Raw genomic sequence first — 47,589 nt, 5'->3', positions numbered from 1 at the left:
TTGTCGCATAATTGTTATTGTACGACATGGTCTGTTTTTCATCCGTTTGCTCTGAATCATCATCGGGTAAAAAGCGTTAAAATTTAACGGGGATTAAGCAAATTATTAGCCAAAATAACTTTTTTCTTTCGGGAAATAAGGAACGTCGACTCCGAGACGGGAGAGACGAATGACGACACAGGTTTTTTAGGGGGCAGAACGGTTGACTGTTTTTAATGAGTTCGTCGACGATTGGTACATGGACTATAGCCCGGAAGCCGTGAAGTGGTTTAACCTGCTGGTGCGCAAACATCCGGAAACCTATCACCATAGTATACGGGTTGCTATGCTGGCAGAGAAAATCGCCGAGCCGCTGAAGATCACCGGAGCTGAGAAGGACATGCTGGTCCGCGGGTGCTTTATGCATGATATCGGCAAAACGATGATCCCCCGCGCGATCATTGAGCAGCGGGAGCCGCTGACGGAGATACAGTGGAGGATCATTAAGCTGCATCCGGTCATCGGGGCAGAGCTGGTAGAAGCGGATCCTGCGTTTGGACCGGGCATTGCGGATATCGTCCGCTGGCATCATGAGCGTTGGGACGGGGCGGGGTACCCGGATGGGCTGAAGGGGAAACAAATCCCCTATAAGGCGAGAATTTGCGCGGTGGTTGACGCCTTCGATTCGATGACATCGGACCGGCATTACCGGGAACGGAAGCTGACTATGGCTGAAGCCAAGCTGGAATTGCACCAACATCGTGAGACCCAATTCGATCCGGAAGTAGTGGATGCGTTAATGGAGCTTTCCGATGAAATGCTGAATATTTACTCCATTATGTAATCAGCGGATATCAGGGGGAATGGACATGGAAAAAAGGTCCTGGAGCCGTCCCGTTACTCCGGAGGAACTGGAGGAAGCCAACCGGACAGGGAGGACTTTGCTCTACCTGCGCGTGACCTTAATTCCCGATTGTACACAGAAGCTGGAGCGATTCCGGCTGATTGACATGAAGTTAAGCGCCTATGAGCAGGTGCTGGACCGGACGCCGAATCTCTCAGATCCGGCGGAACCTTTAGAATCCATCGAATCGGTGACCTGGCTGATCGCCTTTGCAGGGGAAGCCAAGCATCTGCAACGATGGGTCGAACTGATGCTGGATGTGGATCAGGTGGAGGTTACTGAGGTTGCGATGGATTTCTAGCAGCAGGAGGAAGTCTGATTCAGACTCCTCCTGCTGCTGTTTTGCGTTGTTCCGCCGCCATCATGGCCGCAATCTCCCGTTTTAATCGCATAAAATCGGGATCCTCCGTCATTTCCTCGCGCCGCGGCCGGGGAAACGGCACCTGAATGGTATGCAGCACACGGGCTGGCCGGTTTGAAAATAAAACAATCGTGTCCGAGAGCATCAGTGCCTCCTCGATGCTGTGCGTAATCATCAGGACGGAGCGCTTATTCTCTTCCCAAATGTCCAGCAGCCAGCGCTGCATTTCGCTGCGCGTTAAGGCGTCCAGCGCACTAAACGGCTCGTCCAGGCACATCACTTCCTGGGGGGCGAGCAGGCCCCGCAGGAACGAAGCTCGCTGCTGCATGCCGCCGGATAACATATGGGGATAAGCCCGTTCAAACCCGCTTAACCCGGCTTTTTGGAGCCAGTGCTGGATGTCCGCACGGGAGCTCCGGCTTCCGGCCTCGGCGATTTCCTGCGCCAGCACGACGTTCTCCTCGATCGTCCGCCAAGGGAATAACGCCGGCTGCTGCGGCACGTAACTGATATGTCCGCGCTGGCCGGTGACTGGGCGTCCCTGAAGGAGCACTTCGCCTTGATCCGGCGCAGTCAGGCCGCCGATGACGTGAAACAGCGTGCTTTTGCCGCAGCCGGATGGGCCGATGATCGACACGAATTCGCCGGCCGGCACCCGCAGCGAAATGTCTTGAAGGACCGGGACCTCCCGGCGTCGGTCGCGGAACGTTTTATGGATCTGCCGGACCTCCAGCGCGGGGATGGCGTTATCTCTATGCGTTGATGCTTCGCTCATGAACCAAGCCTTCCTTTCCGTAAGCTGCCCTATCTCCGGTCGTTCGCCGGTTTATAGCGGACAAGCCATTTTTCCAACAAAGCGACGCAGGCGAACATCGCGAGGCTGATCGCCACGATGATGGCGATGGCGACAAAGATCTTATCCGTGCGGAACGACGCCTTCTGCAGCATCATATAGTAGCCGATGCCCTTGTCCGCGCCGATCCACTCGGCAATGACCGCCCCCATGACGCTGTATGTTGCGGCGATTTTCACCCCGGACATGATCGAAGGGATCGCGTAGGGCACCTCCAGCTTGCGGAAAATATCCGCCTTGGACGCACCGATCATTCGCATATAATCGAGCATCGCCCGATCCGTGCGGCTCAGTCCGTCCATGGCCGCCACGGCGACAGGGAAGAAGCAGACGAGCGTAATGACGATAATCTTCGGCAGGATGCCAAATCCAAACCAGATCATCAGCAGCGGCGCCAGCGCAATGGTTGGCACGTTTTGACTTAGGATGATCAGCGGATATAGCGACGCCTTCAGAAACGGGACATAATGCAGGACAAACGCCGTCAGCAAGCCTACGAGCGTCCCGATGGCAAAGCCGATAAGCATCAGCCGCAGCGTCGCCGCCGTGTGTTCCCCTAAGCTGGCCGCACCGGCAGCCGCTTCACGACCGATATCCACCGGGCTGGGGAGAATCCACTTCTCGATGTGGAACCAGGCGGTAGTGCCCTGCCAGATCAGCAAAAACAAGATGACCGCCACGAGGGGCGGCCAGATGCTGTGCCAAAGGCTGCGGAGATTCATGGCCGATATTTTTCAATCAGCTTATCCATGCTGACGCCTTTGGGATTGTACGAAATTTTAATTTGCGAAATGATGCCCGTACTGCCGAACTCAATGACGGCTTCGTTCATTTTCTTCACGATGGCCAGCAGCTCGTCGAGATCCCCCTCCATGGTCGTCTCCAGGGGGTTCACCTGATATTTGACCCCGGATGCTTGAATCACTTCAATGGCCCGGTCTACATAGGGAATGACGTCTTCGCCGTTGGGTGTCTTCGGAATGATCTGAATGCTTAATAACGCGTTTGGCATGGGTGGGTTCATCCTTTCGAATAGGGATTTGGCATCATTGGGTTAAAGTATAGTAAATTATTCGCTTGGCAAAAACTCGTTGGTAAAAGCGGCATCTACGTCAAGCGGTTTTTCCAGCAGCTTGCGCTCAAACATCCAATCGGAGTAGTTCTGCCACACTTCTTTCTTCTGCTCGCCCCAGCGCGGAGCATCGTCCTTGTATTTCGGGCTCAGCCATTTTTGACTGGCCACCACCAGGTCCTTGTCGAGATCCGGTACGGCTTTCAACAGGATTTGCGCCGCTTCTTCCGGATGGTCGATCGCATAATTGTAACCTTTAGACACGGCCCGCATAAAAGCCTTTACCAGCTCGGGGTTGTCCTTGATCGTCTTCTCGTTTGTCACGAGTACCGGGGTGTAGTAGTCCAGCTTCTCGGAGAAATCCTTGACATACAGCATGTCGATCGGCTCGCCCCGCAGCTCGGCCTCAATGCCTGTCCAGGCGTAGAAAATCCAGGCAAAATCAATATCCCGCTTCACCGCCGTAAAATAATCGGCATCCCCGATATTAACGAATTTCACCTTGTTGACATCAGCGCCTTGCAGGTCCATGATCGATTGGATCACCGCTTGTTCCACCGGAGAGCCCCAGCCGCCGTAGGCTTTGCCTTCGAAGTCTTTAGGCGATTTAATATTCTTGTCTACGGGGGCAGCGAAGCCGGACGTATTGTGCTGAATGATCGCGGCAATCGAGACGAGCGGGACGCCTTGGATCCGGCTTTGCGTTACGTTCTCCTGCACGCTGACGCCAAACGGCACCTCTCCGGAGGCAACCATCGCCTCAGCACCGCCGGAACCGGGCAAGAGAATGTCCACATTCAGCCCTTCCTCGGCGAAATAGCCTTGATCCTTGGCGACGTAAAGCCCGGTGTGGTTCGTATTCGGGCTCCAGTCGAGCACAACTTTAACATCTTGCAGCTCTGTGTTAGAACCTTGATTTGGTGCGGCGGCTTCGGTATTTTGCCCGCTTGGGTTTCCGGCTTTCGCCTTCCCGGCGCTGTTCCCATTCGCTCCGCCGCAGGCGGACAATATCAGCAGCAAGCAACCGAGAAACATGGCCAGTGCGGTACGTACTTGAACTTTCACGACTTCTACTCTCCTTCGTTGGTGTAGATTTCCGCAGCTTGTTCTTGGTATAACCCTGGATGTGCGTCCTTAAGCGTAACTTCCAACTTCCGGATACAAAAAAACGTCCCGGATCCGGGACGCAATAGGCAATGGAAATGACATGTAAAATAAGTTCATCACCATGGTATGGCTCCCTACGCTGGCATTATCCAGATCAGGTTGAAGGGTCAGTATCTTGAAGGGATACACTCTCAGCCGGCCAATTCCAGCACCCCTGAACAATATGACTGCAGATTACATCTGTCATTATAGTTTTCGCCAACTGGATTTGTCCAGTCTTTCCGGACCAGCTTGCAAAAACCAGGGGATTTGCTTTTTATCTGGCAAAAGGATATAATGAGTTCAAATCATGGTTTTGAAAGAGGATATCATTCACGCATTGAAAAGGGTGTCACTTTATAAAACTGGAACTTTTTTCAATGTGTGAATTTTTTTTATACAAGTGGTGCATGTTCAATAAGGGTCAGCCTTTATTGAGCGACTTCTGTTAAAAAAATGAATCATGTTAATCTTGAAACAGGAGGTATTCCCCATGGAAACCGGAACAGTGAAATGGTTTAACGCTGAGAAAGGTTTTGGCTTCATCGAAGTGGAAGGCGGAAATGACGTATTCGTTCATTTCAGCGCAATCACCGGCGAAGGCTTCAAAACCCTCGACGAAGGCCAACGCGTACAATTCAACGTGGTTCAAGGCAACCGCGGCCCGCAAGCCGAGAACGTTGTAAAACTGTAAGTTAGTTAGGAACTGCTCTTAATGCGTGCTCGCATTAAGGGCAGTTTTTCTTCGCGAAGATCATTCATGAGGTTAATTTTTCAGAAGTCCGCTTCTGATGGTACATATAAAGCTGCAACAATTACATCGATTCACCTGGTTGGAACGTTCACCTTGAAGAGGAGGGGAATTTATGAACTACCGTAAAAAGACGTTAGAGGAAATTCCTGAGGAAAATACGCCGGTATGGACCTGCACTAGCGATGACTGCAACGGGTGGATGCGGGACAATTTCACCTTTGAATATAGCCCCGTATGTCCGCTCTGCTCGTCCGAGATGGTCATGGGGATGCGCATGCTCCCTCAACTGAGCAATCCAAGCTCCGATCAAAGATCGTCGTCCAAGAAGGCATAGGCGAAAGCTGCTGCCGGAATCGGAGAGCGCGGTGAGCAACAACAGCCGTATTCGCTTCATGCGAGTACGGCTGTTGTTGTATTCATCCGGGTGATAGATTGGAAAGTGATGCAAAAATAAAATCTCCATAAAAGGATTGCATCTATATAGAAAATTTAATATGTTTGAGGTGCTGCAACGGTTTCGTGAATCATGAGGAGGCGGTATTCCCGGTCATTGCCCGGTATTGCTTGAGCATATACAGCCGCCAGCGAATAATCATGCCGTAAGCGAGCAGGAAGAACAGCGCCGCGGTTTGCATGACGGAGACGTATTGTTCTACGGCCTCATGCAGCAAGAGACGGACGACCAGCAGTCCAATCAGGATAAAGATAAAGCTGCGGGAACGTTCCGCGTAAATTTCGCCGCCGATGTTCTCGAACTTGGTTGTCCGAATCAACGGATAGGAGAACAGGAGCCAACCGAAAGCGAAGGCGATTACGCCCCACAGGAGAGGAATGTGCGTTTCCGGCACAACAAACATGAAGAGGCCGGTTGTCATTCCTAGCGGGGGAATGATGATTTTCTTCACCGTGACAGGCCGACGACTGGCTTTCAGACGGATAAACAGAACAGCGACGGCCATGGCCATTGCACCAACGGTAAAGGCGGCTTGCATATAAGAGGGATTCATTAGGTTCATAGAGGTTCCCTTTCTGTAAGTATATAGTATGTATATATTGAGTATTTAGCGAAATGGAATAAAGTGACTAGCGAATAGCGATTCGCGAGAACATTATAACATACTCGTCTGCACTTGTTTCAAACTTGGTAAGGGAAGGGGAAGAAGGAAGATGAATAGCGAATTAACGGTCGCCGTCCATTGCTTGTTGTATTTAGATTCCAAGGAGGATCGCATGGCCAATAGCGAACAGATCGCCTGCAGCGTCGCGACCCATCCGGCCCGTGTACGTAAGGTGCTCAGCCTGCTTCGCCGCCACGACCTGGTGACGACGAAGGAAGGGGCCCGCGGCGGGTACTTGCTAAAGTGCGAGCTTTCGCAGGTTACTCTCGGCGATTTGTACCGCATCTTCGCTCAAGGATCGCTGCATCCCAACTGGTGTTCCGGCAGCGAACACTCTTCCTGTAATATCTCCTCGAACATCCCTGCCGTGATGAACCAGATCTACAGCGGGGCAGAGAAACAGGTGGAGATGTTTTTTGATCGGCTTCCGTTGTCTGAAGTGAAGCAGATGCTGGATGAATTTGAGAAAGAGAAGGAAGAGAAATCGGTGAGCAAGGAAGCTGGACCGAATTGGCACTTTTTTGTGGGTTCTTATGCTGATCGCGGGGAGCCCGGAATTTATCTCTGCGAGCTGCAGAGGGATACCGGCGAGATGCGGGTTATCCACGAGACTGCGGGCCTCACCAACCCTTCCTTTGTGACCTTCGATGCGAAGGGTATGCGATTGTATGCGGTAAGTGAACAGACCGAAGGGCAGGTTGCTGGATTTGCGGTTGATCCTAAGGATGGGAAGCTGACGATGTTGCACAGCGAACGGGCAACGCATGGGGCCGACCCGTGCCATCTGGCTTTGAAATGTGGGCGGGATCCGTTTTTGCTGGTCGCCAACTATTCCAGCGGGCATGTGAATGCCTTTGCACTGGAAGCGGATGGGTCGTTAGGGGAAATGACGGCCCTGATCCGCCATGAGGGAAGTAGTGTAAACCAGGAGCGCCAGGAATCGGCTCATGCTCACAGCATTGTGCCTAGCCATGATGGACGGTTCGCCTTCGTCTCCGACCTGGGAACCGACCAGATAGTGATCTATCGGTTGGAGTGCGGACGGCTAGTAAAGCACAGGGTAACCCATTTGCCGCCGGGGACAGGTCCACGGCATTTCGTGCTCCATCCGTCGGAACGGTTTGCTTACGGCATGAACGAGTTGAACAATACGATGACGGCATATACTTTCGATCCGGTGGAGGGGCGGCTTGAGGCGATCCAGCACGTCAGCTCCCTGCCGGATGATTTCCGCGGGGAAAACTATCCGGCCGATATTCACTTCTCGCCGGACGGACGTTACGTATACGGCTCCAACCGCGGACATGACAGCATTGTCCGTTTCCGCATCGATCGGCACACCGGTCGCCTTGAGGACCCGGAATGGACGAGTGTGGGGGGCAGCTGGCCGCGGAACTTCGCCGTCCTGGACGACTATGTGCTGGTGGCGAATCAGTACAGCGGCAATATCGCCGCCTTGCGGCGTGATCCCGAGAGCGGCAGTCTGACGCCTGCGGTGCATAGCTTGAGTATCAGCAAACCCTCCTGCATTGAACCGCTGCCGGCAGACTTTGCCGTGGGTAAGCAGCCGGCAGGTTCCATGTGAATCAGAAGCTTCATCTCATATCCAAGCGGACGAAGGATCCGATCCAGACACCCGAAGGCCTGCATTTTGCCGGTCTTCGGGTGTTTTGCATTGTCTGGAAGGGAGGTCCGCAACCCATGCCGCAGCCTGTACCGGCTATAAGGGAGGCTTATAAAAAAATTGATTTTTTTGCATAAAAAGGTTTGACATTTCTGGGCTGCCGCATATAAAATAACACCATAGCATACTAAACAGGTAGGAATAATTAAAAATGTTCTCACCGTACGGACGGAGGAACGCTCTACTTGCCTTGGCAGACACGGGTAGTAGCTCGGTTTGACCGTAGGGGGTGGGGCGTTTCTCCGTTTTCCGTTGTCAAGTGGTTGATACGGTGGATGCCTGCCCTGCCCTAGTAAAGCGAGAAAAGAGTATGGGGAGTGATACGATGAACAGAAGGTTGAAGCAAGGGGTTCTGATGAGTCTGGCATTGATATTGGTTGGGGTCCTGGCGGCTTGCTCGTCCAACACGAGCGGCGGCAACGATGCGGCCAGCGCGGCAGCCGGGAATTCCGGCGGCGGGGAGAAGCCCAAAGCGGTGGAATTGCTGAACGTATCCTACGACCCGACCCGGGAATTATACGAAAATTATAACAAAGCTTTTGCGGCATATTGGGAGAAAGAAAAAGGACAGAAGGTCACCATTAAACAGTCGCATGGCGGATCGGGCAAGCAAAGCCGGGCTGTCATTGACGGGTTGAAAGCCGATGTGGTTACCCTGGCGCTGGGATACGACATTGACGCCATTGCGGAAACCGGGCTGATCAATGAAGGCTGGCAGCAAAAGTTCGAGCATAACAGCTCGCCCTATACCTCCACGATCGTATTTCTGGTTCGTAAAGGCAATCCCAAAGACATCAAGGATTGGAACGATCTGATCAAGGATGGCGTTGAGGTGATCACGCCAAACCCGCAAACCTCTGGCGGGGCGCGGTGGAATTACCTGGCGGCATGGGGATATGCCCTGCATCAAAACAATAACGATGAAACTAAAGCACGGGAGTTCGTGCAAGAGCTGTTCAAGCATGTTCCGGTCCTCGACAGCGGGGCGCGCGGCGCTACTACGACGTTCGTAGAACGTGGACTCGGCGACGTGCTGCTGGCTTGGGAGAACGAGGCCTGGTTGTCCGTGCAGGAGCTGGGGCCGGATAAATTCGATATCGTCTATCCGTCGGAGAGCATACTGGCTGAACCGCCGGTTGCCGTGGTCGACAAAAACGTAGATGCAGGCGGCACCCGCGAAGTCGCCGAGGCTTATTTGAAATACCTGTATTCGGAAGAAGGACAGAAGATCGCTGCGGAGAATTACTATCGCCCAACGCTCGACAGCGTCAAGGCGGAGTATGCCGACAAATTCCCGGAGATCAAGCTGTTTACGATTGAGGAATTTGGCGGCTGGGCAGAAGCCCAAACGAAGCATTTCAATGACGGCGGCATCTTTAACCAAATTTACGTACCGCAATAATACGAACCGACCGTAACGAATCGGAGGCGAAGAATATGCACAGTAGCACCGCAAAGCGCGGCGTTCTGCCCGGCTTCGGGCTGACGATGGGATTTAGCGTGCTGTACCTCAGCTTGATCGTGCTGATCCCGCTTTCCGCCTTGCTGCTGAATTCTACAGGACTAACCTGGGAGAAATTTTGGGATATCGCAACCGACCCGCGCGTGCTTGCTTCATACAGAGTGAGCTTTGTGACCGCGGCGGTGGCCGGATTGATCGATGCGGTGCTTGGGCTGCTGCTGGCCTGGGTGCTGGTCCGGTACGATTTTCCCGGCAAAAACATTTTTGATGCCATGATCGACCTTCCTTTTGCCCTTCCGACGGCGGTGGCCGGGGTTTCCCTCACCGCGATCTATTCGGCCAATGGCTGGATCGGTTCCTTGTTCGAACCGCTGGGGATTCGCATCGCGTTTACGCCGGCGGGCATCACGCTTGCGCTGATGTTTATCGGCATCCCGTTTGTTGTGCGCACCGTACAGCCAGTGCTGCAGGATCTGGATGCCGAAGTGGAGGAGGCGGCGGCCACGCTTGGCGCTAGCCGCTTCCGCACCTTCCGCCAAGTGGTGCTGCCGGAGCTGCTGCCCCCGATGTTAACGGGGTTTGCGCTCGCGTTTGCCCGCGGCATCGGCGAATACGGCTCCGTTGTCTTCATCTCCGGCAACATGCCGATGAAGACGGAGATCGCCCCGTTGCTCATCATGTCGAGGCTGGAGCAATTCGACTACGCCGGGGCGACGGCGGTTGCGCTGATGCTGCTGCTGATCTCGTTTGTGCTGCTGCTGCTCATCAACACGCTGCAGCGCCGGATTCGCAAGACCGCGCGGTAGGAGATTGAGAGCGCGGACTCACGATAACGAGTGTTGCCGATGGGGAGAGCTGACGATCACGAGATGCTATCTGCCCGGTGAGCATAGGCAAGCTCGGGAACGCCAATCGATAGGGAGGGAAGAGGATGGCCGGTTCTGTGCCATTAGCAGCAAGCAAGCCAACGGCTCCGCGGAAGCAGGCGGGGCAGGGTTCTGGCGTAATCAAGTGGGTGCTGATCACGGCGGCCGCACTGGTCCTGCTGTGGCTCATCGTGTTGCCGCTTGCCGTCGTCCTGACGGAGGCGCTCAAGAAAGGCTGGGACGTCTACGTAGCAGCCATCCGTGACCCGGATGCATTATCCGCACTGCGGCTGACGCTGCTCGTCGCTTTGATTACCGTCCCGCTGAATACCATCTTTGGAGTGGCTGCCGCCTGGGCCGTCACCAAATTTAAATTTCGCGGCAAGCAGGTGCTGGTCACGTTAATCGACTTGCCGTTTGCCGTATCGCCGGTGATCGGCGGTCTGATCTACGTGCTGGTCTATGGCTCGCACGGGTGGTTCGGACCGTGGCTGGAGGAGCATCATATCTCGATTATTTTTGCTCTGCCAGGCATCATCTTGGCGACGTTGTTCGTGACCTTCCCGTTTGTAGCCCGTGAGCTCATTCCGCTGATGGAGGACCAGGGGCAGCAGGAGGAGGAAGCTGCAATCACGCTGGGAGCGCGGGGCTTCCGGATCTTCTGGAAGGTCACGCTCCCGAACATCAAATGGGGTTTATTGTACGGAATTGTTCTTTGTAATGCGCGAGCGATGGGAGAATTCGGCGCTGTCTCCGTCGTCTCGGGCCACATCCGGGGAGAAACCAACACATTGCCGCTGCACGTGGAGATTTTGTATAACGAATACCAATTTTCCGCGTCCTTTGCGGTAGCCTCTCTCTTGCTTCTGCTGGCGCTTGTGACCCTGCTGCTCAAAGGCTGGTTCACTCGCCAAAGCCGTCATTAGGGAGGGTTGAGACCAGGGACAAGGGGTGCGCCAGTTGCGCAGGCTGGCCTTGGGAAGAGATGGAGCGGGGAAGCACGGGGAGAGCCTTCTGGGTGAAGCCGGGGATAGCTTCCGGGGAGGCGGTTCCGCGAAGGGTGAAGGCTGGATTCTGTGCAAGCGCACGCCAGATCCTGTGGGGCTCAGCATCTAACGGAACGTAAAGCCCTTATTGGCCTATTTCCCGGACATTTCCCGCTGTAACGGAACCAAGAGACCTTATTGGGCAGAAAAAGTAGAGAAAGAACAGAGATCGTCCGAAATAAGGTCTCCTCGTTCCGTTAGAATTGGAAACACCCGCGAAAAGCACAATTAGCGGCGCTAGGTTCCGTTAGAAGTGTGTGACGAACGTGGAAACATGCAGTCGTTTGAGCATGAGCTTGGCGTAGGGATGTTGCAAGTGGTCGGAAGGCTCGGCTGAATTCAAGATTGGGCGCTGACTGGGCTGTTTAGCGAAAGTGCCTGGGATCCAGCGAGAACTATTGATTTACCTATATACCTAAATCAGGGGAGGGGTAGGGGGATGGCGAAACCATTGCAAGTTGATGAAATTTGGCTGGAACGGATTGCTGAGCTGCTGGGCGGCATGGAATTCGGTTCATTGAACATCGTTGTCCATGAAGGCCAAATCGTGCAAATGGAACGTACGGAGCGCAGACGTTACGAGTTGAACCCGGGCAATGCCTCCAGGGCTACCGGAGCTTCCCGTCATACGGCCAAACCTTTGCGTGAATCTAGACAGCGTTAAGCGGCTGCCAGGCTCCACAAGAACCAGAACCAGAACGAGCACAAAGACTGAATCCAAAATGGAGAACGAGGAGCAACACGAAAACAACAAGCCGAATAACATCGAAAACATCATCCAAGGCAAAAAACAACCCCGATTCCGGGCAGTCAGGCAGAAGGCCTGTCCGCCTCAAGGAATCGGGGTTGTTTGCGTTTCAGATTTTTTTCTTATTGCGTCGTTTCGCCTTCGTCGCCCTTATGGCTTAGCGCTTGCACGGCTTCGGAGGAGACGGCGTCTGAAGCCTTGGGTGTCATCGGCAGCGGATCATGGCCAACGTACGGACGCGCCCTCCGCGGTTTGCGGCTGTTGAGGCGGAAACCGCCGAGAAACAGCAGCAGCTGTGCCCCGAGTAGATATGGGGCAAGCCAAGAACCGGCCCAATGTCCTACGGCCAGCACGGCGATCAAGGCCGCTAGCAGCCGGGCCGGTACCGCGTTAACGTGCCGGTTCCGCCCGCCCATCACGGCCAAGGAAAGCATGAGCAGCGCAAACCAGGTCGAGGCCAGTTGCATCCAGTCGAGCGCCAATTCCCGCGCGCTTTCGCTTCCCGCACCGCTGGAGAGGCTTGTGTCCAGCAGGTGCCACAACCAGAGCAGTGAGATAAAGAAGGCGGCGGCGAGCACTCCCGGCAAAACGGGCCGAAAAATGCGCCATAGCCAGCTTCCCCAGCCAGGACCTTCCATTTGGCGGAGCAGCTTGTCCCGTTCGGCGATCAGCGTCTCGCTTTCCCGCTCGATGGTTCTCAGCAGCAGAGGCAGGCGAGAGGCGTCATCATCCTCGGTAAACGCGGAGATTTGCGCGAGCACATTTTCGCTGACATAAGGCGCGGCCCGGCAAGCCAGCAGCTTGTCCCGCAGGGCGCTGGGGTCCGGGAGCGTTGACGAAGATGATTCCGTTGCAGACATCAACGACCCCGCAGCTGCCGCATAGCGTTCCAAGGTCGAGTTAATGTAATCCAGCCGGATTCGCTCGTCCCGAATGAGTTTGTTGCGCGATGCGACATAAAGTGCAAGGAACGCAGACAATGCCAGAAAGGCAGCCAGCGCGGCATGATCAGGGCTCTGTAGCCAAGAAACCCATTCCGAAAGTGACACGGCGATCACCCTTTCCATATTCCTCCTTTCACTATTGCACAGGTGCCGTTCGGATTCAAGCTTGAGTCAGGAGTTTTGTAAATATGATATACTTGAAATTGGTGAAAACTTACACAAAAAAACGGCAGGCGGAGGGAACGGCATGAATGAACAACAATCGGGGGCCGATGTGAAGATCAGATACGAAGCGCCCGAAGTTACGGATTACCTGAGGCTTCGTGAACTAGCGGGAATGAGTCCGCGCAGCGCAGAAGGAGCAGAGATTGGCCTAAGCAACTCCATCTTCGCCGTCTCGTTGTACGATGATGCGGGATTAGCGGGGATGGGAAGAGTCGTGGGAGATGGAGGCTGCTTTTTGCAGGTGGTGGACATCGCTGTGCGCCCGGATCTTCAGGGAAAGGGCTTAGGCACATTGATCATGAGCGAAATTATGGGGTTCCTGGAGCAACATGCGCCGCCTTTAACTTATGTCAGCCTGATCGCGGATGTGCCGGCAGACAAGTTGTACCGGCGTTTCGGCTTCGAATATACCGCTCCTGGCGGACTGGGGATGTATTGGAGACAACGATAGCGTGAGCAAGGGGAAGGCTTGCAGCAAGTGAAGCCCTCCGGTGAGTAAAGGGCAAAGGAGATGCCATCGGATTGACTACGACAGTAATTGAAATTTTTATGATCGCGATTCTGGCGGGGATCGTGGGCTCGATTCTCGGATTGGGCGGCGGAATTATCGTGACCCCTGCGCTGACGCTGCTGTTTGGCGTGGACATCAACCATGCCATCGGGGCGAGCATCATTTCCGTCATCGCCACTTCAAGCGGATCGGCGGTGGCGTACATTCGCGACCGGATCACCAATTTGCGGGTCGGCATGTTTCTGGAGATCGCCACGACGGTCGGGGCGATTACCGGAGCATTTATCGGGGCGTTGATTGCCCCGCGGTTTTTGTATATTATTTTTGCCTTACTGCTGCTCTACTCGGCCTATGCCATGATCAAAAAAAGCAAACAAGAGGTTCCGGAAAACGTTCCGCTGCATCCGGTGGCCGAAAAGCTGGGGCTGCAAGGGGAGTATTACGACAAGGCGCTGGGCAAGACCGTCGCCTATAACGTAGACCGTGTGTACGAAGGCTTTGGAGTCATGTACGGTGCGGGCGTCATTTCCGGGCTATTGGGCATTGGCAGCGGGAGTTTTAAGGTGATGGCGATGGACGTGTTTATGAAAATGCCGCTGAAAGTGTCGAGTGCCACCAGCAATTTTATGATGGGCGTTACGGCGGCGGCCAGTGCGGGGATCTATTTGCTCCGCGGGGACATAATTCCGGTGATTTCGGCTCCCGTTGCCCTGGGCGTTTTGATCGGAGCCACCGTCGGTTCACGCCTGATGCAGCGCATGAAGAGTAAAACGATCCGCAAGCTGTTTATCCCGGTCATGGTGTACGTGGCGTTTCAAATGATCTATCAAGGATGGAGGGGCTGACATGGGCGACCATAACGAGACAACGCAAAACCGCACCTTTGAGATTGAGACGGCCATCAGCAAAATGCTCCGGGTTGGCGTGATCCTCGCTGCCGCTGTGATCGTAATTGGGCTCATCCAGTTTTTGGTCACGGGCGACAGCGGATACCCGGGGGATACGTACCCTACCAGCTTTGGCGCGATCATGTCCGGCTTGCTGGCCTTGAAGTCGGTTGCGGTCATCCAGACCGGTTTGCTGCTGCTCATTTTGACGCCGGTATTTCGGGTGTTCGTCTCGCTCTTTTTGTTCTGGGCGGAGAAGGACTACCGGTACGTAGTTATTACTGCCATTGTGTTTATCATCTTGATCCTGAGCTTCGCTTTGGGGAAGGCGGGCTAAGGGAATCGCGGGAATCTGGGGCTTTCTGACCGCGCGGCGGGGGAAGCCCTTTTGTTTTTGGACTTGCGGGGGCAGGATGATTATAATGTAAGCAGCAAAACTTGGGAATCGCATCCAACAGCGAAGAAAGGGCGTACCGATAGATGAAGATCGTATTATTTGGCGCAACGGGCATGATTGGAAAAAGAATCGCGGTGGAGGCGCTGCAACGCGGGCATGAAGTGACGGCAGTGGTCAGAGATCCGGCGCGGGCGGCCGAAACGGGGGTGACTGATCTCGTTCCGACGGATTCCAAAAGGGCCGGGCATTTGATACGGAAGGAAGGGGATATTTTGGTCCCCGATTCCATCGCCCGGCTGGTTCAAGGACAAGACCTTGTGATCAGCGCGTATGGGCCGCGCTTGGGGGAGGAGGACGAGCTCCTGGAAGCCACGCGTTCGCTGATTGAAGGCGTAAAGCGCGGCGGTGTCCGCCGTCTGATCGCTGTGGGCGGAGCAGGCGGCTTGGAAGTTGCTCCAGGTGTGCGGCTCATGGACACGCCCGAGTTTCCGGAGGAGGTGCGGCCGTTGGCCCGGGCCCATGAAGAAGCGCTGAACCTCTACCGGGCGTCGGACCTGGAGTGGACGGTGTTAAGTCCGCCGGCGCTCATCGAGCCCGGGAAGCGCACAGGGATGTTCCGCTTAGGGTTAGACCGTCTGGTCGTCGACGAACGGGATCACAGCCGGATTACGGCGGAGGATTACGCAGCAGCCCTCCTGGACGAAGCGGAGGACCCGTATTATATCGGCACCCGTTTTACCGTAGGGTACTAGGTTAGATGGGGGAGGAGAACCAGTGAAATTCGTGACATCCGAGCAAATGCGTGCCGTCGACCGCTATGCGATTGAGCAGATCGGCATTCCGGCGGTCGCGTTAATGGAGAACGCCGGGCGGGCGATTGCCGAGGAGGTGCTGCTTTTTTGCCGGCAACGGCGGGAAGGGCGGCTGCCGGAGCGCCCCGAGGAGACGATCCGCGAGCGTCCAGCTGGTGCGGACAGCTTGGACCGGGATCTGGGCAGCCCGCCAGCGTGGCCGGAAGAGCATTGGCTGATTCTCATCGGCAAGGGAAATAACGGTGGCGACGGCCTGGTGTGCGCCCGCCATTTGGTGGATGCGGGCGTTCGGGTGAGCCTGCTGTACGCCGAGGAGCCGGAGCGACTCGGCGGCGAAGCTGCGCTGCAGCATGCGATCGCTGCAGCGCTGGGGCTGCCGGGCGAGGTGTACACGCCCGGCGCGGTGGCGGCGGCCCGATCCCGTGGGGTGACGGGGATCGTGGACGCCTTGCTGGGCACCGGGGCGAAAGGAGCGCCCCGGGGGGCCTACGCCTCCCTGATTCGGGAGGCGAATGAGAGCCGGCTGCCGATCGTGGCAGCCGACATCCCCAGCGGGCTGGATGCCGATACCGGCGCGGTACACGACCCATGCATAGAGGCCCGGATCACCGTCTGTCTCGCCTTCTTGAAGGCGGGGCTGACGCAGTATCCGGGCGCGAAGGCGGCGGGGGACGTGATCGTCCGCTATATCGGCATTCCCCGCGCGCTTCCGCCGGGGATGGCGGAAGCCGGGGTGCTGCTCACCGAGGAGTCGCTGCGCGGCGAGCTCGGGGTGGACCCGGGGCGGCGGCGCGAGGCCGACGGCCACAAGGGCACGTACGGGCACGTGCTGCTGGCGGCGGGCAGCCTCACGATGAGCGGCGCCGGCTTGCTGGCCGCCAAAGCCGCGCTCCGCGCCGGCAGCGGCCTCGTCACGTGGGCGCTGCCGGAGGCGCTGCTGCCGCAGGTGCTCGGGGCCGTGCCCGAGCTGATGCTGGCGCCGGCCGGCGGCGAAGCCGGCGCCTGGAACGCCGCAGCGGCGTCCGAGCTGCTGCGGCTGCTGGAGGCGCGCGACGTGCTCGCCATCGGCCCGGGGCTGGGCCGCTTCCCGGGCGAGGACGGCTTCCTGCGCGCCGTCTGGGAGGGCGCCCCGCGTCCTCTCGTTGTGGACGCGGACGCCCTGAACATCCTCGCCGCCGCGGGCGCGCCGGCGGCGTGGCCTCGCCGGGACGCGGCGGCGATCCTGACGCCGCATCCCGGCGAAATGGCCCGGCTGGCCGGCCTCTCCACGGCCGAGGTGCAGCGGGACCGCATCGGGCTGGCGCGGCGCTATGCGGTTCAGCACGGCGTAACGCTCGTGCTGAAAGGCGCGCGCACCGTGGTAGCGGCCCCGGACGGCCGCGTGTTCGTCAACGTCACCGGGCACCCCGGCATGGCGACCGGGGGCTCGGGGGACGTGTTGACCGGCCTGATCGCCGGGCTGCTCGCCCAGGGCCTGGACGCCGTGCAAGCGGCGGCGTTCGGCGTGTACCTCCACGGCCAGGCCGGCGAGCGCGCGGCCGCGGCCCGGAAGGGTAACCCGGCGTCGCTCATCGCCGGGGATATCATCGAGGCGCTGTAACCCGCTGCGCCTTTATGCCGCCCGCCGCCGGATTGCCCTTCGGCGGCGCGGTTTGCATTGACTTTTCAAGCAAATATTGATAGCATCGTTTTAAAATTTAGGCAAATGGCCGGGGTTCGCGAGAAAACGAACCTCCGTCGCAGATAAGGGGAGAATCCGATATGAAAGTGACGATTATTAACGGCAGTCCAACACCAGGCTCCCGGCTAGGGGCCGTCATTGCGTTGACGGAGGAATTGCTGCGCGGTGAGGGCTTCGAAGTCAGCCATGTGAACGTGGTGGAGCTGCCGCCGGAGGATTTGATCCATACGAAATTTGAAAGTGAAGCGATCGTCAAAGCGAATGCGCTGGTCGCCGCGGCGGACGCGGTGGTTGTCGCCAGCCCCGTCTATCAGGCGTCGTATACCGGCGTGCTGAAGACGTTCCTTGATCTCGTGCCGCAAAAAGGCCTGGCCGGCAAAGTCGTGCTGCCGCTCTTTATTGGAGGCAGTCTGGCGCATCTGCTGACGATCGATTATGCGCTGAAGCCGGTTTTGTCCGCGTTGGGCGCACGTTATATTTTGGGCGGTGTGTATACGGTGGACGCCCAGGTAGCACGCACCGAATCCGGCGGCTTCGATATTGCCGGGGAGCTGCGCACCCGGCTGGAGGAGAACGTGAAGGAGCTCGCCCGGGAAACGCGCCTGCGCCAACAGTCTTAAGCCAAACCAAAAGAATCATGGCAACACATGTTTGGATTGCGGAGAATCCAATATCGTACAATAGGACAAAAGGTATATCTGCTCGCAATTGTCGAAGGGGGATTTTTGGACATCATGTTGAAATTGGTCTTTTTCGTAGGAGTCGCTGGAACGGGGAAAACGACGGTGGCTCGCAAGCTGGCAAGACGGATGCCGGCGGCTTTTTTGGATCGGGATACGGTGGGCGGCCGCTGTGTCGAGAAGATTCTGGCGATGAACGGTCTGGACGTGAACGACCGGGATTCCGATTTTTACAAGCAGCACCTGCGTGACCTGGAATACGATACGACGCGGGACATCTGCATCGAAAATTTGGCGGCCGGCCAAAACGTATTTATGATTTCCCCGTTCACGGCGGAACTGAAGAACAAAGACTGGATCGAAACGCTGCTTCAAGAGGCGGGTCTCACCAAGAAGGAAGTGGACGTGAAGGTGGTTGTCGTGACGCTCAAGGACATGGAAACCCAAAAGGAACGGATTATCGAGCGCTGTACGGACCGCGATACGTGGAAGCTGGAGCATTGGGACGATTTTAAGCACCGCGTGCAATTCGTGCCGGAGATTAATTGGGACATCCCGTCTTCATCGATTCTTGTGTTCGACAACAGCGGCGAGCTGACGGAGGAGAAAGTGGACGGCATTTACCAATTTATCGTTGGGGAACAAAATTAAGCTAAAGGCATACATCATGCCCTTCCTGAGATCCGGTTGATTCCGGACAGGAAGGGCTTTTTTGCTATAGCGTGTTGTACGCTTGTTTTCCGCTGGAAAAATACACAAGCCCTCCCAACTGATTTATAATAAAAAACAACATAGTTCACCCAATTGGCGATTCTTACGGAATCACCCGCACTGGAGGTATCAGGATGTCCGTCATGACCGCTATTTTCAAAAAATACCGCATCGCCGCCATCTCCGCGATAGTGATGCTGCTGATTGAGCTGGCAGTGGAGCTGGTTCAACCGCTGATCATCTCGCGGATCATCGACCACGGGATTCGGCAGCACGCAGTGTCCGTCGCCTGGATTTGGGGCGGGGTGCTGATGGGAAGCGCGTTGGCGGCATTTCTCGCCGGGATCGCCAGTTCCTTTTTCGCCTCGCATGTGAGCCAAGGCTTCGGGTACGATCTGCGCGACAAGCTGTACGAGAAGGTGCAGTCTTTTTCGTACGAGGTGTTTAACCGATTTGCTGCTTCGTCGTTGATCACCCGGCTGACCGGGGATATTACGGTGTTGCAGGACGTGATCTTCATGTGCCTGCGCTTTGCGTCACGGGTGCCGCTGATTGTTGTCGGGAGTGTGGTGATGGCGCTGGTCGTGCATGTGAAGCTGGGGCTGCTGCTGACGTTGACCGTTCCCGTCTTGCTGGCGTTCGTCCTGTGGATGATCCGTAAAGCGTCCGCTTTATTTCGTACGGTGCAGCGGCGAACGGATAATGTGAACGGCCTGATCCAGGAAAATTTGACCGGCATGCGGCTGATCCGCGTGTTCGTCCGGATGTCGCACGAGATTGGGCGCTTTGAGCAGCGCAACCGCGAGCTGCGGGAGGGCACGGTCGCCGCTTTGAAGCTGACGGAGACGACAATGCCGTTCCTGCTGTTTATCATGAACGCCGGGATCATCGCGGTGCTGTGGTTTGGCCGAATCGAGATTGCGGACGGGGGCGCCAGCGTTGGTGAAGTCGTCGCCGTGATCAACTATTCGCTGCGTACGATTGGCGCGTTGTCCGCGTTGTCCTGGATCATGAGCTCCTTGTCGCGGGGAGCGGCATCCGCCGGTCGGGTGCGCGAGGTGCTGGAGGAGAGCGATCCGGTAGGCGAACGGGAAAGCCGCGCAGGAGGGGCAAGCGGTGCAGATGCGGAAGGAGAGGCGGCGCCGATCCAAGGCCGCATTGAATTTCGCGAGGTCTCGTTCCGCTACCCGGGTCGCGATGTGATGGCGCTGGAGCGGATTTCGTTTACGGCGGAGCCGGGACAGCGAATCGCCATCCTGGGGGCCACCGGCTCAGGGAAATCATCGCTTGTCCAGTTGATTCCAGGCATGTATGAGCCCACGGAAGGTACGATCCTCATCGATGGAACGGACATTCGCGAGCTGGATCGGAAACGGCTGCGCCGTTCCATCGGTTATGTGCCGCAGGAAGTGATGTTATTCTCTGGTACGATCCGGGAAAATATCGCCTGGGGGCGCGAGGACGCTACGCTGGAGCAAATCCAGACTGCAGCCCGGCAGGCGCAGATTCATGACACGATCGAGCGGCAGCCGCAGGGTTATGAGACGCGGCTTGGGCAACGCGGCGTGAATCTGTCCGGCGGACAGAAGCAGCGCCTGTCGATCGCCCGGGCCTTGGTCCGCCGCCCAGCCATCCTCATCCTAGACGACAGCACGAGCGCGCTGGACGTCCGAACGGAGGCGGCCTTGTTGAAGGAGATCTCGCGCTTGTCCTGCACGACGCTGCTGGTGACGCAGAAGATCAGCTCCACAATGACGGCGGATCTGATCCTGCTCCTGGATGACGGGCGGTTGATCGCCAGCGGCAAACACGAGGAATTGCTGCAGCATTCGGAATTATACCGGCGGATTTGCGAATCCCAGCTAGGAAAGGAGGCGGAAGCTCATGCCGTTCAAGACCTTCACTGAACCGTTCCGGCATCCGTACCCGAAGCTGGATCCACTATCACAGGTTGCACAGCAGGGCGGAGGCTCCCGGCAGGATCCAACTCCTGCGGCGACTGCGCCTCGCCGGCCCGGCCACGGCGGTGGACCCGGCAGCGTACGGCCCAAACTGCGAGCGAAGAATTGGTCCGGCACGCTAAGCCGAATTTGGAGTTATCTATCTGCTCACAAAGCCCGGCTGGCCGCGGTCCTGCTGATGGTTGTATTCAGCTCAGGATTAGCGCTGTTGGGTCCTTATTTGGTTGGGGTGGCAATCGATGAGTACTTAGAGGCCGGCAGCGGCCGGCCGTGGGTGCTGTTTCTCATCGGACTAACGCTGGTCTTTGCAGGGTCGTCGCTCACCTCCTGGTTACAAAATATCTGGATGATCACCATTGCCCAGGAGACGGTGTACCGCATGCGTTCCGAGCTGTTCGCCCAGCTGCACCGGCTGCCGATTCCGTACTACGGCAAGCGCCAACAGGGCGAGATTATGAGCCGGTTGACCAATGATATGGACAACGTCAGCTCAACGCTAAACAGCTCGGCGATCCAAATTTTCTCCAGCGTGCTGACGCTGGTCGGAACGCTGACGGTCATGCTGTACCTCAGCCCGCTGTTGACGCTGCTGACGTTCCTCGTCGTGCCGCTGATGATGGCCGGGATGCGTTGGATCACGAAGCGGACGGGGCCGCTGTACAAGCGGCGCCAGCAGGATCTCGGCAACCTGAACGGCTACATCGAGGAGACGTTGTCGGGGCAGCGGATCATCAAGGCGTTCTCACAAGAGCAGCGGGTGCTGCAAGGCTTCCGAGAGCGTAACGGTGCGATCCGCAGCTCCAGCTTCTGGGCGCAGACGATTTCCGGCTTCATTCCAAAGCTGATGAACGGGCTGAACAACCTTAGCTTTGCGATCGTGGCAGGGATCGGCGGGGTACTGGCCGTGCGCGGGAGCGCCGGAGTGACGGTTGGGGTGATCGTTGTGTTCGTTGAGTATGCGCGGCAATTTACCCGACCGCTGAACGACCTCGCGAACCAGTGGAACACGCTGCTGTCGGCGATCGCCGGTGCGGAGCGGGTGTTTGAGGTGCTGGATGAGGAGATCGAAGCCAGTGATGAACAAGGGGCCGTGGAGCTGTCGTCCGTTCGGGGCGAGGTGGTCTTTTCCAATGTGTACTTCTCCTATGAAGAAAATAAAAACGAGGGCGGCGATACGCTGGAGGGAATCAGCTTTACCGCGAATCCGGGCGAGACGATCGCTTTGGTCGGGCCGACGGGGGCCGGCAAAACGACGCTGATCCAGCTGCTCTCGCGCTTCTACGAACCGTCCCGGGGGACGATCACGGTCGACGGACGCGATATCCGCACGATCCGGCGCGACAGCCTGCGATCGCAGATGGCGTTTGTGCTGCAGGATTCGTTCCTGTTCCAGGGCACGATCCGCGAGAATATCCGCTTTGGCCGTCTCGATGCGACCGATGCGGAGGTGGAGGAGGCCGCCAAGCTGGCGAATGCGCATTCCTTCATCGTGCGGATGCCGGGCGGCTACGACAAGGTGCTTGGCGCAGACGGCGGCGGCATCAGCCAAGGGCAACGGCAGCTGCTGGCCATCGCGCGGGCGATTTTGGCGGATCCTTCGATCCTTGTGCTGGACGAGGCGACCAGCAGCATCGATACCGTAACGGAGATCAAAATCCAAGAGGGCCTGCAACGCCTGATGCAAGGAAGAACCAGCTTCGTGATTGCTCACCGTTTGAATACCATTCGTCAGGCTGACAAGATTCTGGTCCTGAAGGAAGGCCGTTTGATCGAGCAGGGCTCGCATGAAGAGCTGCTGCGGCGGCGCGGATTCTATTACAGCTTGTACCACGGCGGCTTGGACGCAGAACAAGAGGAGGGCGACGCCTAATGGAGTGGAACGCCTATCTGCGGCGGATCTTGTTGCAGCGGGACGAGGTGCCGACGTTTGACGACTATCCTTTCCATTTACCGGCGGTCTCGTCGCTGGGGCAGTTGGAGTTCCACCCGAAAGTCACGTACATCATCGGCGAAAACGGCATGGGCAAGTCCACGCTGCTGGAGGGCATCGCTGTTGCTCTGGGATTTAACCCGGAAGGCGGCACGATGAACTTCAGTTTCGCGACGGCTGAGACCCACTCTGATCTGCATCGGTATCTTCGAACCGTAAGGGGGCCGATGCGGCCGCGGGACGGGTTCTTTTTCCGGGCGGAGAGCTATTATAACTTGGCTTCGGAAATCGATCGGTTGGACCGGGAACACAGTTTTGGCCCACCTATACGCAACTCCTATGGCGGGAAATCGCTGCATGCGATGTCGCATGGCGAATCATTTTTCGCTGCGTTTATGAACCGCTTCAGCGGGTACGGTCTGTACATCTTGGACGAACCGGAGGCGGCGTTGTCTCCGTTCCGGCAGATGGCGATGTTGTCGCGGATCCATGAGTTGGTCGGACGTCGCTCCCAATTTATCATTTCCACGCATTCGCCCATCCTGATGGCCTATCCGGACAGTCTCATGTATCAGCTCACGCCGGACGGGATCAAGAAAACCACGCTGGAGGAGACCGACCATTATATCATCATGAAGGAGTTCGTCAATCGTCGGGGGGGTATGCTAAGGGAGCTGCTGCGAGAGGAGTAAGTAAAGGGTTATCGAGCAGCCGGCCGTTTCGTCTACCCATCCCGCGTTCCCGGCACCATTCATCATTTAAGATTTTTTTGACTTATCGATGGTGTGTAACTATAATAGTTACAGGTGAGAATGTAGACTTCATGGCAATCCATTTGATAGGAGGAGTCTTGGATGAAGATTTTGGTGACAGGGGCGACGGGGCAACTCGGCGCCAAGGTGGTTGAAGCGCTGCTGGCTTCGGTGCCAGTAGAACAGCTGGCAGTGAGCGTACGCGATCCCCAGAAAGCTAGTGCGTTAAGCGAGCGCGGCGTGGACGTGCGACAGGGGGATTTTGATGATCCGGCTTCGCTGGACACGGCTTTTGCCGGTGTGGAACGGCTGCTTATCGTATCCACGCAGGGTGACAACGATACGCGGACTCGCCAGCACTTGGCGGCTGTCGCGGCGGCAGAACGTGCAGGCGTTAAGTTCATCGCCTATACGAGTGTGGTGAATGCTGCAGCGAACCCGTTGGCGTTAGCCCCCGTCCATAAAGCGACCGAGGAAGCGATTGCGAAAACGGGCATTCCGTACGCCTTCTTACGGAACAACTGGTACATCGAAAATGAAACAGGGACGATCCAAGGCATTTTGGCAGGAGCCCCGCTTGTAACTTCCGCTGGAGACGGCAAAGTTGGCTGGGCGACGCGTGAGGATTACGCGCAAGCCGCAGCAACGGTGTTGGCTGGCAGCGGCCATGAGAACAAGATTTATGAGCTGTCGGGACCTGTGCTGACGCATGATGAACTGGCGAAAAAGATCGGTGAAGTTCTGGGCCGTGAAGTTCCCGTCCAGCATGTTGACGATGCGGCCTATGCGGAAACGATGCGCGGTGCGGGAGTGCCGGAACCGTTGGTTCCGTTCCTCGTCTCCATCCAAAGCGCGATTCGCGAAGGTGCGCTGGACGTTCCGAGCGGCGACCTGGAAGCTTTGCTGGGCCGGCCGGTAACTCCGGTCGTGGACGCCATTCGCGGCATCGTAAAAGAACTGCAAGCCTAATGACGAAAATCCCTGTTCCGGGAGTGGAACAGGGATTTTTTGCGTTCAGCGGCTTTCCCATTGGAGCTGACGCCGGCGGGTCAACTGCAAAAGTGCAGTTGATTTTCCGCGAAACCGGCTATTTTTAGCGGCTGAAATGTAAAAGTGCATTTCATTCAGGGTCAAATCCGTGGAAAGAGGAGTTTTTACCGGATTTAAGCTGCACTTTTACATTTGAACGCCCTAAATCGAGCCAAAATAACGAAAATGAACTGCACTTTTACATTCCACCTGCGACTAGCATGGGATTTGGCAATGCGATTATGCGAGTAAGCCACTCTGCGACTAGCAGGGTATGCGACATTGAGACACTTCGGCTATGTGAATATACGACTCAGCAACTATGCTACACTTCGGCTATGTGAATATACGACTCAGCAACTATGCGACTCTGCTACTAGCGGCCATGCCATTAAGCGAGTATGTGGCTTTGCATCTATGCGATTTTGCAACTCTGTGACTTTGCGAATATTCGACTTTGCGTCTATACAAAACTCTGCAACTCTACAGCTAGTTAATGCCTTTCCCGCCCATCGGGCGGAGCGGAATCGACTCCACGCCGGCGATCAACGGCATGGCCCGCTGAATCATTGCCCGCGTGGCTTCATCTTGCAGTGAGGCGTCGTGGGCTTCCTTGCTGCTCCAGACCTCGGTGACCCACACGGTCTCGGGCTCCGTCTCCGAAACGTTTACCACATACAGCTCACAGTCCGGAGCTGCCCCCGCACCCGCAGCGGCTTCCAACAAGATGTCGACCAACTGGTCGCGCGTCCCGGGTTGCGCCTTGAATTTGGCGTACATGCCGAACTTGTCCACCGGCCATCCTCCTCATCTTTAGTTAGAAGAATTATCTCCTACCCCTACTCGGTTTGCAACTCCCAGGCGGAATCCCCTCCTTACCCTCCATGATATAATTAAATAAAATATCAAGGCGAAGGAGTGGAACGCATGCCAAAAGTGGTATTGGCCGGGGGGACGGGGTTTGTTGGACAGGCGTTTGCGAGGCGGTTTCGGGAACTGGGGGCGGAGGTAAAGATCATTTCCAGACAGGCTCCCCATATCCCTTGGGAGGATCAAAGCGCCATTGTGGAGGCGTTAGAAGGGGCAGACCTGCTGATCAATTTGGCCGGCAGATCGGTAAATTGCCGTTATACGCCGGAGAACCGGCGTCTGATCTTAAACTCCCGGACGGAAACGACACGCCAGCTTGGGGAGTGCGTCCTGGCTTGCCGCCGTCCGCCGGCGTTATGGATCAACTCCAGCACGGCAACGATTTACCGGCATGCAGAAGACCGCCCGATGACGGAGGAGGGCGGAGAAATCGGCACGGGATTTTCGGTGGACGTTGCGAAGGCGTGGGAGGAGGCTTTTTTTGCCTTTGACCTCCCGGCTACAAGGCAAATCGCCTTGCGGATCGCCATCGTGCTGGACGACGGCGGGGTCATGGCCCCCTTGCGGAACCTGGTTCGCTTTGGACTGGGCGGTGCTCAAGGATCCGGCCGTCAGCAGTTTAGCTGGATTCATATGGAGGACCTGTTCCGAATCGTCAGGTTCCTGCAGGAGCACCCTGAGCTGGACGGCGTGTTTAACGCATCCGCTCCGAACCCGGTCACGAACCGGGAGTTGATGGCCAGCCTGCGCCGGGCGATGGGCGTTCCGATCGGCCTGCCCGCACCGCGCTGGTTGCTGGAGCTGGGCGCACGTTTCATTCGCACGGAAACCGAGCTGGTGCTGAAGAGCCGCTGGGTGTTGCCGGAACGGCTGCAACGGGCGGGATTTACCTTCCATTACGATACGCTGGAGAAAGCGCTGGAGGAAATTGTAGGTCGAATGAGGGGCTAACATTTAAGAGCATAAGAGAGTGTGGAGTGCCGAAATTTTTCACCCCTGGTGCCGCGATTCTTCTCCTTATGTTTTGAGAGCGCTAACATTACAATGGGTTTAATCAAAGCAAGGGGGGAATCAAACAAGATGAAAAAATGGATATCACTATTGTGCAGCGCCGCCATGCTGATGGTATTGCTAGCTGGTTGCGGCGGGGGGAATGAAGCTTCCGGCAGCGGAGATAATGGTGGAGAGAAGGTAAGCATCTCTATCTGGCATAACTGGACAGGCCAAGACGCGAAAGCGGTGGCCATGCGAAAAATTATCGAGGACTTTCGGGCCCAGCATCCCGAGATTGAAGTCATCGACGAAGGGCTTCCGACTGACGGGTTAAAGACTCGGCTGCGGACGGTAGCTGCGGCCGACGAAATGCCGGACTTGTTCGTCATGTGGCCGGACGCCATGACGAAGGAATTCGTGAAGGGCGATTTGCTGCAGCCGATCAATGACGAGCTGGATGCCAATCCGGATTGGAAGAACAATTTCATTCCGAATGCGCTGGACGGCTACACCGTGGACGGAAAAATCTACTCCGTGCCGATGAACCTGGCGCCAAGCTCGTTTATTTTCTACAACGATGCCCTGTTTAAGAAATATAACGTCAAAGTACCGGAAACGTGGGAAGAGCTGGAGACGGCGGTCAAAACGTTTAACGACAACGGCGTCATACCGATCGCGCTGGGCAACAAAGCGAACTGGGTCGCACAGTCGACGTTCTTTAGCACCTTGGCGGACCGGATTACCGGTACCGATTGGTTCTTGAAGGCGGTTGCCCAGGACGGAGCGAAGTTTACGGATCCTGAGTTTGTCGAAGCGCTGACCACGTTCCAGAAGCTTGGTGAAATCAAGGCGTTCCAAGACGGCTTCAACAGTATCGATGAAACGCAAATGATGCAGCTGTACTTCCAAGGGAATGCCGCAATGGTTGTAAACGGCGGCTGGGCATTAGCAAACCTGGTGAACAACGCACCGGCGGAAGTGCTGGATAACACGCATATCACCATCGTTCCGACAATCCCGGGAGGCAAAGGTGCGCCAGACACCACCTCGGGCGTCGTAGGTACCGGTCTCGGGGTTAGCAAGAAGCTGACCGGAGCCCGGAAAGAAGCGGCGATGAAGCTGTTCTACGCCTTGGCAGGTCCAGATGGACAAAAGGCAACCTTGGAGAGCAGCACGCTCGTCAGCTACAATATCGAGCTCGACAAGAGCAAAGCGCATCCGCTGTTTGTTGAACTGTACGATCTGATCCAACGTGTGAAGATTGTTCCGGTTTACGACTCCAAGCTGGGCTCGGCCACGGTTGAAGTGGTGAACAACGGGCTGCAGGAGCTGCTGATGGGCGGCAAGGCAGAGGATATCGCCCGCAAAATCCAGGATGCACAGGCTGCATCGGTAGCCGCCAATTAAAGCGAACCCCTTCCCCTCAGGGGAGGGGGATTATTTTTCCTCTTAAGGATGTGAGAAAGCATGAACGCATTGCGCAGCAAGAGCTTTATCATCACCGGACTGCTGCCCGCGCTGGTGATTTACTCGCTGTTCGTCTTCGTGCCAGTGATCTGGTCGGCCTACTACGGCTTCTTCAACTGGTCGGGCATCGGCGAAGCGAAATACACCGGCCTCAGCAATTATGCGGAAATCCTGCGAGATCCCATATTCTGGCGGGCGCTGAAAAATAACATCGTGTTCGTGCTGGCCTCGGTGTTCGGACAAATTCCACTCGCTCTCGTGTTGGCCGTGCTGCTGCACAAGAGCAACCTGCTGCAGCGCTTCCTGCGCTCAGCGGTATTTTTGCCGATGGTGTTGTCCACGGTGGTCATTGGGATGATTTGGCAGTACATTTATCACCCGCAGATTGGGATTCTGAACTTTTTGCTGGATGCATTGGGATTGTCCAGTTGGAAGCTGGATTGGCTCTCGGACGGCAAGATTGCGATCTATTCGCTGCTGCCGCCGCTGATCTGGAGCTACGTTGGATTGTATCTCATCATCTTTATGTCCGCGCTCCAGAACATTCCGGGCGAGATTCACGATGCGGCTAAAATCGACGGCGTCTCCGGCGTCCGCAAGCTGCTAACCATCTCGCTGCCGATGATTAAGAACACGGTGCAGGTGGCGGTTATTCTATGTATTTCGGGCAGCTTGAAGTCCTTCGACCTGGTGTACATCATGACGAAGGGTGGACCGGCGCATGCGACGGAGCTGCTGGCGACGTATATGTACAACTCCACGTTCTCGACCTACCGGTACGGGTTCGGGAGTGCCATTTCCACCAGCATCATGATCATTAGTTTGTTGTTGATCGGAACCAGCCAGTGGCTGACCAATCGTAAAAAGGATGCCGCTTAAGGAAAGGAGGAACCATGAACTTGAACATCAATACAACCACAACGTTATCCGCGAAAAATGCAGGGGTTGGCGGCGGCGGACGGGTGTTAAGGAAGACAGGCCGCACTTTGTTTTGGGGGCTGTTGACGCTTTATGGCGTGATCACGCTGTACCCGTTCTTATGGCTGGTCATCAGTGCGTTTAAGACAAATGAAGATTTCTACGTCCGGCCCTTTGGACTCCCGCAGGTGTGGCATGGCGACAATTTCACGCGGGCCTGGGAAAGCTCGCGGCTGGGCACAGCGTTTGGCAATTCGGTGCTCGTGGCGATCGGCTCGCTAGTGCTGACGTTGTTTATCGCCGCACTAACCTCGTTTATTCTTGCCCGCTTCCAGTTCCGATGGAAAGGCGGGGTACTGACCTTTTTTGTGATCGGGATGCTGATTCCGATTCATAGTACGTTGGTTCCGTTGTTTATTCTCATGAAGCAGATGTCGTTGCTGAACACGTATTGGGCGTTGATTCTGCCTTATACCGCCTTTGCGTTGCCTACAGCCGTGTTCGTGTTGACGGCCTACCTGACGAGTGTACCGCGTGAGCTGGAGGAGGCGGCGTTTATCGATGGGACCGGTCTGTGGGGGTTATTTTTCCGCATCATGCTGCCGATGTCGGTTCCGGCTTTGGCGACGGTGACGATTCTTAGCTTCCTGCATTCCTGGAACGATTTCTCCTTCGCGCTGGTGTTCATCAACAAGACGGCGCTCAAAACGTTGCCGCTGGCTATCGCCAACTTCGCTGACGGTTATCAGACGGATTATGGCTTGTCGTTCGCGGGGATGACGCTGTCGGTTATCCCAACGATCGTCCTCTATTTGCTGTTTCAGGAACAAATGATGAAGGGGATGACGGCCGGCGCGGTGAAAGGATAAGGGAGGAACATCCTACACCGAAGCAAAGGGGGAGCGCAAGATGTTGCATAAATGGTTGACTACGTCGCTTCAGCGCAAGCTGTCGGTGGTTGTTGCAGGGTCCATGATCGTGCCGATGTTGGCCTTGGGGCTGTTCGCCTTTGTGATCTCTTCCAACATTACGGAGGAGAAAACGAAGCTGACCGGCAGTGACATGCTGAAGCAAATGGACGCCAATTTGCGCTTTATGCTGGAGGATATCGAAACGTTATCGATCTTCCTGATTGGGGAACGGGATCTGCAAACTTATCTGGCTGGTCCGGACGACGACGAAGCGAAGCGAACGGAGCTGGTCGGGCGAATGACCAATTTGGCGGCCTCCAAGCCTTATATCGCGAATATCGCGATCTATCCCGAACGGTTCGACGCGCGGCTATCAACGGCCACCTGGTATGAAAATGAGCTCCCCGAGGAGGCGGCGAAGGCCATTGCCGGCGGGCGAAAAACGTGGTCCGGCGTGTACGAAATTCGCGACTATGCCGGGATGGAGCAGGTGATCACCTTGTTTCGGCCGATCCGCAGCATCTACGATTTTCGACGGCTGGGTTGGCTGGCGATCAGCCTGGATGAACAGGAGCTGGCCCGCAATCTGGAATCGCCGGAGTTTGGTCAAGGGATGGGCAAGGTGGAACTGGTCGGGGGAGACGGGACGATTCTGTCCTCCGCCGACAAGTCCAGGCTGGGCCGGCCGCTGGATGACTATGCGCCCGGCCTGTTCGCATTGCTTCCGGGTCGCTCCCCGGAAGGAGACGGCGTGAGTGAGCCGCTCCCTGCAAGTATGAACATCAGCGGTAGCGTAATCTACGGCGAAGGGGACGGCAAGTCGACGGTGCTGTACCGTCATGAGCCCTTAACCGGATGGATGCTGGTAGGCAGCGTCCCTTACGACCAATACCGGGCGGAGAATCGCTACATCCTCACGTTAACCGCCGAGGTCGTTGGTGTGTCGGTGCTCGTGTGCACGCTGCTCATTTGGTTTACCGTTCGCCGGATTACCCGGCCGCTGCGCGTGTTAACCCGTCATTTGTCGCGGATCGATCCAGAGCGGCCTTTGCCGCGTTTTCCGGCGACCTCGGACGATGAGATCGGGCGGTTGGGTCATAGCTACAACATGCTTGGCGCGCATATCGAACGATTGAAGCGCGAAGTGATCCGCGGCGAGGCTCGCAAGAAAGAGGCCGATTTGCGTGCATTACAGGCGCAGATCAATCCTCATTTTTTATACAATACGTTGTCTTCGATCCATTGGATTGCCCTGATGTCAGGGGAGCGGCGCATCGCCGATATGGTCGAAGGGTTAAGCGACTTCTTGCGGATCAGCCTCAATCAGGGCAAAGATTACTGCCCGGTCGAACAGGAGGTAGCCCATATCCGAAATTATGTGCGCGTCCAGTCGATCCGCTTCCCCGATAAATTTACCGTCGAGTATTTCGTAGATGAGACGCTGAAGGACAAGTGGATGCTGAAGCTGCTGTTGCAGCCTTTGGTGGAAAATGCCTTGATCCATGGGATTCAAAAACGCGAAGGGATCGGTACCATCACCATCTTCATACAGCCGGAGGGAAAACGCATGAACGTAACGGTCATGGACGACGGGCTTGGCATGAACGCCGAGCGTTTGCAGGAGGTACGTCAATCGCTGCTGCTGCCCGCAGCTGACGGGGAGGAGAACGGGCGGTCAGGGAGGTCCGGAACGGCCTTGGCGGAGACGACGGCAACGGCGGTTACGGACGAAGCAGCCCCAACAGCAGCAACCATGGCAATAACGGCAACTGCGTCAACAGCGGCAACAACAGCTGCGGGGTTGTCTGCCGGATACGGGCTGCGCAACGTTAACGAGCGGCTGCTCTTGCATTACGGACGAGAAGCCGGGCTCTCAATTGACAGCCGGGAAGGCGAGGGCACGCAGGTTTCATTTTCCATTCCGATCATGGAGGAATCGCCATGAATGTATTGATTGTAGATGATGAGGTTATTATCCGGACCGGGCTGGCCAGTGTCATTTCCTGGAGCGAGCTTGGACTAAATCTGCTTCAGCCGGCTGCTTCTGCAGAGGAGGCGCTTGAGCGGCTGGAGGTGGAACGGCCGGATATCTTAATCACCGACATACGGATGAATGGCAAAACCGGCTTAGAGCTGGCGGAGGAAGCTGTGAGACGTTTGCCTGGGCTGGAAGTGATCATTTTATCTGGATATGGGGATTTTGCCTATGCCCAACAGGCGATTCGCCAGGGCGTTAGCGATTACCTGTTAAAAACGAGCAAACCGGAGGAAATCATCCGGACGGTGCTCCAAGCCAAGCAACGGTTGGTGGAGCGTCGGGCCGAGGATTCCCGCGCACATCGGCAGGCCCGGGAAGAACGGCAGCGGCAGCTGTATAAATGGGTGATCGAAGGTGAGGCGGGAGCGGCTCCTGCGGATCCCAAGCATGCGGGTTCGAGTCAGGATCTGAAGAACTTCGGCCATCCGTGGTACCGGCAAGTGCTGATTCTATCCGCCGGCGGCTGGGGCCAGGAGGAGGAGGCCGATTCGCTGCTGCGGTTTGCCGTTCAAAATATGCTGGAGGATCTGCTGCCCGGAGCGGCGGTGTTGATCCATCAGAGGCGGATCGTTTGCGTGACCGGACCCGAACCGAGCGCGGTACATTCCAGCGGCCAGCGGTTCAAGGGAATGCTGGAACGTATCGAAAATTTGCTGAACTGCCAGCTGCGCTTGGCCGCCGGCGTACCCGTGGAGGATCCGGATCAGGTGCATCAAAGTTATGTGACTGCACAGGCCGCTTTTGCTTACCATGATCTGCTCCCCGGCGCGAAGCTGCTGGATTACCAGGCGTTCGCGGATCGTAAAGGCGGGAAGACGGTGATCACACAAGAAGAGGAGAACGAGCTCGGCTCGATCTTATTAGAGCAGGATCGGATGGCGTTGCGAGCTTGGACACACCGGCTGGCCGACGAGCTCACCGCAGATCCGGAATGCACGCCGGAATCGTATCAAGCCTGTTTGCAGTCGGCGGCCGTTGCGGCGCACCGCTGGCTGGAGCGTACGCTCCGGGCGTTAGGGAAGGAAGGGGCCGCACGCTTCGCGCCTTGGTTGCAGCAGCACATCGGAGGTGCGAAGCTGAAGGATGAGCTGTTCCGTCATCTGCATGCCGTCATGAGCTTATATCACGGTCAACTTGGTGAGGGGCAGGCTTCCCATGTGCAGCGGGCCAAAGCTTATATGGAGTCCTGCCCGGCAGAGGAGCTAAGCTTGCAGCAGGTTGCGGCCTATGTGCACCTGCATCCCAGCCATCTCAGCGAGCTGTTCAAAAAAGAAACCGGCAGCACCTTCGGCGATTACGTTACCGCCTTACGAATGCGCCGGGCGATGGAGCTGCTGGCTGTATCACCGGCAAAGGTAAGCGAAATCGCCGGACTCACCGGATACGAGGACGTGAAATATTTCAGCCGGCTCTTTAAGAAGCATACCGGCAAGACGCCAAGCGAATTTCGCGAGGAGGCGCCGGGAGGAACGATCCGGCAAGCTTAACGGCACGGAAGGGTTATCTGTCGATAATACATCTCATCAGGAAAAGAGGGACGATTTATGATCATATCGGGACCATGGAAGCTGCAACATTTTGAGGTTGGTGAGAAGCCGCCCTTGGAGCTGGCCGCCCCCGGCTTGGACGATCGCTTCTGGATCGAGACCAACGTCCCGAGCGACGTTCACTCGACGCTGCTCGCGCGTGGTTTGATCGATTCCCCGTATTACGGACACAACGATGCGAAATGCCGCTGGATCGAACGGAAGGAATGGTGGTACCGCACGACGTTTGAGTTGGAGGCCATGCCGGGGGAAGCGGAGAGAATCGAGCTCGTATTTGAAGGGTTGGACACGTATGCGTCCGTCTTTGTCAACGGGCATGAAATCGGCTCAGCCTCCAACATGTTCCGCTGCTATACATTTGATATTACGCGGATCGTCCGTGAGGGGCGGAACACGATAGCGGTCCGTTTTGATCCGCTGTATTTGCATCATCGGGACAAAGAGCAGCTCGAATGGTCCTCGTATGCGAAGGAGCGGCAATGGATCCGCAAGGCGGCGATGAATTTTGGCTGGGATTGGGGGCCGCGGATCGTCACGACCGGGATCTGGGGACCGGTTCGGTTGGAACGCCATAAGCTGGCGAAGCTGACAAGCGTATATGCCGCAACATTATCCGCGAGGGCGGAGGAAGCGGTGATCCAGGTAAGCGCAGAAGTGGAAGCGTACCGCTCCGGGACGGCGGCGGTGGCCGTCGCCCGCCTGCTGGACGCGGAGGGCGGGGAGGTCGCGTCCGCTACACTTTCGGTGCTGGATGCGGGAGAGACCCTTGTAGGCAGACAAGCCGCGCTAAGGCGGGCCTTCCCGAACGCGATCCATACGAAAGGGGCCGCATCGGCCGAACTGCGTGTTGCCTGCCCACGGCGATGGTGGACGCATGACTTGGGCGAACCTTATTTGTACACGTTGCAAGTGACGCTTTTGGCCGGTGATGAAGAGATTGACCGTTACGAGCAGCCCTTTGGCATACGGACGCTGGAACTATCGCTGCAACAACCTGACGGCAGCCCTTCGTTTGCTTTTATCCTTAATGGCATTAAGGTTTATGCCAAGGGAGCCAACTGGATTCCGGCGGATCATCTGATCGGATCGATTCCGGAGTCGACGTACCGTGGATTAATCGAACTGGCCGTGGAAGGGCAAATGAACATGCTGCGCGTATGGGCGGGCGGCATTTATGAGAAAGAGATTTTTTACGAGGAGTGCGACCGGCGCGGGGTGCTGGTGTGGCAGGATTTCGCTTTTGCTAATGCGTTGTTTCCGGACTTCAACCGTGACTTTATGGACAATGTGCGGCAGGAAATTATCGATAACGTCAAGCGGCTGCGGAACCGGGCTTCGTTGGCGCTATGGTGCGGCAATAACGAAATCGACTGGCTGTATGACATGAAGTCGGCTGCTGGGGATATTACCGGGGATTTTTTTGGAGAGACGATTTATCATGAGCTGATTCCTGGCTTGCTGGCCGAGCTGGATCCGTATCGACCGTATTGGCCTTCGTCGCCGTATGGGGCGCAGGATGGGTATGATGCCAACGATCCAAATCATGGGGACCGCCATAACTGGCAGGTGTGGCATGGGTCGGTGTATCCGCGCATGCAGGGCGAGAAGCCGTTGCTGGATTACAGCATCGAGGGCGTCACGTTCAAAAATTTTAAAAAAGACTTTGCCTTGTTTAGCAGCGAGTTTGGCATGCACGCTTCCGCAAACCGGTATACGCTGGAGAAGAACATCCCGGAGGGGCAGTTTACTTGGGGGAGCGCCGAGCTGGCGTACCGGAACAAGGACACGAATCACCGCAAAGGGATTTTGCTCATGGAGGGCTATACCGGGATTCCGCAGGATATCGAGGAGTATATGAATTTCTCCATGTTAACGCAGGCCGAAGGGCTAAAATACGGGATCGAGCATTATCGCCGACATCGTCATCGGAACAGCGGTGCGCTGGTGTGGCAGCTCAACGACAGCTGGCCGGGGACGAGCTGGTCAATGATCGATTACGAGCTGTTGCCGAAGGCTTCGTATTACTATGGGAAGAAGTTTTTTCATCCGGTGCTCCTGTCGCTGGAGCATGAACCGGGCGAGCCGCTGCGCGTGTGGGTCGTGAACGACACGCTCGAGCAGCTGGAGGGGACCGTGACGTTAACGGTACATCCTTTGGTTTGGCAGGACGGAGTGGCCGAAGCGGCGGAAGCATCAGAAGATGCGGGAGACAGGGGCGCTCGTCAGTTTACGTTTACGGCGATGGTGCCGCCGCAAACGGCGCTGCTGCTCGGGAGCTTGGATGAGGCGGAGGCGCTGGTGGGTTTGGCGCCGGAGGAGGTGCTGGTGGAGCTGAGCGCCGCCGGGTTCAGCGCACCGGTGAACCGCTACTACCTGCGCGATCCGAAGGATATCCGACTACCTGCGACCGAGCTGGACGTGCAGGTGGACGAAGCAGAGCAGACCGTCACGGTCACCGTCTCCGGCCAAGCTATCGCCCGTCTGGTGAAGCTGGAGATGCCGCTAGGCCAGGTCCGCTACAGCGACAACTACTTCGACCTGCTGCCGGGCGAGAGCCGGACGGTGCGCCTCCGGCATCCGGGCGGCTTGCCGCTGCCCTGGGCGGCGCTGCGAGTCGGCGCCCTGAACGCCGCCGCCGGGCCGGGCAAGCGCTAGGGCGGGCGGCGGCGGAGCACGTTACTGCGCCCGCGTAACGAAACGAGAAGACCTTCCGTTAGATTTTTTTAGCGGCGTTTTTTCGCCGAATAAGCGCACTACGTTCCGTTACACTTGCCCGCCGCCCGCAGCGCAAAAAAACGCCTCCACATCTTGTGGAGGCGTTTTTGGCATTGCTATTCCTCGTGCTCGAAGAGGGTGATGCCTTCGATTTGGTTGATCGTTCTGCGCAGCTCCCGGGCTTGCTCCCGGCTGATTTCGCCGTTTTCGAACATGCGGTTGACTTCCGCGCGTTCGGCATCCATAACCAGCAGCCGCAGCTCTTCCTTCTGCGCTTCCGTCTTCTCGTTGAATGGATTCGCGGAGCCTTTCAACCGAGCGATGGCGCGCTTGTAATCCAGGATGACGTATTGAATGAGGTTGTCGGAAGCGTCTCCTTTTTTCAACCCCTGTAAATACTCGAGTGCTGCTTGCAAGGCCTTCAGGTGGATGTCCCGCCCTACGGCCTTCATGTTGTCATCTTTGTATTTCCGTCTCGCCCGCCGGAAATCCCGTACTGTCGTACCAACCAGGAAGAAGAAGCGGGAGCTTCCGCTTTGCGACAGCTTCTCTTCACGGTGATCCAAAGCCTTCTCGAAGGTTTCATACATGACTTTGTCTATGCTGCCTTCTTGGACGGCTTGCTGGATGTAGTTGCGTTCTACCTTCAGTGCGGCCCGGTGCAGTTCGGTGATTTTCCCGATCATTTCTGGCCGATCCAGCCGCTGGGCTCCCCATTGATCCAAAGCGGGCTTAAGGAGCCGGCTATACTCATCCATAAGCTGATAGGCCGCGACCTTATTGTCCTCGTCCATGACCTCTTTGATTTTGTTTAGCGCAACGCGCAGCACGCGGGTCCGAGCTTCGTTATAATCGAGGAACGGACTGTCCTCTTCGCCTGGCGCGGCCCCTTTGCTAAGCATCGGCAATAAGATCGTGGCCGCAATCAACGTAAACAAGATGACGCCCGCTGCCAAGAACAGAATCAATGACCGTTCCGGGAACGGCCCGCCGCTGGCAACCACATAAGGGATAGACAGGACACCGGCCATCGTCACCGCGCCGCGGACCCCGGTCAAGGTGAGCAGCAGGCTGGACTTCACCGTAGGTTTATCCCCTTTGCCTTTTTTGTAATCATGAATGGCAAATAAATGCGACCAGATAAAACGAATCCCCAGGATTCCAACCCCAACAATGAGCACGTACCCAATCGCCAGCACATTGTTAATATTCGGGTTAGCGACAGTATCCTGAATCGACGACGGGATGTTCAGACCAAGCAGCAGGAAGACAACCCCGTTCAGGACGAACAGCAGCGTGGACCAAATATTTTCCGTTAACAATTGTTCCTTGGCCAGCATCGTTTCCGTCCGCTCCCGCACCAGCGAATGCACGATACCGCCGACAACAACGGCAATAACGCCGGAAGCATGCAGGAATTCCTCCGTCACGATAAAGATCAGGAACGGCGTGAGAATTTGCAGCAGCGAGTGCAGCGTGGCATCCTTAATCCCTTGTTTGAGCAGCGAGAACCGGATCCAAGCCATCATCAAGCTGAGCACTAAACCAAGCAAGGCCCCGATCACGAACATATAGGAGAAGTCATATAACGCTTCTTTCAGAGAAAAATACCCCGTCACGACCGCCGCAACCGCGTAGTTGAAAGCGACCAAGCCGGAGGCGTCGTTGATCAACGATTCACCCCGGACCAGATTCAGCACTTTCTCCGGGATATGAATCCGCTTGGCGATACCGTTGACGGCCACCGGGTCGGTAGGGGACAGGATTGCCGCCAATGCAAATGCCGCGGCCAGCGGAATGTCAGGAATCACGGCATGGATGAGGTAGCCGCCTCCCAGCGTAGTTAACACGACGAGGACGATGGCGTTCCCGAGAATCGCCCCGCGCATATTCCATAGTTGGTCGCGAGGGAAATACCTGCCGTCGTTGTACAACAGGGGGGCTACGAATAGCAACAAAAACCATTCCGTTTCAAGCTCTAGCGAAAACTCTTTGTAGGCCAGCGCGATGAGGATCCCGAGAGCGATTTGAGTAAGTGCGGTTGGGATCATCGGGATGTAGTGGCTGATGATGTTGGAAACCACCAGACAGATGAGCAGCAAAATGACAGTAATCAGTAAATCCATGAAAGCAACGTCCTTCCGATGTGTCCGGGCACTGGGCCGATTTGGTATTGATTATAGCATATCCGAATTTCTTAAACCGAATTTAAACGGACAACTGCTTTTAACGAAAAAAAGCTCCTCCGCAGCCGATGCGGAAGAGCAAGAAGCAGTTTCACTTAGGTAACCCCAGGTATTACAGGTCATCGAACCCGTTGTCGTCGCCGACCTTGCCGTAGTTGCGGGATTTGGCCTCGAAAAAGTCCGTTTTCGTTGCGTTCAACGCTTCGTCGGAGAACGGCTTGATCCACGGCATGCAGTTGATATCCACGCCCGCGTACGCTTTCTCCAGCCCCATTAACGTCAACCGTTTGTTGGCGATGTATTTAATGTAATCGGACAATTCGTTTAAGTCGATGCCGGGGACATTTTTTAACGTATAGTGCGCCCAGTTCGTCTCCAGTTCTACCGCCCGGTCGATCGTGCGGTATGCGTAATCGATATTTTCCTTCGTGTTTAATTCCGGATAATCGATCAGCAGTTGCTTGAACACTTCGGCGAAGAAGTAGCAGTGCTGGTTCTCATCCCGTTGGATGTACGAGATCATTTGGCTGGTGCCCATCATTTTCTGATCGCGTGCGAGGTTGTAGAAGAACGCAAACGTACTATAAAAGAAGATGCCCTCAAGAATAAGATCCGCCACCAGCGCTTCAAAAAACGATTGCGGCGTCGGTTCATCACGGAAGTTCTGATAGATGTTGGCGATAAATTTGTTGCGGTCCAGCAGCACCGGATCATGCTTCCAGTACTCGAAAATTTCTTTCTGCTCCTGCTCCGACACGATCGAGGACAGCACGTAGGAGTAGGATTGGTTATGGACCACTTCCTGTTGCCCGATGATCGCCGAGATCGCCTCCAGCGATGAGTCGGTGAAGTAGCGCTTTACATCGCCCACAAACATCGTCTGCATCGAGTCGAGCACGGCCAAGAGCGAGATGTTGATCTTGAAGGTGCGCTGCTCTTCCGGATCGAGCAGGGCGAATTGCTGCGCATCTTTGGCCATCGGGATTTCGTCGGCGATCCAGTGGTTGAGCAGCAGCACCTTGTACAGCTTGTACATATGAGGCATGCGAATGTCGTTCCAGTTCAGGATGCCCGAGCATTCGCCGCCGATGATGCGCGTTGATTTGTTGGGGGCTTCGGTATTAAAAATCGTTTGAAGTTGCATGGGATTTCGCTCCTTAATTTGTGTTGAGTAAGTTGTACATGGAATGGGATTTGCGGGATCAGGCCGCCGGCGTTTCTCTAGAATCATTTCCCTCTGGCCCATACCCGCATGTATATATGTTCAAAACGTGAGCGCATCCCCGCAGGGGATAGCGTCTCCAAGCACGCAGTTACGCTCAAAGCGCCTTTGCTGCTCCCTCGTCTTGCGCCAAAAGTAAGTGCATCCCGAAGGGACAACGCCTCCCAGCACGAAGTTCCGCCTAAAGCGCCCCTGTAGCTTTCTCGTTTTGCACCAAAAGTAAGTGCATCCCCGAAGGGGACAACGACGGTTACGCACGGAGCAGCACCATGTACCGCCGCAGTCGCAGTCCCCGCCCCGCAGGAGCACTGCAGTAGAGCGGGCCCGAAGGGCGACAAGCGGCTCACTGCACATATGCCGCCCGGGTGCGCCGACAGCAGCAGTCCTGAGCAGCACGGTTTTCCAGGTCACCCGGGAGCGCCCAAAGTAAGACGTACCCGAAGGGGGAAAAGCGTTCCACGAGCCAACCTCAGCGAATCCCCGATAGGGGAGAGCGCGCAGGAGCGCCTCTTGCTCTCCCACGTTCTTCCCCTTTGCGGGAGACCAGAGGGCAGCAGGCCCTCGGGCGCCCTCCCTTACGGTAAGGGAGGGGTGGGGAGGGTTGAGTACCTCATGAGGCACAACTTTCGCACTCCTCAATCGTCAACGCCCGGCTCCGCACATAATACGTCGACTTCAACCCGGCCTTCCAAGCATGCAGATGCAGGTCAAGGAAGTCAGTGGCCCGGATGTCCGGCCGCACGTACAGGTTGAAGCTTTGGCCTTGGTCGACGTGGCGCTGGCGCGCGCCAGCCATTTCGATCGACCAATGCTGGTCGATCAGGAACGCGGTCTTGTAGTACCAGATCGTTTTTTCGGACAGGTCCGGTGCCGGGTTGGCGATTTTGTACGTCGTCTTCTCCTCATACGAAAGCAGCTCGTACAACGGATCGATGCTGGCGGTCGAGCCGGCGATGATCGAGGTTGATCCGTTGGGGGCGATCGCGAACATCCAGGCGTTGCGAACGCCGTTCTCGCGCACTTCCTTCTGCAGCTCACGCCATTGCTCGGTCGTCACGTATTTGCCTTCGCGCGTGCCGTCAACGTAACCGCGGGACTCGAAGTACTGCCCCGTTTCCCAGTCAGAGCCGGCAAACTTCGGATATTTGCCTTTTTCCTTGGCGAGCTCCATGCTGGATTTGATCAGCAGGTAGTTGATCTTTTCATAAAGCGCGTCGTTGTATTCAACCGCCTCCTGGGATTCCCAACGGATGCCTTCGAGCGCCAGCAGATGGTGCAGGCCAAATGTGCCAAGTCCGATCGCCCGATATTGGCTGTTCGTATACTGCGCTTGCAGCACTTCGATATTGTTGATATCGATCACGTTATCGAGCATCCGCGTCTGAATCGGCACCAGCCGCTCCAGCACGCCGGCCGGCACCGCGCGGGCCAGATGGATCGAGTTCAGGTTGCAGACGACGAAATCGCCAGGGATTTTGGACACGACGATCCGGGTTTGTCCGTCCTTTGTCACCAGTTCCTCTTGCTCGACGACGGTCGGCGATTGATTTTGCATAATCTCCGTACACAGGTTGGACGAGTAAATCATCCCATGCGCCCGGTTCGGGTTCGCCCGGTTTACCGTATCGCGATAGAACATGTAGGGCGTGCCGGTCTCCAGCTGCGATTTCATGATTCGCTTCATGATATCGATCGCCGGCATCGTGATGCGCGACAGGGTAGGGTGGGCAACGGCTTCGGCGTATTTTTCACGGAAGCTGCCTTTCCCAAGCTCCTCATCATAGAAATCCTCCAGCCCCAATGGGCGGCCGTTCTCATCCTTCCAGCCCATCGTTTTCTTCACTTCGTGCGGGCAGAACAGATGCCATTCCCCGCGGGCCTCCACCGCCTCCATGAACAGGTCAGGCAGGCACACGCCGTGGAAGACGTCATGCGCGCGCATCCGCTCGTCGCCGTTGTTCAGCTTCAGATCGAGGAAGGCAAGAATATCTTTGTGAAAAACGTCCAAATAAACCGCGATCGCACCTTTACGCGTTCCGAGCTGGTCGACGCTGACGGCGGTGTTGTTCAGCTGGCGAATCCAGGGAATAACGCCGGAGCTGGTGTTCTTGTGGCCGCGGATGTCCGAGCCGCGCGCGCGGACCTTACCGAGGTAAACGCCGATGCCGCCGCCCATTTTGCTCAAGCGGGCTACATCCGTATTGGAGTCGAAGATACCCTCAAGGGAATCGTCGACAGTATCGATGAAGCAGCTGGAGAGCTGGCCGGCTACTTTTTTACCGGCATTGGACATCGTTGGCGTCGCCGCAGTCATATAAAGGTTGCTCATCGCCCAATACGCTTCCTTCACCAGCTCCAGACGCTTCTCTTCCGGCTCCTTATGCATCAGGTACATGGCGATGACCATGTAGCGCTCCTGCGGCAGCTCCATCGTCCGTCCGTCGAAGTCGGTGGCCAGGTAACGCTCCGTCAGCGTGAGCAGGCCGATGTAGTCGAACAGCAGGTCGCAGGACGGGTCAATCGTGCGGCCCAGCTCTTCAATCTGCTCCTTCGTATAGCACTCCAGCAGCTCCTCGCGGTAAATGCCCAGCTGGCAGAGCTCGGTGATCAGGTGATAGAACGAGCCGTAAGGCTCTTCCGGGTAGGCTTTGTAGCGACGATTGACGGCCGCTTTTTTGTACAGGGAAGTGAGCAGGGAGCGGGCCGCCGCATATTTCCAATCGGGCTCATCTTTGCTGACGAGCTCCAGTGCGGACATCGTAAACGCGTTGCTAATTTCTTCACCGGTCACCACATCCCGGCGCAGCTTTGCATTGACGCCGCGCAGCAGGCGCTCTTTATCGACGTTATGTAATCCTTGCAAAATTCGGTCAGCATAGACGCCAAGGCGTGCGCTGTCAAACGCAAGCTGTCGGTTATTTGGTTTTGTCACTAGAGTAGGCATGAGATAAATCCTCACTTTCCATATATTAAGGTAGGATGAAGGCTGCAGATGGGTGGTGGTACCCCAAATCTTGAATGTTCAAATTGCAGATAATCAGTGAAAAAAGGGGCGCAATCAAGTTGCGCTCAGGATCAATAAGATCAATCAGCTAAAAAGAGAACAGGGGCTCCCATAACACGGCTTGTCCCTGCTGCAGGCTGGGTTGAATATCGATCAGCCGTTGATTGGAGCTGCCGCGATAAAGCAGGGAAGGATCGCGAAGCTCCTCAACGAACCTTCCGTCGACCAGCACCTCGCAACGCCGCAACAGTTCATATTCGGGGGAGCCGGGGCGTTCGATTAATTCTTCCAACGTATAACCGGTGTAAATCCAGATGGATATTGGCCCGGTTTCCGCCACAAGCCGGTCGATAAAACCGCAGACCTCAGCAGCGGAGAAAAAAGGATCACCGCCAAGGATCGTGAGTCCGCTGAGCAACGGATTATGTTTAATGTCATAAATAATTTCTGCTTCCCGCTCCAAAGTGAGCGGTTCCCCGTAATCGAAGCTCCAGGTTTTTGGGCTGAAGCAGCCTTTGCAATAATGGCGGCATCCGCTGATGAAGATCGCTGCTCTCAAGCCGGGCCCTTCATTAATGGATTCCGGGTAGTACCCGCAAATGTTCATGCGTCGTGTTTCACCCGGTCGCGAACCTCCGCTTGTTTAGCGGGGTTGAACCGTGTCTGGTAGTCGCCGGTCAGATAACCGGTCACCCGGCGCAAACGGCGAATATGCACTTCGCTCTCATGGCTGCCGCAGGAGGGGCAGCTTGCCCCAATGATCCCTTCAAAGCCGCAGGCCGAGCAGCGGTCGATCGGATGGTTGATGCTAAAATAGCTGACCTGCTGCTGCAGGGCGTATTGCACGATTTTGACGAATGCTTCCGGATTGTTGCGGGCATTGCCGTTAAGCTCGATATAAGAGATGGCTCCGGCGTTGCACAGCCCGTGGAATTTGGCTTCCAGCTCGATTTTTCGTGCCGCACTGATGTTGTAGTAGACCGGGATATGGAACGAATTCGTGTAATACTCGCGGTCCAAAATCCCGGGCAGCGGGCCGTAGACCGCACGGTCGCGTTTGGTGAACTTGCCGGACAGCCCCTCCGCCGGGGTCGCAAACAACGTGATATTGAGATTGTGAATTTCGCTTTGGCCGTCACAATAGTCGCGCATGTAAGCGATCAGGTCGTAAGCTTTCTGATACACGGCTTCATCTTCGCCGTGATGCTTCCCGTACATCGCCTTCATGCATTCGGCCAGCCCGATGAACCCGATGGACAAGCTGCCGTGCTTCAGCAATTCGCCGACCTGATCATCCGGCGCCAGCTGCTCACCGCCTTCCCAGACGCCTTCCCGCATCATGAAATCGGAAGCCTTCGCTTTTTGGGAGGCCTGAATCGAGAAGCGATGCAGCAATCCCTCCAGGGCGATATTCATATAGTGAGTCAGCTCGCGGTAGAAGCCGCGTTCGTCGGGCTCTTTGCGGTGTCCCAACGCGATGCCGTACTTCAAGCCTAGCTTGACCAGGTTCAGCGTATTAAAGGAAAGGTTGCCTTTGCCAGACAGACGATTGCGGCCGAACCGGTCAGCCAGCACCCGGGTGCGGCAGCCCATGGTAGCGAATTCCGTATCCGGATCCGTGGGGTCGTAATACATCAGGTTGAGTGGGGCGTCCAGGTTGGCGAAATTCGGATAAAGCCGTTTGGCCGAGCATTCCGCCGCTTTCAGAAATAGGGAGTAGTTAGGTTCCCCCGGATTCTGGTTGACGCCTTGTTTACATTTAAAAATCTGAATCGGGAAAATCGGCGTTTCCCCATGGCCCAGCCCGCGCATCGTGGCCGTGAGCAGGGAGTCGATGACCAGTTGTCCTTCCGGTGAGGTACATGTGCCGTAATTGATGCTGGTGAACGGGATTTGCCCGCCGGCCCGGCTCGACATCGTATTCAGATTATGAATCAGGCTTTCGGCCGCCTGGAACGTCTCGCTTTTGGTTTCCTTGAGCGCATAGTTAAAAGCCTTGGGATACTGATCCCGCAGGTCACTGCGGCTCATCGTGATGTCGCCCAAATCAGCGTTCGCATCGCCTTCTTCAAAATAATCCAGCCCTTTGCGGAAGTACTTGGCGAACGATTTGGCTACGTACGGGGCGAGATCGAAGTCCAGCTTGTTCGCGGACACACCGCCGAATTGGGAGTTTTGCTGGGATTGGAAAATGATCGCCACCAGCGCCATCGCCGTCATGATGGAAGTTGGCGGGCGTACGCTGCCGTTGCCGGTGTTGAAGCCTTTGCGCAGCAGTTTGTCAAACGGGATAAAAATACAGTTCGTTGTGCCGAGGGCGTACTGATCCAAGTCGTGAACATAAACGATGTTATCCTGAATGGCCTGTACCAAGCGAGTTGGCAGTACGAAATGGCTTGCATACCATTTGGAATACTCGCTGCCGAATTTGCTCATCTTGCCGGAGAAGCTCTCTCCATTTAAATTGGCGTTCTCGCGCAGCACCTCAAGATTGCGGCTCTGGACGATTTCCTCGCCCATCCGAATCACTTCATCCAGCAAGGTGTCCCGGCCGGTATACGTCTGGCTTACCCATGCCATAACACACTTCTCCTCCCTGTAAACCGAGCTTTGGTTCAAAATAAAAGAGCATGTCCAACCAACGAGGTAGACATGCCCGAATGCACTGCAAAAAAGTGGACAGACCAAATCAAGGCCCCAACATTTCGGCGGCAAGCGGACACCATCCCTGATCCTCGCAGGTTTTCCGTCGGTGTCTTTCAAACGGGCAGGTCTCCTGGCTTTCGGAACGTTGCTGACGCCTTCCCGCAGCTCATCAAGCATTAAGCTGTAGTGGCATATCGTCAGTCGAACGGCTGGGTCTTCAAGACGATGTAGGCGAACGCCTCGTCTTTAGTACCAAGCTACCGATTACAGTGGCGGGACCGCAGCGGACTTGCACCGCACTTCCCTTTTAAGCTCCGGCGGCTTGTCCGCCGGATCACCCGTTCACACTATATTTTGTTGCGTTGATCTAAGGATAGCCCAAGATATTGTGTTTGTAAATGGGATTTTCCCATTGAAAGCAGACTGAAAATCACGTGAAAATCTCCGGTCCGCGCAACGATGCGGAGAGTGGGGGACAGAAGAAAATTGTGAACATTTATAAATGGGACTGGAGGACTAGATCGGGTTTTACAGAGTGTGTGAGTTTTGGGGACGGTAAGGATATTAGCAGACGGGTTCGGTTGATCTTAGAGAGGAGAGTTGGTTAGAATATACCTGTAGGACGAAAACCAGCTCAGGGATTTGATTCAAACCATTACCAGGAAAGAAGGGAGCCGATTATGGCTATCGCCGAAGTTACCGTTATTCCGATCGGGACGGGGAGCACCAGCCTCAGCGCTTATGTGGCCGAGTTGCATCGGGTGTTGGAGAAGCAGAAGGGCATTACCTTTACCCTCACCTCCATGAGCACGATTATTGAAGGATCGTTAGATGATGTGTTTACTGCGATTCGCGCGATTCACGAAGCGCCGTTCCAATCCGGTGCCGGCCGCGTATCAACCTCGATCAAGATCGATGATCGCCGCGACAAAGCCAGCTCCTCCGAACAGAAGCTACGCTCTGTGCGCGAGAAACTATAATTTCTTGAAATTGGTGCTTGCATTATTTTTAAAACTCGGTATAATAAATTTTGTTCGCTAAAAACGAACCTGCTGGTGTAGCTCAGCTGGTAGAGCAACGCATTCGTAATGCGTGGGTCGGGGGTTCGAGTCCCTTCACCAGCATCTGATATGCAAGCATAACGCGCCCTCCGAGGTTTTCGGGGGGCGTTTTTGAATTGTTGAAGGACCTTGTTCATCTTCCGAGTGACCTCTTGCTCTTCGCTTGTTAGTTCTTCTCCGTTTCTTTGTTTTCTCCATGCGCTTAGCACTAAATTGTGACCGCAAATAGGGAGGTTTGCTGAAACCTCCCTGTTCCTTGGTGCGCTTACTCTTGCTCCATCGCATCCCTTTTTGTCCGATGCACCGTGCCAAACGGATGGTGCGGCGGGGCATAAATGACATACACCTTCAGCGGCTCGTTGCCGGTGTTGATGATGTTGTGCCACGTGCCGGCGGGGATGAAGACCGCGTCGTCTTCACGGATGTTTCGTACGAAGGTGAGGTGATCCGCTCGATCGCCCATTTGCGCAACGCCTCGACCCTCTTCCACGCGTACAAATTGGTCCGTGTTCGGATGGATCTCCAAGCCGATATCCTCACCGACCGGAATGCTCATCAAAGTGACCTGGAAATGCTTGCCGGTCCAGAGAGCGGTCCGGAAGTTCCGGTTATGCTCGGCGGCATCGCTAATATTAATCACAAACGGCTTTTGCCCGTAATCTTGAAGCGGCTGCCGGTTCCAAGCGTCGTCTTGCGAAGGAGACGGTGCGTATTCAGGATAGATCGGGCTGGGCTCGATATAGTCGGGATAGCGTGCGGGTTGAAATGCCTGCGGATATCCGTAAACGAAGTAAGGTTGAGGATAGATGTAAGGATCATACGGAGCGGCGTACGACAAGCCGGGGTACGGTCCGGGAACATAACTCATGTTTGACATAACCTCCAGTTTTTTTATCCATCATATGCCTATTCCTTGCTCCTGTGCTTGTATGAAAATGAGTCAATTCTACTGATGCATTCATCTAAGAATCTTCTTTCTCTCTTACATAGAATAGAGCATACCTTAGTAAAGGGGAGAAGATGGTATGGCAAAAACGCTTTTGGATTACAACTCGACTGTTGTGACTCCGGTGACCAATGGTGTTAACATTCCGATTCCGGTTGTAGGGGGCGTGCAGATTGCAGCAGTTTCCGTATTCCTTGATCCGGCCGATCCGGCGTCCTTGACCAACCGTGTTGAGTTGAAGGCAACGATAGGCGTTGAAGCGCTGACCGATACGCCGAATATCCTGGTGCGCATCTGGAGAGCGGGCACCGAAATCTTCTATGGGTTAGTAGAGCTGGAGGATGCTTTCAACGACTGGGGTCTCATTAGCGTGCACATGGTTGAACACGCCCCGCTCGGAGTCCAAAACTATCAGCTGATCGTAGAAAATCAGGATAACAACAGCACGGCCAGAGTCGTAGGGCCGGTTGTCTTCACGGCTACCGCTATCGGCGGATAATCCTCTTCTTTCATGAAAGATCCCCTCGCGGTGCGACCGGAGGGGATTTTTTA

43 protein-coding genes, 1 tRNA gene and 2 riboswitches are annotated in these 47,589 nt (G+C 56.0%); of the genes, 31 read left to right on the top strand and 13 right to left on the bottom strand.

What is annotated here, in order from left to right; all coding sequences use genetic code 11:
- Window positions 1-202 precede the first annotated feature (202 nt).
- Together M3G15_RS14885 and M3G15_RS14880 are read left to right on the top strand one after the other, a co-directional pair.
- Window positions 203-823 (top strand): HD-GYP domain-containing protein, encoded by a 621-nt coding sequence (locus M3G15_RS14885; protein ID WP_028539866.1) that lies wholly within the window; start codon window positions 203-205, stop codon window positions 821-823.
- A gap of 25 nt (window positions 824-848) precedes the next feature.
- Complete coding sequence (locus M3G15_RS14880) at window positions 849-1,184, top strand: hypothetical protein (protein ID WP_260071379.1); 336 nt, start codon at window positions 849-851, stop codon at window positions 1,182-1,184.
- A gap of 19 nt (window positions 1,185-1,203) precedes the next feature.
- Here the strand turns inward: M3G15_RS14880 and M3G15_RS14875 are convergent, their stop codons facing one another.
- Genes M3G15_RS14875 through M3G15_RS14860 form a run of 4 tightly spaced genes read right to left on the bottom strand, consistent with a single transcriptional unit; the run spans window position 1,204 to window position 4,204 of the window.
- Window positions 1,204-2,019, bottom strand: coding sequence for an ABC transporter ATP-binding protein (locus M3G15_RS14875; RefSeq protein ID WP_009223989.1), 816 nt, complete (start codon window positions 2,017-2,019; stop codon window positions 1,204-1,206).
- Window positions 2,020-2,048: 29 nt separating this feature from the next.
- Complete coding sequence (locus M3G15_RS14870; RefSeq protein WP_260071378.1) at window positions 2,049-2,819, bottom strand: ABC transporter permease; 771 nt, start codon at window positions 2,817-2,819, stop codon at window positions 2,049-2,051.
- Entirely contained in the window at window positions 2,816-3,109 is a 294-nt protein-coding gene (locus M3G15_RS14865) for an MTH1187 family thiamine-binding protein (protein WP_009223991.1), read from the bottom strand. Before M3G15_RS14865 ends, M3G15_RS14870 begins: the two co-directional genes overlap by 4 nt.
- 57 nt (window positions 3,110-3,166) lie before the next feature.
- Entirely contained in the window at window positions 3,167-4,204 is a 1,038-nt protein-coding gene (locus M3G15_RS14860; RefSeq protein WP_397376631.1) for an ABC transporter substrate-binding protein, read from the bottom strand.
- Between the two features lie 185 nt (window positions 4,205-4,389).
- Window positions 4,390-4,502, bottom strand: a riboswitch (TPP riboswitch).
- Window positions 4,503-4,808: 306 nt separating this feature from the next.
- Here M3G15_RS14860 and M3G15_RS14855 point away from each other — a divergent pair.
- Both M3G15_RS14855 and M3G15_RS14850 read left to right on the top strand, forming a co-directional pair.
- Complete coding sequence (locus tag M3G15_RS14855; protein WP_009223993.1) at window positions 4,809-5,009, top strand: cold-shock protein; 201 nt, start codon at window positions 4,809-4,811, stop codon at window positions 5,007-5,009.
- A 172-nt stretch (window positions 5,010-5,181) separates the two neighbouring features.
- Window positions 5,182-5,403, top strand: a complete 222-nt coding sequence (locus M3G15_RS14850) for a cold-shock protein (RefSeq protein ID WP_009223994.1) — start codon at window positions 5,182-5,184, stop codon at window positions 5,401-5,403.
- Between the two features lie 190 nt (window positions 5,404-5,593).
- Here M3G15_RS14850 and M3G15_RS14845 read toward each other — a convergent pair whose 3' ends face one another.
- Window positions 5,594-6,085 (bottom strand): CcdC family protein, encoded by a 492-nt coding sequence (locus M3G15_RS14845; protein ID WP_009223995.1) that lies wholly within the window; start codon window positions 6,083-6,085, stop codon window positions 5,594-5,596.
- Window positions 6,086-6,236: 151 nt separating this feature from the next.
- Here M3G15_RS14845 and M3G15_RS14840 point away from each other — a divergent pair, with 151 nt between their 5' ends.
- The 6 genes from M3G15_RS14840 (at window position 6,237) to M3G15_RS14815 (ending at window position 11,909) form a co-directional block, all read left to right on the top strand.
- The gene (locus M3G15_RS14840; protein WP_260071375.1) at window positions 6,237-7,772 is read left to right on the top strand and encodes a beta-propeller fold lactonase family protein; all 1,536 of its coding nucleotides are present in this window, start codon (window positions 6,237-6,239) and stop codon (window positions 7,770-7,772) included.
- Between the two features lie 424 nt (window positions 7,773-8,196).
- A complete protein-coding gene (locus M3G15_RS14835; RefSeq protein ID WP_009223998.1) occupies window positions 8,197-9,273 on the top strand; it encodes a sulfate ABC transporter substrate-binding protein in 1,077 nt (358 codons plus the stop codon).
- A 35-nt stretch (window positions 9,274-9,308) separates the two neighbouring features.
- Window positions 9,309-10,139, top strand: coding sequence for a sulfate ABC transporter permease subunit CysT (gene cysT, locus M3G15_RS14830; protein WP_009223999.1), 831 nt, complete (start codon window positions 9,309-9,311; stop codon window positions 10,137-10,139).
- A gap of 125 nt (window positions 10,140-10,264) precedes the next feature.
- Window positions 10,265-11,125, top strand: a complete 861-nt coding sequence (cysW, locus tag M3G15_RS14825) for a sulfate ABC transporter permease subunit CysW (RefSeq protein WP_009224000.1) — start codon at window positions 10,265-10,267, stop codon at window positions 11,123-11,125.
- 34 nt (window positions 11,126-11,159) lie between these two features.
- Window positions 11,160-11,315, top strand: coding sequence for a hypothetical protein (locus M3G15_RS14820; protein WP_157273334.1), 156 nt, complete (start codon window positions 11,160-11,162; stop codon window positions 11,313-11,315).
- A gap of 369 nt (window positions 11,316-11,684) precedes the next feature.
- A complete protein-coding gene (locus M3G15_RS14815) occupies window positions 11,685-11,909 on the top strand; it encodes a YezD family protein (RefSeq protein WP_009224001.1) in 225 nt (74 codons plus the stop codon).
- Between the two features lie 206 nt (window positions 11,910-12,115).
- Here the strand turns inward: M3G15_RS14815 and M3G15_RS14810 are convergent, their stop codons facing one another.
- The gene (locus M3G15_RS14810; protein WP_198136169.1) at window positions 12,116-13,051 is read right to left on the bottom strand and encodes a hypothetical protein; all 936 of its coding nucleotides are present in this window, start codon (window positions 13,049-13,051) and stop codon (window positions 12,116-12,118) included.
- A 133-nt stretch (window positions 13,052-13,184) separates the two neighbouring features.
- On the opposite strand from M3G15_RS14810, the gene M3G15_RS14805 reads away from it, so the two are divergent.
- The 11 genes from M3G15_RS14805 to M3G15_RS14755 all read left to right on the top strand — a co-directional run bounded on the left by M3G15_RS14805 (window position 13,185) and on the right by M3G15_RS14755 (window position 24,453).
- Window positions 13,185-13,613, top strand: coding sequence for a GNAT family N-acetyltransferase (locus M3G15_RS14805; RefSeq protein WP_009224003.1), 429 nt, complete (start codon window positions 13,185-13,187; stop codon window positions 13,611-13,613).
- 98 nt (window positions 13,614-13,711) lie between these two features.
- The gene (locus M3G15_RS14800; RefSeq protein ID WP_083791430.1) at window positions 13,712-14,518 is read left to right on the top strand and encodes a sulfite exporter TauE/SafE family protein; all 807 of its coding nucleotides are present in this window, start codon (window positions 13,712-13,714) and stop codon (window positions 14,516-14,518) included.
- A 1-nt stretch (window position 14,519) separates the two neighbouring features.
- Window positions 14,520-14,897 (top strand): DUF1634 domain-containing protein, encoded by a 378-nt coding sequence (locus tag M3G15_RS14795; RefSeq protein WP_016313680.1) that lies wholly within the window; start codon window positions 14,520-14,522, stop codon window positions 14,895-14,897.
- Window positions 14,898-15,040: 143 nt separating this feature from the next.
- Window positions 15,041-15,709, top strand: coding sequence for an NAD(P)-dependent oxidoreductase (locus M3G15_RS14790; protein ID WP_009224006.1), 669 nt, complete (start codon window positions 15,041-15,043; stop codon window positions 15,707-15,709).
- Between the two features lie 22 nt (window positions 15,710-15,731).
- A complete protein-coding gene (locus M3G15_RS14785; RefSeq protein ID WP_260071373.1) occupies window positions 15,732-17,369 on the top strand; it encodes an NAD(P)H-hydrate dehydratase in 1,638 nt (545 codons plus the stop codon).
- A 161-nt stretch (window positions 17,370-17,530) separates the two neighbouring features.
- A complete protein-coding gene (gene ssuE, locus M3G15_RS14780) occupies window positions 17,531-18,070 on the top strand; it encodes an NADPH-dependent FMN reductase (protein ID WP_009224008.1) in 540 nt (179 codons plus the stop codon).
- Window positions 18,071-18,184: 114 nt separating this feature from the next.
- Window positions 18,185-18,781 carry a P-loop nucleotide/nucleoside kinase family protein gene (locus M3G15_RS14775; protein WP_036644450.1) on the top strand — a complete coding sequence of 199 codons (597 nt, stop codon included), beginning with the start codon at window positions 18,185-18,187 and terminating at the stop codon, window positions 18,779-18,781.
- A 194-nt stretch (window positions 18,782-18,975) separates the two neighbouring features.
- Window positions 18,976-20,748 carry an ABC transporter ATP-binding protein gene (locus tag M3G15_RS14770; RefSeq protein WP_260071372.1) on the top strand — a complete coding sequence of 591 codons (1,773 nt, stop codon included), beginning with the start codon at window positions 18,976-18,978 and terminating at the stop codon, window positions 20,746-20,748.
- Entirely contained in the window at window positions 20,726-22,672 is a 1,947-nt protein-coding gene (locus M3G15_RS14765) for an ABC transporter ATP-binding protein (RefSeq protein ID WP_009224011.1), read from the top strand. Before M3G15_RS14770 ends, M3G15_RS14765 begins: the two co-directional genes overlap by 23 nt.
- Entirely contained in the window at window positions 22,672-23,424 is a 753-nt protein-coding gene (locus M3G15_RS14760) for an AAA family ATPase (RefSeq protein ID WP_260071371.1), read from the top strand. Before M3G15_RS14765 ends, M3G15_RS14760 begins: the two co-directional genes overlap by 1 nt.
- 162 nt (window positions 23,425-23,586) lie before the next feature.
- Window positions 23,587-24,453 carry an SDR family oxidoreductase gene (locus tag M3G15_RS14755; protein ID WP_260071370.1) on the top strand — a complete coding sequence of 289 codons (867 nt, stop codon included), beginning with the start codon at window positions 23,587-23,589 and terminating at the stop codon, window positions 24,451-24,453.
- Between the two features lie 549 nt (window positions 24,454-25,002).
- Here M3G15_RS14755 and M3G15_RS14750 read toward each other — a convergent pair.
- Entirely contained in the window at window positions 25,003-25,308 is a 306-nt protein-coding gene (locus M3G15_RS14750) for a putative quinol monooxygenase (protein ID WP_260071369.1), read from the bottom strand.
- Window positions 25,309-25,440: 132 nt separating this feature from the next.
- Here M3G15_RS14750 and M3G15_RS14745 point away from each other — a divergent pair, with 132 nt between their 5' ends.
- The 7 genes from M3G15_RS14745 (at window position 25,441) to M3G15_RS14715 (ending at window position 35,912) form a co-directional block, all read left to right on the top strand.
- Window positions 25,441-26,334, top strand: a complete 894-nt coding sequence (locus M3G15_RS14745) for a TIGR01777 family oxidoreductase (RefSeq protein WP_260071368.1) — start codon at window positions 25,441-25,443, stop codon at window positions 26,332-26,334.
- A gap of 129 nt (window positions 26,335-26,463) precedes the next feature.
- Window positions 26,464-27,783, top strand: coding sequence for an extracellular solute-binding protein (locus M3G15_RS14740; RefSeq protein ID WP_260071367.1), 1,320 nt, complete (start codon window positions 26,464-26,466; stop codon window positions 27,781-27,783).
- Between the two features lie 60 nt (window positions 27,784-27,843).
- Window positions 27,844-28,722, top strand: a complete 879-nt coding sequence (locus tag M3G15_RS14735; protein ID WP_009224017.1) for a carbohydrate ABC transporter permease — start codon at window positions 27,844-27,846, stop codon at window positions 28,720-28,722.
- Between the two features lie 14 nt (window positions 28,723-28,736).
- The gene (locus M3G15_RS14730) at window positions 28,737-29,630 is read left to right on the top strand and encodes a carbohydrate ABC transporter permease (protein WP_260071366.1); all 894 of its coding nucleotides are present in this window, start codon (window positions 28,737-28,739) and stop codon (window positions 29,628-29,630) included.
- Window positions 29,631-29,670: 40 nt separating this feature from the next.
- Window positions 29,671-31,617: a cache domain-containing sensor histidine kinase gene (locus tag M3G15_RS14725; protein WP_260071365.1), complete on the top strand. Its 1,947-nt coding sequence runs from the start codon at window positions 29,671-29,673 to the stop codon at window positions 31,615-31,617.
- Complete coding sequence (locus tag M3G15_RS14720; protein WP_260071364.1) at window positions 31,614-33,197, top strand: helix-turn-helix domain-containing protein; 1,584 nt, start codon at window positions 31,614-31,616, stop codon at window positions 33,195-33,197. The genes M3G15_RS14725 and M3G15_RS14720 overlap by 4 nt, the downstream gene beginning before the upstream one ends.
- A gap of 57 nt (window positions 33,198-33,254) precedes the next feature.
- A complete protein-coding gene (locus M3G15_RS14715; RefSeq protein WP_260071363.1) occupies window positions 33,255-35,912 on the top strand; it encodes a beta-mannosidase in 2,658 nt (885 codons plus the stop codon).
- A gap of 176 nt (window positions 35,913-36,088) precedes the next feature.
- Here the strand turns inward: M3G15_RS14715 and M3G15_RS14710 are convergent, their stop codons facing one another.
- From M3G15_RS14710 to M3G15_RS14690, 5 genes are all read right to left on the bottom strand, one after another.
- Window positions 36,089-38,098, bottom strand: a complete 2,010-nt coding sequence (locus M3G15_RS14710) for a Na+/H+ antiporter (RefSeq protein ID WP_260071362.1) — start codon at window positions 38,096-38,098, stop codon at window positions 36,089-36,091.
- 172 nt (window positions 38,099-38,270) lie between these two features.
- Window positions 38,271-39,302 carry a ribonucleotide-diphosphate reductase subunit beta gene (locus M3G15_RS14705; RefSeq protein WP_009224023.1) on the bottom strand — a complete coding sequence of 344 codons (1,032 nt, stop codon included), beginning with the start codon at window positions 39,300-39,302 and terminating at the stop codon, window positions 38,271-38,273.
- Between the two features lie 688 nt (window positions 39,303-39,990).
- Entirely contained in the window at window positions 39,991-42,324 is a 2,334-nt protein-coding gene (locus M3G15_RS14700; RefSeq protein ID WP_009224024.1) for a ribonucleoside-diphosphate reductase subunit alpha, read from the bottom strand.
- A gap of 148 nt (window positions 42,325-42,472) precedes the next feature.
- A complete protein-coding gene (nrdG, locus tag M3G15_RS14695; RefSeq protein ID WP_260071361.1) occupies window positions 42,473-42,991 on the bottom strand; it encodes an anaerobic ribonucleoside-triphosphate reductase activating protein in 519 nt (172 codons plus the stop codon).
- The gene (locus tag M3G15_RS14690) at window positions 42,988-44,904 is read right to left on the bottom strand and encodes an anaerobic ribonucleoside triphosphate reductase (RefSeq protein WP_407673988.1); all 1,917 of its coding nucleotides are present in this window, start codon (window positions 44,902-44,904) and stop codon (window positions 42,988-42,990) included. Before M3G15_RS14690 ends, nrdG begins: the two co-directional genes overlap by 4 nt.
- A 229-nt stretch (window positions 44,905-45,133) precedes the next feature.
- Window positions 45,134-45,387: riboswitch (cobalamin riboswitch) on the bottom strand.
- A gap of 323 nt (window positions 45,388-45,710) precedes the next feature.
- Between M3G15_RS14690 and M3G15_RS14685 the strand changes: the two genes are divergently transcribed.
- On the top strand, window positions 45,711-46,010 hold the full coding sequence (locus M3G15_RS14685; protein WP_009224027.1) for an MTH1187 family thiamine-binding protein: 300 nt from the start codon (window positions 45,711-45,713) through the stop codon (window positions 46,008-46,010).
- A 71-nt stretch (window positions 46,011-46,081) separates the two neighbouring features.
- Window positions 46,082-46,154 (top strand) — tRNA-Thr (locus M3G15_RS14680).
- A gap of 202 nt (window positions 46,155-46,356) precedes the next feature.
- On the opposite strand, the gene M3G15_RS14675 is transcribed toward M3G15_RS14680, so the two are convergent.
- The gene (locus M3G15_RS14675; RefSeq protein WP_009224028.1) at window positions 46,357-46,959 is read right to left on the bottom strand and encodes a cupin domain-containing protein; all 603 of its coding nucleotides are present in this window, start codon (window positions 46,957-46,959) and stop codon (window positions 46,357-46,359) included.
- Window positions 46,960-47,116: 157 nt separating this feature from the next.
- On the opposite strand from M3G15_RS14675, the gene M3G15_RS14670 reads away from it, so the two are divergent.
- The gene (locus M3G15_RS14670; protein WP_009224029.1) at window positions 47,117-47,536 is read left to right on the top strand and encodes a hypothetical protein; all 420 of its coding nucleotides are present in this window, start codon (window positions 47,117-47,119) and stop codon (window positions 47,534-47,536) included.
- Window positions 47,537-47,589: the final 53 nt, after the last annotated feature.

The organism is Paenibacillus sp. p3-SID1389 (assembly GCF_025151705.1).
Taxonomy (GTDB): Bacteria; Bacillota; Bacilli; order Paenibacillales; family Paenibacillaceae; genus Fontibacillus; species Fontibacillus phoenicis.
This window is presented reverse-complemented; position numbering and strand designations above follow the sequence as displayed.

Bases quoted from the DNA above. Each gene is read 5' to 3' on its own strand.
- M3G15_RS14875 (WP_009223989.1), bottom strand. From the start codon at position 2,019: ATGAGCGAAGCATCAACGCATAGAGATAACGCCATCCCCGCGCTGGAG.
- M3G15_RS14775 (WP_036644450.1), top strand. From the start codon at position 18,185: ATGTTGAAATTGGTCTTTTTCGTAGGAGTCGCTGGAACGGGGAAAACG.
- M3G15_RS14880 (WP_260071379.1), top strand. From the start codon at position 849: ATGGAAAAAAGGTCCTGGAGCCGTCCCGTTACTCCGGAGGAACTGGAG.
- M3G15_RS14720 (WP_260071364.1), top strand. From the start codon at position 31,614: ATGAATGTATTGATTGTAGATGATGAGGTTATTATCCGGACCGGGCTG.
- M3G15_RS14840 (WP_260071375.1), top strand. From the start codon at position 6,237: ATGAATAGCGAATTAACGGTCGCCGTCCATTGCTTGTTGTATTTAGAT.
- M3G15_RS14795 (WP_016313680.1), top strand. From the start codon at position 14,520: ATGGGCGACCATAACGAGACAACGCAAAACCGCACCTTTGAGATTGAG.
- M3G15_RS14790 (WP_009224006.1), top strand. From the start codon at position 15,041: ATGAAGATCGTATTATTTGGCGCAACGGGCATGATTGGAAAAAGAATC.
- M3G15_RS14860 (WP_397376631.1), bottom strand. From the start codon at position 4,204: ATGTTTCTCGGTTGCTTGCTGCTGATATTGTCCGCCTGCGGCGGAGCG.
- cysW (WP_009224000.1), top strand. From the start codon at position 10,265: ATGGCCGGTTCTGTGCCATTAGCAGCAAGCAAGCCAACGGCTCCGCGG.
- M3G15_RS14745 (WP_260071368.1), top strand. From the start codon at position 25,441: ATGCCAAAAGTGGTATTGGCCGGGGGGACGGGGTTTGTTGGACAGGCG.
- M3G15_RS14705 (WP_009224023.1), bottom strand. From the start codon at position 39,302: ATGCAACTTCAAACGATTTTTAATACCGAAGCCCCCAACAAATCAACG.
- M3G15_RS14725 (WP_260071365.1), top strand. From the start codon at position 29,671: ATGTTGCATAAATGGTTGACTACGTCGCTTCAGCGCAAGCTGTCGGTG.
- M3G15_RS14740 (WP_260071367.1), top strand. From the start codon at position 26,464: ATGAAAAAATGGATATCACTATTGTGCAGCGCCGCCATGCTGATGGTA.
- M3G15_RS14805 (WP_009224003.1), top strand. From the start codon at position 13,185: ATGAATGAACAACAATCGGGGGCCGATGTGAAGATCAGATACGAAGCG.
- cysT (WP_009223999.1), top strand. From the start codon at position 9,309: ATGCACAGTAGCACCGCAAAGCGCGGCGTTCTGCCCGGCTTCGGGCTG.
- M3G15_RS14800 (WP_083791430.1), top strand. From the start codon at position 13,712: ATGATCGCGATTCTGGCGGGGATCGTGGGCTCGATTCTCGGATTGGGC.
- M3G15_RS14760 (WP_260071371.1), top strand. From the start codon at position 22,672: ATGGAGTGGAACGCCTATCTGCGGCGGATCTTGTTGCAGCGGGACGAG.
- M3G15_RS14855 (WP_009223993.1), top strand. From the start codon at position 4,809: ATGGAAACCGGAACAGTGAAATGGTTTAACGCTGAGAAAGGTTTTGGC.
- M3G15_RS14670 (WP_009224029.1), top strand. From the start codon at position 47,117: ATGGCAAAAACGCTTTTGGATTACAACTCGACTGTTGTGACTCCGGTG.
- M3G15_RS14770 (WP_260071372.1), top strand. From the start codon at position 18,976: ATGTCCGTCATGACCGCTATTTTCAAAAAATACCGCATCGCCGCCATC.
- nrdG (WP_260071361.1), bottom strand. From the start codon at position 42,991: ATGAACATTTGCGGGTACTACCCGGAATCCATTAATGAAGGGCCCGGC.
- M3G15_RS14815 (WP_009224001.1), top strand. From the start codon at position 11,685: ATGGCGAAACCATTGCAAGTTGATGAAATTTGGCTGGAACGGATTGCT.
- M3G15_RS14765 (WP_009224011.1), top strand. From the start codon at position 20,726: ATGCCGTTCAAGACCTTCACTGAACCGTTCCGGCATCCGTACCCGAAG.
- M3G15_RS14835 (WP_009223998.1), top strand. From the start codon at position 8,197: ATGAACAGAAGGTTGAAGCAAGGGGTTCTGATGAGTCTGGCATTGATA.
- M3G15_RS14715 (WP_260071363.1), top strand. From the start codon at position 33,255: ATGATCATATCGGGACCATGGAAGCTGCAACATTTTGAGGTTGGTGAG.
- M3G15_RS14845 (WP_009223995.1), bottom strand. From the start codon at position 6,085: ATGAACCTAATGAATCCCTCTTATATGCAAGCCGCCTTTACCGTTGGT.
- M3G15_RS14710 (WP_260071362.1), bottom strand. From the start codon at position 38,098: ATGGATTTACTGATTACTGTCATTTTGCTGCTCATCTGTCTGGTGGTT.
- M3G15_RS14690 (WP_407673988.1), bottom strand. From the start codon at position 44,904: ATGGGCGAGGAAATCGTCCAGAGCCGCAATCTTGAGGTGCTGCGCGAG.
- M3G15_RS14685 (WP_009224027.1), top strand. From the start codon at position 45,711: ATGGCTATCGCCGAAGTTACCGTTATTCCGATCGGGACGGGGAGCACC.
- M3G15_RS14730 (WP_260071366.1), top strand. From the start codon at position 28,737: ATGAACTTGAACATCAATACAACCACAACGTTATCCGCGAAAAATGCA.
- M3G15_RS14870 (WP_260071378.1), bottom strand. From the start codon at position 2,819: ATGAATCTCCGCAGCCTTTGGCACAGCATCTGGCCGCCCCTCGTGGCG.
- ssuE (WP_009224008.1), top strand. From the start codon at position 17,531: ATGAAAGTGACGATTATTAACGGCAGTCCAACACCAGGCTCCCGGCTA.
- M3G15_RS14865 (WP_009223991.1), bottom strand. From the start codon at position 3,109: ATGCCAAACGCGTTATTAAGCATTCAGATCATTCCGAAGACACCCAAC.
- M3G15_RS14700 (WP_009224024.1), bottom strand. From the start codon at position 42,324: ATGCCTACTCTAGTGACAAAACCAAATAACCGACAGCTTGCGTTTGAC.
- M3G15_RS14755 (WP_260071370.1), top strand. From the start codon at position 23,587: ATGAAGATTTTGGTGACAGGGGCGACGGGGCAACTCGGCGCCAAGGTG.
- M3G15_RS14850 (WP_009223994.1), top strand. From the start codon at position 5,182: ATGAACTACCGTAAAAAGACGTTAGAGGAAATTCCTGAGGAAAATACG.
- M3G15_RS14675 (WP_009224028.1), bottom strand. From the start codon at position 46,959: ATGAGTTATGTTCCCGGACCGTACCCCGGCTTGTCGTACGCCGCTCCG.
- M3G15_RS14735 (WP_009224017.1), top strand. From the start codon at position 27,844: ATGAACGCATTGCGCAGCAAGAGCTTTATCATCACCGGACTGCTGCCC.